This is a genomic window from Streptococcus sp. KHUD_017 (assembly GCF_054861245.1).
Map to the genome: position 1 here is coordinate 195,015 of NZ_CM142175.1, position 57,671 is coordinate 252,685.

The following is a 57,671-nucleotide window of genomic DNA, read 5'->3' on the forward strand; positions in this document are numbered from 1 at the left end:
ATGTGAAAATCATGTCCACAAGCATGCATACGGTCTGGGTGCTGAGAGGCAAAGGCAAGACCTGTTTGTTCAACGATTGGGAGTCCGTCGATATCTGTCCGCCAACCGATGGTACGTTCTGGCTGACTTCCCTGTAAATACACTAAAATACCTGTTCGCCAAGTGAGAATTTGAACAAAATCTTTACCAACTGTTAATTTCTCAATGACACTGAGCAAATAAGCTTGAGTCTTGACTTCTTCTAAACCGATCTCAGGAATTTGGTGAAGATCGCGTCGAGTTTGAATCAAATCTAACATATCTAATTTCCTTCTATTGATACGATAAAGAGGCTGGAAAGTTTCCGCCTCTGTTACTATTTACAAGGTACGAAGCGCATCTTCTAGCGCTGTTTTTTGTTGGGTTTGGCTATCGATTTCTTTGATAACACGAGCCGGGACACCAGCAACCACAACATTTTCTGGAACATCTTGAGTGACGATGGCACCTGCTGCAACAACAGATCCGCTACCGATTTGAACACCTTCGATAACCACAGCGTTAGCACCGATGAGTACATTATCACCGACACGGACAGGCTCTGCACTAGCTGGTTCGATAACACCTGCAAGAACAGCACCAGCACCTACGTGACTATTTTTACCGACAATAGCACGTCCGCCTAGAATAGCACCCATGTCAATCATAGTGCCAGCACCGATTACAGCACCAATATTGATTACAGCACCCATCATGATAACAGCGTTGTCGCCAATCTCAACCTGGTCACGGATGATAGCCCCTGGCTCGATACGAGCATTGATGTCGCGTTTATCAAGGAGAGGTACAGCTGAATTACGAGCATCTTGCTCAACAACATAGTCTTTATTTTCTGTTAGTCCTTTAAGAAGAGGTGAGATATCCTTCCAGTCTCCAAAAAGAACATTTCCAAGCTTGGTAACAGAAGCAGGGATGGATCCATCAAGTTGCCCTTCAAAGGTCACTTTTACACTTGTCTTTTTTTCAGCATTAGCGATAAATTGGATAATTTCTTGTGCATTCATTTTTGTAGCAGTCATAGGTGTCTCCTCACTCTTTGTAATGCTTACTATTCTACCAAAAAAGGCTTCAATTTTGAAGCCTTAAGTGTTAAAAGAGGATTCTTTCAGTTTATCTTTTGATTCTTCAATGGATAAGAAGATCATGGGAATAATAATCAAGATCATAGCCAGAAGCAGATACCCATCTAGGACCAGACCTAGAAATAGAACACTTAGAATAGCTGATGACAAAGGTTCGCTTGCGCTGACAACGGATACTACCAATGGGGAAACGAGCGAGACAGCCTTCATGGATAGGAAGAAGGCAAAAGCTGTCCCCAAAAAGGCAATGGTCAAACAAATCAGGATACTCACCCAATCAAGCTGAAAACTAATTCTATAAACAGGATAGAGAAAATTACTAAAGAGTCCAGCCAGCAACATTCCCCAACCAACAGTTGGCACAAAACCATATTTTCGAGCAAATGGCTGGGGCAAGATAACATTAAACATAACTCCCAGAGCACTGAGAAGTCCTGTCAGCAATGCGAGGGGAGTGATGGATAGTTTAGACAGATCGCCTTTAGTAGCCATCAGAAAGACTCCGAGCATAGCAGTCAAAACATAGAAAATTGCTTTTTTAGAAGCTTTTTTCTTGTAGATAATACGGTTGTATATGAGAATGAAAACAGGACTGATAAATTGTAGGATAGTTGCCGTTGTTGCATTAGAGTATTCTACACAGAGATAGAAGAAATACTGAACGGAGAAAATTCCTAAGATAGCATAAGCCAGAAAAGGCAGATAGTTGTTGCGGTTTCTCCAAAGGTCGAATAAGTGTGAACGAAACTTAAAGCCGGACAAGATGAGTACAAAACTACCTGCAAGACTTAGTCGCATAGAAGTGATCCACCCAGAGGAGACTGGATAATGCGTAAAGAAGAATTCTCCTAAAATGCCACAAATACCCCATATTAATCCGGAAAGGAGGGAATATATGGTTCCTTTGAAAATATTCTTTTGATACTGATTCATATAGAAAGGTTAACGTTGTAGTCTATTTGAAGATGAGTCGTTGCTATCACTGGTAGTATTATTGTTATTATTACCGTTATTACTGTTGTTGCTATTATTATTGTTGTTATTATTTCGATTATTGTTATTATTGCTATTGTTGTTTGAGTTATTATTGTTGGAATTAGATGATTTTGGTAGACTTCCCAAAATCGTATTCCAAGCTTTTTGGTAATCAGAGTCACTTCCACCAATTGCAAAGTGGAAGGTCGTAGTTGGGGCACCAGCTTGGTTGGCCCAGTAACTTGTAACAGTCTCTCCGCCAATTTCGTAATCTTTTCCGTTGAGGTTAACTCGTCCTGGCTTTTGGCCAGTTGATTTAAGAACTTGAGAAGAAGTTACGCTTGAATCAAGGCTGAAACGCTCAGTTCCCCAAGCAGAAGGAGAAGCTTGTTGAATAGCATTTACCAGATTAGCCATGTACTTAGCATTACGGAAGTATGCGCCGTTAGCTAGGGGACTATTATCATCGTGACCAACCCAGCCTCCAAGAGTCAATCTTGGAGTTGAAAGCATGAGCCACATATCACCTTCTTCGTTAGTTGTACCAGTTTTACCAATCCAATCAGCACCTGCTAACTTAGAATTGATGGAAGCAAGATCGCTTTGGAAGCTTGTGGTTACCCGTGATGAAAGAACGTCTCTCAGTAGACTTTGCATAATGGTTGCAGTAGCTTTAGAGTAGACCTGAACAGGTTCGTCTTTATGCTCATAAATGACCTCGCCATTGCTTTTTTCGATTTTCGAAATCATGTATTTTTTATGGTAAATTCCATTATTAGCAAGTGTCTGATATCCATTTGTATGTTGAGCTACAGTAACTTCGATTCCTCCGCCCATAGGAAGGCTTTCAATACCGTATTCTGGGATTTCATACCCCATTTTTTCCATGTAAGAACGGACATCAACTCCTTTTTCACGGAGCATACGATAGGTCCAGTAGGCAGGGATGTTCCATGAATAATTGAGGGCTTCCTTAAGGTTTATCATAGCTGTTCCTGGACTGTTGACGTGCATGATAGGGGTTCCGTTAGCAAAGTTGGTAGGATAGTTTGATAGGATACTAGCACTTCCCATCAATCCTTGGTCAATAGCAATACCATAAGCTAATAGTGGCTTAGTAGTAGAGGCAGGAGAGCGTTTAGTATCAAAAGCATGATTATTTTGATTGTTTTGGTAATCTCGTCCTCCTACAAATCCTATGATGGCTCCTGTTTTATTATCCATTAAGACATTTCCGACTTCAGGTTGACCACTACTATCATTTAAAAGGTAGCCATAATTTGCCACAGCATCTTGCATGGCAGCGTGGATTGTTTTGTCGATTGTAGTAGTGATACGGTAACCACCATTTTGAATTTCTTTTTCAGCTAATTCACGATAGGATTTTTGGATAGACTCGTTTTTGAGTTCTTGGGCAGAGACGTTGTCTTTTTGTACCAAGTAGTCATACATGAGATTAGTTGCTTCATCGAGAGCAGTAAAGTAGAGATAGCCCTTAGCAGTTATGTCTACATTTTCTGCTGGCAAGAAGTCTTGCTTAATGTCATATGCCTTATAGGTTTCGTAGTCTTCTTGACTGAGCACTCCAGTTCTGTACATATTGTAAAGGACATCTTTTGAACGTTTGATACCTAGTTCCATATCCTCTTCGCTCTTCATTTCCCCAGTTGATTCATAAGGTGAGTAGGAGATAGGACTTTGTGGCAATCCTGCTATGAAGGCTGCTTGAGGAATCGTTAGCTGATTGGCGTCAACCCCGAAAATACCCTTGGCTGCTTGTTGAGCTCCTGCGATGTTTTGACCTTTATTGTTACGACCAAAAGGAGCAACATTGAGATAGGTTGTTAGGATTTCGTCCTTGCTCATAGCTCTTTCTAAGGCCAAGGCATCCACGATTTCAGTAGCTTTACGGGTTAGTGTAGGAGCATCCCCAACTACTTGCTGCTTGATGAGCTGCTGGGTTAGTGTAGAACCTCCACTAGAAGAACCAAGTCCGATAAAGTTTCCTAGACTGGCACGAATAACCGCTTTAGGAACGACCCCATTGTGTTCTGCAAAATGTTCATCCTCGGTCGCAACGATAGCTTGCTTGAGATTTTCTGAAATAGCATCTGATGCGACAGATGTCCGAAGGAGGTCGCTTTCAATAGCGCCAATCATGGAACCGTCAGCATAGCGAATTTCAGAGATGGATGAAATATCGTTCACTTGTTTGACTAAATCTTCTGTTTGAGGGACACTTACTTTATCAAACAGGGAAACTGCATAACCGAAAATAACTCCAGTACCTAAAAGTCCACCAAGAAAGGCGATAATGAATAGGGTATTAAAGGTTGCCTTGATTCCCAGTAAGATATTAGCAAAGATAGTCCAAATATTAGTCTTTGTTTGCTTTTTCTTTTTAGAATTTTTAGGACCTTTTTTTCCTAGATGTATATTTTTTAGTTTTGTTTTAAGGGACTCCAGTAAGGCCAGTCCTTTTTCTTTCATAGATAATAATTTATTCTTCATTTCTTTCCTCACTCTTATTATACCATAAAAGCAATGATTGCAAGAAATAAGTCTTGGACGAGCTTTAGATGGGGTTAGGCAACAAAAAAACCAGGTATTTTCAACCTGGTTTAAGGTCTTATTTTTCTCCTGAGAGTTCTTTCCCAAGGTTAATCAAATAAGTTTTCAAGTCATCTTTGACTTGAGGATGTCTAAGTGCGTAGTCGATGGAAGTTTTCATAAAGCCAAACTTGTCTCCAACATCATAACGAGCCCCCTTGAATTTACGAGCGAATACTCGTTGGGTTTTGTTGAGGGTATCAATAGCGTCTGTTAGCTGGATTTCATTTCCCGCACCAGGTTTTTGATTTTCAAGAATACCAAAAATCTCTGGTGTGAGGAGGTAACGACCAATAATGGCTAGATCACTTGGTGAGTCCTCAGGTGCTGGTTTTTCAACGAAGGTTTCAACACTATAAAGTCCATCTTTTCCTTCACCTTGAGGTGCGATAACACCATAGGCAGAAACTTCTTCGTGTGGTACAGGCATCACAGCGATGGTAGAAGCGTGAGTCTCTTCGTAATCATTCATGAGCTGTTTGGTCAATGGGATAGCATTGTCATCAGTGATATCCATGAGATCATCTCCGAGCATCACCACAAAAGGTTCATTCCCAACGAATGCTTTGGCTTGTAAAACGGCATCTCCGAGTCCACGTGGGTGTGTTTGACGGATGAAGTGGAGGCGCATACCAGTTGTTTCATCAACTAATTTTAAGAGATCTGTTTTTCCTTTTTCCTTGAGGTTATATTCTAGTTCAAAGTTTGAGTCAAAATGGTCTTCGATAGAACGTTTTGATTTCCCTGTTACAACAAGAATATCCTCAATTCCAGACTTGAGAGCTTCTTCAACGATGAATTGAATAGTTGGCTTATCCACGATTGGCAACATTTCTTTTGCCAATGCTTTGGTTGCTGGTAGGAAACGAGTTCCAAGTCCCGCAGCAGGGATAACAGCTTTTCTAACTTTTTGCTTCATGAGCTTCCTTTCTAACGGTGATTATGACCACTCGTTTTCTGCCTTGAACTCGTTACTCATGAGTTCAGAAACAGCATCTTTAATATTAACATTTTCATAAATAACTTGGTAAATAGCCTGGGTAATAGGTATATAGACTCCAAGCTCTTGCGCCAATTCGTAAGCAGCTTTGGTTGTTGAAATTCCTTCGATAACCATTCCCATGTTGGCTTCGATATCTGCCAAGGCTTCACCACGCCCAAGAGCATCACCTGCTCGCCAGTTACGTGAGTGGATAGAAGTTCCGGTAACGATTAGATCCCCAACACCTGAAAGTCCGCTATAAGTCAGTGGATTTGCTCCAAGCTTGACTCCTAGACGAGTGATTTCCGCAAGCCCGCGCGTGATAATGGCAGCCTTAGCATTATCACCAAAGCCAAGTCCATGAAGAGCCCCTGCACCAACCGCGATGATATTTTTAAGAGCACCAGCTGTTTCCACTCCAATCACATCTGTATTGGTATAAAGACGGAAGTAGTGGTTGCTAAAGAGTTTTTGGACATATTGAGCAGTTTGTAAATCTTTCGAAGCAGCAGTGATCAAGGTGATGTCGCGGACGATCGTTTCTTCCGCATGACTAGGACCAGATACAACCACAATTTCACTGCGTAACTCTTCAGGAATTTCTTCTTCAAGAATGGTTGAAAGACGTTTGTGACTATTTGGTTCAAGACCTTTCGAAGCATGCATGATGACGACTTTATGGTCAAGAACAGCAGCCACTTGTTGAGCTACCAGTCTGGTCACCTTAGTTGGGACTACGAACAAAACAGCGTCAACACCTTTCAAAACTTCTGCCAAATCATGGTAGGCAACAATCTTTTCGTCTAAAACAGCATCCTTAAAATAGCGTTTGTTGGTATGTTGTGTATTGATTTCGTCAATTTGGTCAGGAATATTTCCCCAGATACGAACTTCGTGTCCATTGTCATTTAAAACTTGTGACAGAGCAGTACCCCAAGAACCAGGCCCTAAAACAGCGATGGTTTGTTTGTTCATTTTCCCCTCCTTCTGAGAAAGCACTTTCCTATATTCTACCATAAAAAGCACTAACTTGCATTAATATTATTTATTAAGAATTGTTTGAATAGTAAATTATATAAATTGGAGAAATTTGAGAAACTATCAGTATAAATGTCTAGTATTTATAGGTCAAAACGATAAAAAATGACGAAAAGAGAAACAATGACGAAAAGAGAAACAATATTTCCTTTAAAAATGGTATAATAGTAACATCATAAAATTGGAGAAATAGCATGAGTTTTTACAATCATAAAGAAATCGAGCCTAAGTGGCAAAAATACTGGGCTGACAATCACACTTTTAAAACAGGAACAGATGCCTCAAAACCTAAGTTTTACGCATTGGACATGTTCCCTTACCCATCTGGAGCGGGTCTTCACGTAGGACACCCAGAAGGCTACACAGCAACTGATATCCTCAGCCGTTTCAAACGTGCCAAAGGTTACAATGTCCTTCACCCAATGGGATGGGATGCCTTTGGTTTGCCTGCTGAGCAATACGCTATGGATACTGGTAATGACCCAGCAGAATTCACAGCGGAAAACATTGCCAACTTCAAACGCCAAATCAATGCGCTTGGATTCTCTTACGACTGGGATCGTGAAGTCAATACTACAGATCCGAACTACTACAAGTGGACGCAATGGATCTTCACTAAGCTTTACGAAAAAGGTTTGGCTTATGAAGCTGAAGTGCCAGTAAACTGGGTTGAGGAACTAGGAACAGCTATCGCCAACGAAGAAGTCCTTCCTGATGGAACATCTGAGCGTGGTGGCTATCCAGTTGTCCGCAAACCAATGCGCCAATGGATGCTCAAAATCACTGCCTATGCGGAGCGCTTGCTCAATGACTTGGATGACCTTGACTGGTCAGAGTCTATCAAGGACATGCAACGCAACTGGATTGGGAAATCAACTGGTGCCAATGTCACCTTCAAAGTGAAAGGGACAGACAAGGAATTCACAGTTTTTACCACTCGTCCTGACACCCTTTTTGGTGCGACCTTCACTGTCTTGGCTCCTGAGCATGACTTGGTAGATGCCATCACAAGTCCTGAACAAGCTGAGGCTGTAGCGGACTACAAACACCAAGCCAGCCTCAAATCAGACTTGGCTCGTACTGACCTTGCCAAGGAAAAAACAGGGGTTTGGACTGGTGCTTATGCCATCAATCCTGTAAACGGCAAAGAAATTCCAATCTGGATTGCCGACTATGTTCTTTCTAGCTATGGAACAGGTGCTGTTATGGCTGTACCTGCCCACGACCAACGTGACTGGGAATTTGCTAACCAATTCGGCCTTCCAATCGTAGAAGTACTTGAAGGTGGAAATGTTGAAGAAGCTGCATACACAGAAGATGGCCTTCACGTCAACTCTGACTTCTTGAACGGTCTCAACAAAGAAGAAGCGATTGCTAAAATCGTGGCTTGGCTAGAAGAAAAAGGCTTTGGTCAAGAAAAGGTTACCTACCGTCTCCGCGACTGGCTCTTTAGCCGTCAACGTTACTGGGGTGAGCCAATCCCAATCATTCATTGGGAAGATGGAACTTCAACAGCCGTTCCAGAAAGTGAATTGCCACTTGTCTTGCCAGTAACCAAGGATATCCGTCCTTCAGGTACTGGTGAAAGCCCATTGGCTAACTTGACAGATTGGCTTGAAGTGACTCGTGAGGATGGTGTCAAAGGTCGTCGTGAGACGAATACGATGCCACAATGGGCAGGTTCAAGCTGGTACTACCTCCGCTATATCGATCCACACAACACAGAGAAATTGGCTGACGAGGACCTTCTCAAACAATGGTTGCCAGTCGATATCTACGTGGGTGGTGCAGAACATGCTGTGCTTCACTTGCTTTACGCTCGTTTCTGGCACAAATTCCTCTATGACCTTGGTGTTGTACCGACTAAGGAGCCATTCCAAAAACTCTTTAACCAAGGAATGATCTTAGGAACAAGCTACCGTGACCACCGTGGTGCTCTTGTGGCAACTGACAAGGTTGAAAAACGTGACGCTTCCTTCTTCCATGTGGAAACAGGCGAAGAGTTGGAGCAAGCACCAGCCAAGATGTCTAAATCCCTCAAGAACGTGGTTAACCCAGACGATGTGGTGGAACAATACGGTGCTGATACCCTTCGTGTCTATGAAATGTTCATGGGACCACTAGATGCTTCTATCGCTTGGTCAGAAGAAGGTTTGGAAGGAAGCCGTAAATTCCTTGACCGTGTTTACCGTTTGATTACAAGTAAAGAAATCGTTGCGGAAAACAATGGCGCTCTTGACAAGGTTTATAACGAAACCGTTAAGGCTGTCACTGAGCAAATCGAGTCGATGAAATTCAACACAGCCATTGCTCAGCTCATGGTCTTTGTCAATGCGGCGAATAAGGAAGACAAACTCTATGTAGACTACGCCAAAGGCTTTATCCAATTGATTGCCCCATTTGCCCCTCACTTGGCAGAAGAACTCTGGCAAACAGTCGCAGCAACAGGCGAGTCTATCTCTTATGTAGCTTGGCCAACATGGGACGAAAGCAAATTGGTTGAAGACGAAATCGAAATTGTCGTTCAAATCAAAGGAAAAGTTCGTGCTAAACTCATGGTTGCGAAGGATCTTTCACGCGAAGAATTGCAAGAAGTCGCTCTAGCTGACGAAAAAGTCAAAGCAGAGATTGATGGCAAAGAAATCGTGAAAGTAATTAGTGTACCTAACAAGCTTGTAAATATCGTAACGAAATAAATTTAAAAGTCCTTCAGAGCTAAGTTCTGGAGGATTTTTGTATTGCTATATGCTATAATAGTTCCAACTAAGATAAAAACACAGTTCTGGTTGGTAGTCCAGACGTAGGCAAGCCTATCAGTAACCTTCCTCCTTGGTTGTCCATTCTTAGGGATAGATTTAAGGAGGTGCTGTCGTGGAAACAATTTCAATTGGATTGACAGTTTATTTTGAAGATGGATTTTGGCATGGTTTGTTCGAACAAGTGTATCGAGAAACTTATCAAGTTTGTCGTGTGACATTTGGTCAGGAGCCAAAAGATGATGAAATTCTAGAGATGTTACAGACTCAGTTTACTCAATTATCTTTTAGTCCAGAAGCTACAGTTAAGCAACATGTAAAAATAAAGAATCCTAAACGATTACAGCGAATAGTGAGGAAACAAGTAAAGCAAAAAGTTTCTTCCAAGTCGAAAGAACTATTGCAGTTGCAGTATGAGGAAAGGAAAAAGATTTCAAAACATCAATCTAGTGTCCAAAAGCAATTGCTCAAACAAGAGAAATTCGAACGCAAACAGCAAAAACGAAGAGACAAGCATAAAGGACATTAACTCACTCGTTTCCATATTTGATCAATCCTCCATAAACTGGAGGATTTTTTGTAGATTCCCTGTGAGATGTGATATACTATTTACATCTTTAAACTTATAAGAGTAGGACAAGGAGAAAGCTATGCCAGTAAATGAATATGGTCAGATGATTGGTGAACCTGTAGACGACACACCTGGAGTTTTGCCTTCACTTGTACGGATAGAAGGACAGTATACGATTATCGAAGCTTTATCAGTAGAAAAGCATGCGGAGGATTTGCTGGCTGTTTATGGCCCAGAATCACCTCGAGAGATGTGGACCTATCTCTTTCAACCACCAGTAGAAAATCTCGAAGAATTAATCGTAGCTTTGAAGCAGATGCTTGAGCGCAAGGATCGCTTCTATTATGCGATTATCGATAAAGCGACTGGAAAGGCGTTGGGGACTTTTTCTCTCATGCGTATTGACCAAGCTAATCGCGTGATTGAAGTTGGCGCGGTAACCTTTTCTCCGGCTCTCAAACAAACCAGGATGGGAACAGAGGCTCAATATCTCCTAGCACGCTATGTTTTTGAAGAGCTCAACTATCGTCGTTATGAGTGGAAATGTGATGCACTAAATCTACCTTCTAGAAAAGCAGCAGAACGTTTGGGTTTTATCTACGAAGGCACTTTCCGTCAAGCTGTTATTTATAAAGGGCGTACCAGAGATACGGATTGGATGTCTATGATTGATAAGGATTGGCCAAGGGTTAAGGCTCGTTTTGAAGCATGGTTGAAGCCAGATAATTTTGATGAAAATGGACAACAGATTAAATCTCTACGAGAATGTTAGGAAGGTTTGTTATGATTAAGATTACAAAAGAAAGATCTGTTTCAATTGATGACGTTTTACATCTCTATCAGGCAGTTGGTTGGACAAATTATACAAATCAACCCCAAATGTTGTCCCAGTCTCTGACTCATTCACTAGCCATTTATCTTGCTCGTGATGGTGAGAAAATCGTTGGTTTAGTGCGTTTGGTTGGAGACGGATTTTCATCCGTTTTTGTCCAGGATTTGATTGTTTTGCCTAGCTATCAGCGCCAAGGGATTGGAAGTTCTATGATGAAAGAAGCCTTAGCTGACTATAAGGGTGCCTACCAAGTACAACTAGCGACTGAACAGACAGAAAAAACATTGGGGTTTTACCGTTCTCTGGGGTTTGAAACCTTATCTACTTATGATTGTACAGGAATGATTTGGGTGGATCGAAAAAAATTAAAATAATTCTTTTATCTTAAGTTAACTTTAAGTTTACTCATGTATTATGTAATCATTAAGTAAAGACCTCCTAACTTTATTTAATAGAAATCCTAAACTTTTCTTTTTCATAATAATCTCCCTAAAGAAGCCACCAAATTCGGTGGCTTTTTTGTTTGAAAAAAATTCTCCCTAGTGAGTCACTAAGGAGACATGTAGTTAGGATTCTTTTTTGAGTTGTTGGTTTCGATATTGTCTAGGAGTTAGTTGGAAGTGTTGTTTGAATTGTCGATTGAAATTTGAGAGGTTGGTAAAACCGACCTGGCTTGCTATTTCTTGAACACTTTGATTGGTCTGAACGAGCTTTTCGCAAGCTTTTTCCAGGCGCAATCGTATGAGATATTCCATACAACTTGTCCCGGTGTGTTGTTTGAAAATATTCATAAAGTGATTTTTGCTGTATCCAAATGTAGCAGCAAGCTGGTCAATTTGAATGGGTTCTGCATAGTGTCGCTCAAGATAACCTATCATTTCTTTTAATTTCTGGTATTTTTGATAGGTATCATCCGTATAGTGGCGATTGACATACCTGTACTTAAAGAGAAGATAGAGAAATTCATAGAGTTTTGCCTTTAAAAGGAGATCATAATAAATACTCTGCTCTTCAAGGATAGAAAAAAGAGATAAAAGACAATCGCGAATCAGTTCATAAGCATGATCATCTGACGAAATCCGAGGAGTGAGATAAAAATGCCCAGAGTATATAGGTTGAATATAGCGTTGGCTAAAGCTGTCAATTTGACTTCTACCTAGGAAATCGAGATGGATACGAAAAACTGTAGAAATTTGTTCTTGATTTTCAATAGGGTAGATAGCGTGAGGAGAAGTTGGCTGAATTAGAAAAATATCGCCTTCATGACTTTCAAAGCGCTCAGAGTTGATATAGAAGGTAGCAGGTCCTTTTTTGACATAGACAATCTCGAGTTCAGGATGCCAATGATAGATGGTATTAGAAGATTGCTTAGATAAGATTTGTTTTTCAAAATCATAGGGAAAATCAGATGGGTTATCTCGTAAAAGTCTTGACTGCTGAACCATGATAAAACCTCCCAATAAGCTATTTCTAGTTTTATTATACCAAAAAAAGGGCGGGGCAAAAAATCCCGACCCTACCTTAAATTAGTAATGAGTATTTGATGAGAAGTTTTTTCTCTAACCTTTCTTCTTCATGTAAAGGAGATTGAGAAGAAGCCCAACAACTGCGAGAGCGATAGCAACGTAGAATGCGGCACTGTAATTTCCATTGTTAGCTGCTGCCATTTGAACCGCAACTTTAGGTGCAAAAAATGCAGCTAAAGAATAACCTGTGAAGACGATACCGTAGTTGACTCCCTGATTAGCAGATCCGTAGTTCTCCATGACAATAGATGGGAAGACACCCATAACACCGCCGAAGCAGATGCCAAGACCGATGATTCCTAGAGTAAAGCCAAATTGACCAGGGACGATAGTTAAGGAGAAGAGCGCCAATACGATAACAGAATAGATAATCAATAAGGTCTTAGAACGACCAATTTTATCAGAGAGTGATCCCCAGATAAAGCGTCCGCTAGAGTTTGCGATTGAATAGAGAGAGACATAGAGAGCTGCTGTACCAGCAGAGAGTCCAAACATGGATTGACCAATTGGGGATGCTTGAGAGGCAATCATCAAACCAGAGAAAGCACCGACAAAGAACATGCTAATAATAATGTAGAATAGTGGACTTTGTAGCATTTCTTTCCAGTTTTTATTAGCAGGTCCTTGTTTAGTCTGTACGGGAGCTTTCCAACCGGCTGGTTGGTAGCCACTTGGTGCAGCCTTGATGAAGAAAATTGCAGCGATAATAACAATAATATAGACTAGCCCAATTGTTCGAAAAGCAAAGAAGGCATCTTGTTTTTGAATGAGACTGCTTGCAACTGGTGACGCGATAACTGCGGCAAATCCCATACCTCCTGTTAGAATCCCAGAAGCTAAACCACGCTTATCTGGGAAAAGGCGAAGAGAATTTGAGAGGGCTCCTGAATAGGAAAATCCTTGTCCGAGACCTGCCATCAAACCGTAGGTCAGATAGAGCATGGCTGGTGAACTTGCATAACCAGTTAGGAAAAAGCCACTAGCAAATAGAAGGGCACCAAGTGCAATTGTCCATTTCACATATCCCTTGTCTACCAGGTAACCTCCAAGAATCATCGGAATCGGTCCGATAGCTGAGTTAATAGCAAATGCGAGCATAATCTCGGACATAGACCAACCTGTTGAGGAGCTTAAAGGTCCAGCAAAAACTGAAAAGGAATAGACAGCACCTGTACAGAGAAGAATAGCAGTTGACGCAGCTAGAACTTGCCAACGATTGAATGTCTCTTTCATAAGAAGACCCTCCTTTAACTTAATACATTTTTCACAAAGACTATAACATAGTTAAAAATGAGGGTCAATACTTTCTAAGAAAATATTGTTAATTTTTTCACTAAGTTATACTAAGATAAGATAAACTGATAGAATAACACAATGTTTTAGTGTCATGAATGTCGAAGATAATTTAAAGTAGTATAATGAAAGTGAATAAAACAAAAAAGGGGGTAGCAAGATGAAATTAGTTGCTATCGTTGGAACAAACTCTGACCGCTCAACCAATCGGAAACTTTTGAAATTTATGCAAAAGCATTTTGCAGATAAAGCCGACATTGAGGTGTTGGAAATCAAACACTTGCCAGCATTTAACGAACCTGAGGACAAGCTGGCGCCTGCCGAAGTTCAAGCTTTTTCAGAAAAAATCCTTGCTGCAGATGGTGTGATTATCTCAACACCTGAATATGACCATACGATACCAGCACCTTTGGCTTCAGCCTTGGAATGGATTGCCTATACTAGTCGCGCTTTGATCAACAAACCAACGATGATTGTCGGAGCTTCTCTTGGATTGCTTGGAACATCTAGAGCCCAAGCGCACTTGCGTCAGATTCTTGATGCGCCTGAACTAAAAGCAAGAGTCATGCCAGGGACAGAATTTTTCCTAGGTCATTCTGAACAGGTGTTGGACGATGACTATAATTTGAACAATCCTGAAAAAGTCGCAGAGTTGGAAGAACATTTTGCAGAATTCCAAAATTTTGTTGAACTAACAAAAGCCTTGGTCAAACCAGAAGATACAAATCGTAAGAAATCTTTCATCTGGGAAGAATGGTTAAAAGCATAAGTATCTCAAGAAAGGAGAATAATCCATGAAATTAGTAGCTATTGTTGGTACCAATGCCAAACAATCCTATAACCGCAGTTTGTTGCAATTTATGCAAAGACATTTTGCAACAAAAGCGGATATTGAGATTTTAGAAATTACCGATGTACCGATGTTCAATGAAACCGATGATCAAACAGATACACCTGTTATTCAGAAGTTTAACAAAGCGATTTCGGAAGCTGATGGTGTCATCATCTCTACACCTGAACACAATCATACAATCCCATCAAGTTTAAATAGTTTGTTAGAATGGTTGTCTTTTAACATTCATCCACTAGATGGGAAACCAACCATGATTGTAGGGGCTTCCTATGATGTTCAAGGATCTTCGCGTGCCCAACTTCATCTTCGTCAGATTCTTGATGCACCCGGGGTAAATGCAACAGTTATGCCAGGAAGTGAATTTTTACTTGGTCGAGCTCATCGAGCATTTGATGCAAATGGAGATTTGATTAATGAGCGAACTGTTGATTTCTTAGATAGCTGTTTCTATCGTTTCCTTCGCTTTGTATCTGTTGCAAACCAACTAAACCTTCCTGAAGAAATCCGATTTGAACCAGGAACTTATCATGTTACAACTGAAGGTCACAATGGTAAATTACCGATGGACGTCACCGTTTCTGAAGACCGTATTGAAAAAATTGAAATCGATTCTTCTGGAGAATCTTCAGGTATTGCAGATGTTGTATTTACCCGTATTCCAGCGGAAATCATTGAGGGGCAAACCTTAAATGTTGATGCGGTGTCAGGAGCTTCTGTGACTTCAAATGGTGTCTTGGACGGAGTTGCGCGTGCGGTTAAACAAGCGGGTGCAAATCCAGATGTTTTACGTAAACGTTCAAAAGCTCCATCTGCTTTGGATAAAGAGGATAAAACTTATCAGGCAGATGTTGTCATCGTCGGAGGCGGAGGAGCTGGTTTAGCTGCAGCAGCTGCAGTCTTGCAAGCTGGTAAGAAGCCGATTATTGTTGAGAAATTCCCAGCAATTGGAGGAAATACGGTTCGTGCAGGTGGTCCAATGAATGCGCCAGATCCAGCATGGCAAGGGACCTTCGCAGCTCATCCAGGTGAGGCACATACGCTTCAAGAATTGATTGCGACAGATGAATCAACGATTGACCCAGAATATTTAGAGGACTTTAGAGCCTTGAAGGTTGAGATTGAGCAGTATTTGCAGGATCCAAGCTATTTGTTTGACTCGACCTTACTTTACCGTATCCAAACCTATATTGGTGGAAAACGAAAAGATTTACAAGGGAATGAAATTCATGGCCAATATGATTTGGTTTCTGTATTGACTGAACGAGCCCTAGAGTCTGTTCGCTGGTTGGAAGATATCGGTGTTGAATTTGTTCGTAGTGAAGTCACAATGCCAGTTGGAGCCCTTTGGCGTCGTGGTCATAAGCCGGTTCAACCAATGGGTTATGCTTTTATCTCGGTTCTACAAAAATATGTTCTAGAAAATGGAGGCACGATTTTGACGGACTCTCCAGTCAAAGAATTGCTTGTAGAAGAAGGGGCTGTCAAGGGTGTCAGAGCAGAAGGCCGAAACGGTCAAACCATCATCGTTCATGCAGATGCCGTCGTTCTAGCTTCTGGAGGATTTGGTGCCAATACCAAGATGTTACAAAAATACAATACCTACTGGACTGAAATTGCGGATGATATTGCCACATCTAATACACCAGCCGTAACAGGGGATGGAATCGTCTTGGGTCAAAGTGTAGGTGCTGACCTAGTGGGTATGGGCTTTAGCCAAATGATGCCAGTATCCGATCCAGTGACAGGTGCTCTCTTCTCAGGACTTCAAGTTCCTCCAGCTAACTTTATCATGGTAAATACTGAAGGGAAGCGATTTGTGGATGAGTACGGTAGCCGAGATAAGTTATCTCAAGCAGCGATTGATAATGGAGGTTTGTTCTACTTGATCGCGGATGACCGCATCAAGGCAACAGCCTACAATACTAGCCAAGAAAAAATCGATGCCCAAGTCAAAGCAGGCACTCTCTACCGTGCAGATACGATAGAAGAATTGGCAGTTCAGATTGGTATGGATCCACAAGTTTTAGCGGATACAATCAAGAAGTACAACTCTTATGTTGATGCAGGATTTGACCCTGAATTTAACAAGGGTAGTTTCGATCTCAAGTGTGAGGTTGCACCGTTCTACGCAACACCAAGGAAACCCGCTGTTCACCATACAATGGGTGGACTCAAGATTGATACTTCAACACATGTTTTAAATGAAAAAGGTCAGATTATCCCTGGTTTGTATGCTGCTGGAGAAGTTGCAGGAGGACTTCATGCAGGTAACCGTCTAGGAGGAAATTCACTTACGGATATCTTTACGTTTGGACGTATTGCAGGTCAAACAGCTGTTCAAGAAAATTGTTAATAATGGATTTAAAATCTTAAGCTAATTTTAAGTATTGTCTTATATCATATAGTTATTAAGTAAAGACCTCCTAACTTTATTTAATGGAAATCCTAAACTTTTCTTTTTCATAATAATCTCCCTAAAGAAGCCACCAAATTCGGTGGCTTTTTTGTTTGTAAGCTGGATTTTTGCTATAATAGGAACATGAGTAGAATTTTAGATAATGAAATCATGGGCGATGAGGAGTTGGTAGAGCGTACCCTCCGTCCCCAATATTTACGTGAATATATCGGTCAAGACAAGGTCAAGGATCAGCTTCAAATCTTTATCGAGGCGGCTAAAATGCGTGATGAAGCGCTGGACCATGTTCTTTTGTTTGGCCCTCCAGGTCTCGGGAAAACAACCATGGCTTTTGTCATTGCCAATGAATTGGGAGTCAATCTTAAGCAGACGTCTGGTCCTGTCATCGAAAAAGCCGGTGATTTAGTAGCGATTTTGAACGACTTGGAGCCAGGCGATGTGCTCTTTATTGATGAGATTCATCGCTTGCCCATGTCGGTGGAAGAGGTGCTATATAGTGCCATGGAAGACTTCTACATTGACATCATGATTGGTGCGGGAGAAGCTAGCCGTAGTGTCCATCTAGACTTGCCACCTTTTACCTTGATTGGTGCGACGACACGAGCTGGGATGCTTTCAAATCCACTTCGTGCACGTTTTGGAATTACTGGTCACATGGAATACTATACCCATGACGACTTGACAGAGATTGTCGAGCGGACGGCAGATATCTTTGAAATGGAAATTACCCATGAGGCAGCTTCGGAGTTGGCTTTACGTAGCCGTGGAACTCCTCGTATCGCCAATCGTCTCCTCAAGCGCGTGCGCGACTTTGCACAGATTATGGGCGATGGCTTGATTGATGATGTGATTACGGATAAGGCTTTGACCATGCTGGATGTAGACCATGAAGGTTTGGACTATGTAGACCAGAAAATTCTCCGCACCATGATTGAAATGTACGGTGGCGGTCCTGTCGGTTTAGGAACACTTTCGGTAAATATTGCTGAAGAGCGTGAGACGGTAGAGGATATGTATGAACCTTACCTGATCCAGAAAGGCTTTATCATGCGAACTCGTTCAGGACGGGTCGCGACTGCTAAGGCCTATGAACATTTAGGGTATGAATACATTGAAAAATAAGATTGAAATCTTAGATTCTTTTAGAGAAAATCATGATATGATGGCTATTCTGACTATCATCCGTGACCTGGAATTGAAAGATTCCTGGTTGGCAGCTGGTTCGGTCCGAAATTTTATCTGGAATCTTTTGTCCGATAAACCAGCCTTTGACCGTGAAACAGATGTGGACGTGATTTTCTTTGACCCAGATGTGAGTTATGAAGAAACGCTGGCTCTAGAGAGCAAGCTGAGAGAGGACTTCCCCCGGTATCAGTGGGAGTTGAAAAATCAAGTCTATATGCACCAACATAGTCCCCACACACCTCCGTATAGAAATTCCTGCGATGCCATGAGTAAATATCCTGAACGTTGCACGGCAGTAGGACTTCGCTTGCATGCTGACGAAACTTTAGAGCTTTTTGCGCCTTATGGTTTGGAGGATATTTTGAACTTTCAGGTTCGTCCAACTCCTCATTTCTTAGAAAATCAAGACCGAATGAAGCTCTATCAAAAGCGTTTATCCAAGAAAAATTGGCGAGAAAAATGGAAAAATCTCATATTTAAAAATACTTAAGGAAACTTTAAGATAGGAGCTGTATACTTATCTCATAAGTTAAGAAGAACTTAACTTATACTCCTAAAACTTTTTCATAATAATCTCCCTATAAAAAAATTAAGTCGCCCAATCAGGCGGCTTTTTTTGTTGCGAACTTGAGGTGAGAATGGTTGCTAATCAAGTGTAAACACCAGAGAAATGTTGACAAAGGTCAAAGATTTCTCTAGTATAAGAAGTAAGGCTAGAGATTTTCTGAGAATAGAGTAAATGGAAGTCCAGTGGTTGAGAAAGAGATGTTGAAAAATGACTAAAAGAATGAAAAACAATAGGAAACTAGTTAATCTAGGATTGTATCAAAACAAAATAGTCTATTATGACTTAAAAGAAAAGAGACTTTACTTTTCAATTCTCGAAAGAACATCTAAGAATCACCATTACTACACTCTTGGACTCACTTTGCTATCTCTCCCCATTATTCGATTGCTGAATGGTTTAACCGTTTTTGATATCCCTACTATCAAATACTCTAGCTTCATTCTATGTACTTGTCTTTCCTTGCTCATAGGGAAATTTGTAGTGGACTACTCTAACAAAGACTTGGACTTATATCCTGCATTATTTACAGATATTGAGTACTCAGAGTTCTTAGAAATAGCAAAGAAAAATGGAACTCTTGCTTTCGTATTTAATAGTATTAGTAGCGTCAGTTTGATAGGCTCCTTGATAGTTTACCTGGTCTATGCAAAGTTTTTAGGATTGCTGATTTATTCTGTTTTCTTGTTCATTCTTTACATCTGTGTGGTCAATAATGTCCATAGGAGGAATAAAGTGATTAAAAAACTAATTTGGTTAACGATTAACTAGCTAAGACCTTTCGTATTTTCCATATGATTTGGTTGCGGAAGACGCGAAAATATAGGAGGGGTTAAAACTAGATATGATTCAGATAGTATAAGTCCTCAAAGGAGATATGATGAAAAGAGATAATATATTTATAGAAGAAAAAATTAATGAACTAATTCAAATTAATAAATCATCCATAGATGAGTGGACTGAAGAATTGGAAAAACTAAAGCAAGGTGTCAATCCATACAAGCGCCCGATAGAAAAAGTTATCAGATCAATACAGCTTGATAACTCTGTTTGCCAAAAAGAAAATATGATAGCCACCTACACTGCAGGATATTCTTTTGAGAGATTCAAAGAAGAGTACCTTAAATATGTCGATAGCCTTCTCCCTATTTGGTATAGTAATTCAGGATATGATGCAATGCTCTGGGCTCTTTCCATTGGTATTTTATTAGAGGTTGATGAAACGACTTTTGATAAATTGGTAGATTTAGTAAGAAAAGATGATCCAGAGGACTATTTGATCGATTACCTTATCCAGTCTCGTCATCCAGAGTGGACAATTCGGATAAACTATAATTTCCCAAGACCTTATGGATTTACCCGAAAGATTATAGAGGAAGAAAATTCTGAAAAGGCTGTATCTCTCTTGAAAGAATACTTGACTAAAAAGTGGTATCAGGGATGTAGAGATGAAGGTTGGTATGATTTGCATAAGCGCAACATTGATAATTATTATGGCTACTGGTCCTTTGAGTCGGGGGCTCTCTGCAAGCTCAAGGGCTTGGATTGCAAGGAATTGGAAGGTGTTCCGTATTTTCCATATGATTTGGTTGCGGAAGTTGAGAAGGAATAGTAAGTCTCGTGGAGTACTATGAATAAAATTTTTAAAAAAGATTGGAGTAAATATGAGTAACAAAGTATCAATTATGCAAGAGATGTTTAAAAAAGAAGATTCAGATGAACTCGTTCCTGCAGTAACCATTATATTAGATGGTCAAATTAGAAATATCATCGACGCTCTTTCAGAATAGAATGGCTATGAAGGTTATCCAGAAGCTATATCAGAAATTCTTTTCAAAGGAATAGAAAGTATGATTAAAAAATAAATCCGGGAAAGCAAATACAAGAAAAAGAGAGCGAAAGGCGCTCTCTTTTTATGATATAATAGCCCTATGAGATTAGATAAATATTTAGTTGCCTGCGCTGTTGGGAGTCGGACTGAGGTTAAAAACTTTCTCAAGTCAGGGCGCGTGACGGTCAATGGTAAGAAAGAAAAATCTGCCAAGCTACAAATCAATGAAGATACGGACGAGATCTGTTTTGACGGTAAAAAATTAGAGTACGAAGAGTTTGTCTACTATATGATGAACAAGCCCCAGGGTGTTATCTCAGCGACTGAAGATCCTAAACACAAGACAGTTTTGGATTTGTTGGATGACTATGCACGTGCCAAGGAAGTTTTCCCAGTAGGGCGCTTGGATATCGATACGCATGGACTCTTGCTCTTGACCAATGATGGCAAACTGGCTCATGCCCTTCTTTCACCTAAACGCCATGTGGATAAAACCTATCTTGCGCAGGTTAAGGGAATCATGACAGATACAGATGTTGAGACATTTGCCAAGGGAATTCCACTCAAGGACTTTACCTGTCAGCCTGCCAAGCTGGAGCTTGTGTCTATTGATACGGAAAAGGAAGAAAGCCTGGTCCGAGTGACCATTGCAGAAGGGAAATTCCACCAGGTCAAACGGATGGTGGCCTACTGTGGTAAAGAAGTTGTGGACTTGCAACGTTTAACCATGGGAACTTTGACCTTGGATGAGGATTTGAAAAGTGGAGAATGGCGTCGTTTAAGCAAGGAAGAGCTAGAAGGCTTGCTTAAAAGTGTTCAATAAACTGGATAATAGGAAAAGGTAGGGGAATGTCCCTGCCTTTTTCAGTTTTTGGTTGCTTCCTTTGTGAAAAGAGTTATAATAGACAGTAAGAAAAAAGGAGGATTTTATGAACGCGATTCAAGAATCATTTACAGATAAATTATTTGCTAACTATGAAGCAAATGTAAAATACCAAGCTATCGAAAATGCTGCCAGTCACAATGGAATTTTTGCAGCCCTTGAGCGTCGTCAAAGCCATGTAGACAACACACCTGTTTTCTCACTTGACTTGACTAAGGACAAGGTCACTAACCAGAAAGCATCTGGTCGTTGCTGGATGTTTGCGGCTCTCAACACTTTCCGCCACAAACTCATCTCTCAATACAAACTTGAAAACTTTGAATTGTCACAAGCCCACACCTTCTTCTGGGACAAGTATGAAAAATCTAACTGGTTCTTGGAGCAAGTCATTGCGACAGCTGACCAAGAATTGACAAGCCGCAAGGTTAGTTTCCTGCTCCAAACTCCACAACAAGATGGTGGTCAGTGGGATATGGTAGTTTCTCTCTTTGAGAAATACGGTGTCGTACCTAAGTCTGTTTATCCAGAGTCTGTTTCATCTAGCAGCAGCCGTGAGCTCAATGCAATCCTTAATAAATTGCTTCGTCAAGATGCTCAAATCTTACGTGACCTCTTGGCTTCTGGCGCAGACCAAGCGACTGTTCAAGCCAAGAAAGAAGACCTCTTGCAAGAAATCTTTAATTTCCTTGCCATGTCACTAGGTCTCCCACCACGTCAATTTGACTTTGCTTATCGCGATAAGGATAACAACTACCAAAGCGAAAAAGGCATCACGCCACAAGAGTTTTACAAGAAATATGTCGACCTTCCACTAGAAGACTATGTTTCTGTGATCAATGCTCCAACTGCTGATAAACCTTACGGTAAATCTTACACAGTTGAGATGTTGGGAAATGTCGTTGGAAGCCGTGCAGTTCGCTACATCAACGTACCGATGGAACGCTTGAAAGAATTGGCCATTGCCCAAATGCAAACAGGAGAAACTGTCTGGTTTGGTTCAGATGTCGGCCAGCTCAGCAACCGTAAAGCAGGAATCCTTGCGACAGATGTCTATGATTTTGAATCAAGCATGGATATCCAACTCACTCAAGACAAGGCTGGACGTTTGGACTACAGCGAAAGCTTGATGACCCACGCTATGGTCTTGACAGGTGTTGATTTGGATGAAAATGGTAAATCAACTAAGTGGAAAGTTGAAAACTCATGGGGAGACAAGGTCGGTACAGATGGTTACTTTGTTGCTTCAGATGCTTGGATGGACGAATATACTTACCAAATCGTTGTACGTAAAGAATTACTAACAGCAGAAGAACGAGCTGCTTACGAAGCAGAACCAATCGTCCTTGCACCATGGGATCCAATGGGTGCCTTGGCAGAATAAATGAGATATAAAAAGAATGTTTCTATAATTTTTAGGGTTGGTGGAAATTTTCCACCAACCCTATTTTAGTGTATACAAAAAGGCCAACATCCATTATATTAAAAGCGCCTAAACCTAAAACAAAAGAATGATGACCATATGAACAATATACTAGAAGCTACACTACAAATCAAAGATAAAAACATTATTTGGGATAATAATGTTCAAGAGAAGATATTAAAAAATAGAAAATCTTTATTTTATTCAGCTACATATACGCATAAACCAGAATTTTGTGCCGTTTGTGGGTGCGTTAGCCAAAATAACAATATAGTTAAAAACGGGACGAAAACTTCTCGTATCACTCTCTGTTCTGTTTCAGGCCTTCCAGCCTACTTAAATCTACGAAATCAGAGATTTCTCTGTAGAGAATGTGGTTCTTCATTTACTGCAGATACTAGTCGAATTGTAGAAAAATACTGTCATATCTCGAAACGATTAAAAAATGAAATTAAGGCAAAAATAAGTGAAACAGTATCTGAAACATATATTGCCAAAGAAACAAATGTTTCAATTCATACCGTTAGACGTATCATAGATGATACAGCACGATTATTAACGATTAAACCATTACATGATTTACCCGAGCATTTGTGTTTTGATGAATTTAAATCCGTCAAATCTTCCGATAGTAATATGAGCTTCATTATTTGTGATAGCACTACACACAAGCTGGTCGATATTGTACGAGATAGAAAATCTTATAGTTTGAAACAATATTTTTATCGTTTTGAGCCTAAGACTAGATTAAAGGTAAAAACCATTTCTATCGACATGTACGTACCATACATTCAATTAATAAAAGAAATGTTTCTTAACGCAAAAATTATCATTGATCCTTTTCACATCGTACAAGCCTTGAATAGAGAATTAAATCGAACTCGGGTACGTGTCATGAATAAGCATCGTTATAAAGACCCTAAATTATATCGAAAGTTAAAACATTATTGGAAGTTAATTTTAAAGAATCCTAATGAACTTCAGAACTATAAATATAATCGTTATAAACTTTTTGAAAGCTTCATAACAAGCAAAGGAATCGTAGATTATATCTTAGAAAATAATCCATCTCTTAAAAATGATTATGAGGTTGTACATTCACTTCGTGAATGTATTCAGGACAGAGATTATATAGAATTCAAGGAAACGATTGAAGCAGCTACGCAATTAGACCTATCTCCTGGTTTAAAAAGAGTATTAAAGACATTAATTACTTACTTGCCCTATATTCAAAATACTTGTGAGTATCCAACTAGAACAAATGGCCCCATTGAAGGAATAAACAATAAAATAAAAGTACTCAAAAGGAATGCTTATGGCTTTAGAAACTATTACCATTTTAGGAACAGGATTATTTTAATAACAAAAATGTTTGGCCCAAAACAAAAAGGAATTAAGCAACAATTAGTTGCTTAATCCCTTCCTAAATTTCTTCATCAACACTATTTGACAAAGAGCCCTTTTTTAGTGCTCAAAATAGCACTCAATTTTAAATGGATTTGGTGTTCAAAAAATATAATCAAATGCAACAAACTAATTTCATTTTTAATAGGCACAATTAATTTTAGAAGATAGTACGAAAAAATATTGACTGTTTTCTTTAGAATGTGTAAAATTTAGATAGATTATTTAAAGTGAGGTTTTTTTATCTTGTCTATATTAAAGAAGAAATTTAATAAGTTTAGTGTTCTATTGAATCTGGTATTAATAGCTATTATAGCTATTGGAGTGCTATTTTTCTTACCTAAGGAACATAAATCAGAAGTCAAATCGTCAATTAATATCGAAAGTATTGAAAAAGTGAATGAAGTTGTATTTTTGAATGCGGGAATTAATGAAATTATTTCTGAAACAAAAACAACTCAAGTTTTTGGGTTTGATGTGCCGTTCTCTAAAAAAGCAGCATTAGTAATTTTAAATTATAACGCTAAATTTGGAATTAAAAGTAGTGTAAAGGTTGAACAAATAAGCGAAAAAGAATATAAGGTTATTGTTCCAAAATTGGAAGTAATTGGTGTTGAACTTTCAAAAGATGATCCTTATGATTTATATGATAGTCATGGAGAGTTATTAAGTGGGACTACAGAAGATGTTGATACTGGGAAATTGGTCACAAACCAACTTTCTAGTGATAAACAAGCAGAGTATTTAGATAAATTTAAGAGTGAAATTAAAGAATCTGCAATCAATTATTATAAAACAATATTTTCTTCAATGGATTCTGAAGTAAAAGTAACTATAGAATTTACAGAATAATTTTTGAAATACAAAACCCTGACCATCTCTGGTCAGCGTTTTGTGTGGTTCTATAATTTTTAGGGTTGATGGAAATTTTCCACCAACCCTATTTTAGTGTATACAAAAAGGCCAACATCCATTAAATCAAAGATGCACACAATGAAGGTGTTACATTCCATTTCTTAGAGAATATTAAAGAAGTATTGCGTGATGAGAGTGGGAAAGTAACTGGTGTAAAGGTTATTACAATGGAACTTGGTGAATCAGATGAAAGTGGAAGAAGATCAACGCATGAAGTGGCAGGTAGTGAACATATTATTCCATGTGATCTTGTCGTTGCAGCAATTGAACAAAAGTAGACTTTAGTGTTCTAGATGAAAGGTAAAAATTTGACTTTCGGTCAACATCAGAATACAATAGAAATAAATAATAACAGGTGATGCATATTTAGGTCCTCAATCTATCGCAACCGCAATTAAAGGCGGGCGAGAAGTTGCGACAGAAGTACATGAATCGTTTAAAGAAAACATATAAATAACTTGTGGTGCCTTTCGTTTTTTTACTGGAAAAATTAAGGAACTATAGTTATAAATACTTAAAGATATTAACATATTAACATGCGTATATTTATAGGAAGATTAAATAGAAATATTTGATATTAGCAAGAATATCTACATCTTATAACATATAGGTATTAATATATTCATAAAATATTAGGAGGAGAAATAATGAACAAGAAACTATTATCAGGCTTATGTGCAGCAGTACTCTTATCAGGTTTAGTAGGATGCGGACCTAAGGAGTCAAAACAAGATACCACAACAAGTACTTCTACAATAGAAACAAAAAATACCACAACAAATAACTCTGAAGTAACTGAGAAGAACTTCAAAGACTTCCCAGAGACAGATGAAAAGTACTTCACATATGAAGAGTGGCAGGAAGGCTACGCAATATATAGTTGTACTTCTGATGACAAGGTTGTTCGTGTACCAAAGACAATTAAGGGCAAACCTGTCATTGCAATAGGCCAACGTGGCATGGCAAATTTGAAGAATTGCGAGGCAATTGTTTTACCGGATACAGTAAGATATTTAGGCGAATCTGCTTTTGTGAATGACAAAGCGTTGAAATATATTGATCTTGGAACCGGAGTGGAAACGGTAGATGAACATGCTTTTCTTGGTGCTAGTTCATTGGAGTCAGTCTCATTTCCGAAGGGTACAAAGTCAATAGGTGATTTGGTGTTTTCGTATTCATCATCACTTAAATCTATCACAATTCCTGAAAGTGTCACAGAAATTACAGCGGCTTTCTATGGAAGAACAACATCTAATTTAGATGTAGAAATTCATACACCAAAAGGTTCTAAAGCAGAAGAAGTAGCTAATAGTATTGGACTAAAAGTAGTAAATGACTAAAGGGGAATAGTATGAACAAGAAACTACTATCAGGCTTAGGGACTGACCCCAAAAAGTGAGAATTTAATAAAAACACCCTAGGGCTACCGTCTTCGGTATTCAACCGGAGACAGGTAGTCCAATTTTTGTTGGATTCTTTTTTCATTAGGTTCTTCATCAACACTATTTGACAAAGAGCCAAAAGAATCAGGTGATAAACCTGATTCTTTTTTGTTTGTATATTCTCACCGAGATTACATGATACCGAAGTAACGAGCTGCGATACCAACTGCAAAGAGTGCAAGGATGATTGTGATTGGAGATACTTTTTTCTTAAGCAACCACATGCAAAGGAAAGTAAGGAGAAGTCCCATCAATCCTGGGATCAATGAGTTCAACTGACCTTGAAGCGTTTGTGGTTGAACGCTATCCAAACTCAAACCGCTAAGTGCTTGGCCGAGGATTCCCTTCAATTCTCCACCTGTAACAGGACCTTCTGGGAAGACGATGTAAGCACCTTCTGACAATTGTTTACCTGGAAGGTTGATAGTGAAGTTGATTGATACCCAACGTTGTACAAGAACGGCAAGGATGAACATACCAAGGATAGAAGCTCCTTTAGTGATGTCTTTCAAGATACCACCTGACATGTCTTTGGTGATTTCAGATCCAGCCTTGTAACCAAACTCTTGTGTATACCAAAGGAAAGACATACGGATTGCATTCCATCCAAAGAAGAAGAGAAGTGGTCCAACGATATTACCAGTTGCTGCAAGTGATGCACCAAGGGCACCAAGGATAGGACGTACTGTAAACCAGAAGACTGGGTCACCGATACCAGCAAGAGGTCCCATCATACCAATCTTAACACCTTGGATAGCAGCATCATCGATGTCAGTACCGTTTGCGCGTTCTTCTTCAAGTGCAAGAGTAACCCCCATGATTGGAGCAGCTACGTATGGGTGAGTGTTGAAGAACTCAAGGTGGCGCTCAAGAGCAGCGGCTTGGTCTTCTTTTTTAGTGTAAAGTTTCTTGATAGCTGGGATCAAAGAGTAAGCCCAACCCAAGTTTTGCATACGTTCGTAGTTCCATGAACCTTGAAGGAATTGTGAACGCCACCAAACTTTTTGGCGATCTGATTTTGATAATTGAATTTTTTCAGCCATGATTGTTCCCCTTTCTAGTAGTCTTCTAGGATATCACCGATTGGATCGTTAGAAGTTGCAGCTCCTCCGCCACCGTTTCCACCTTGTTTAGAAAGGTTGAGGTAGATGAAGGCAAGGGCAACACCGATGACACCAAGGGCAATCAAAGTCAATTGAGAGATTGCTGCAAGAGCAAAACCGATAGCGAAGAATGGCCATACTTCACGAGTAGCCATCATGTTGATAACCAAAGCGTAACCAACGGCAACGACCATGGCACCACCGACAGCCATACCACCTTTAAGCCATTCTGGCATAAGTTCCAATACTCCTTGAACGGCTTCAGTTGGCATTGCAAGCAAGAGTGCAGCTGGGATAGCAATACGTAGACCTTGAAGAGCAAGGGCAAAGTAGTGAGCGCGTTCAACAGCTGCAATGTTTCCTTCTTTAGCAGCAGCATCTGCAGTGTGAACCAAACCAACTGAGATTGTACGAACAATCATAGTCAAGAAAAGTCCAGCTACGGCAAGAGGGATTGCAGTTGCAGTTGCGACTGCGATACCTTCAGTAGTAAAGTTACCACCTTTGATCATGATAATTGCAGCAGCAACAGAAGCAAGAGCCGCGTCAGGAGCTACGGCAGCTCCGATGTTAGCCCAACCAAGGGCGATCATTTGAAGTGATCCACCAAGCATAACCCCTGCTTCGAGGTTACCAGTTACAAGACCGATAAGGGTACATGCTACGATTGGTTGATGGAATTGGAATTGGTCGAGGATACCTTCAAGACCTGCGAAGAAGGCAACAACTACAACCAAGATAGCAGAAATGATTGAAATATCTGACATGGTTTTATTCCTTTTCTATTTAATGTTAATTATTGAACGTTAGCTTTGCTAATCAAGTCAAACAAATCTTTTTTAGTGTCGTTTGGTACTTTACGTACGTCAAATTCAACACCAAGATCACGCATTTTTTCAAATGTAGCAACGTCGTCTTTGTCCATTGACAATACGTTGTTGATCATTGTTTTACCAGTTGAGTGAGCCATTGATCCAACGTTAAGAGTCTTAATTGGCACACCGCCTTCGATAGCACGAAGGGCGTCTTGAGGTGTTTCAAACAAGATAAGGGCGTGTGTGTTACCAAAACGAGGATCTTTTGCAACCTCAATCAATTTTTTGATTGGAACAACGTTAGCTTTCACTCCGTTAGGAGCAGCTTGTTTGATCAACTCTTTACGCAATTCGTCGTTTGCAACGTTATCTGAAGCAACGATGATACGGTCTGCTTTTGAATCTGGTGTCCAAGCAGTTGCGACTTGTCCGTGAAGAAGACGTGTGTCAAGACGAGCAAGATTGATTTTCAATTTACCGTCTCCGATAACTGTTCCTTCTGGGATAGCAGCTTGGGCTACAGGAGCAGCTGCAGCAGTTGCAGCAGTTGCAACTTCCTCAGCTGGGTTTAGCTCTTCTGGAAGAGCCTTGATGCCATCTTTAGCTTCTTTAATGATGTTCGCAGCGACTTTATCCACTCCAGCATTCGCGTCCATAAGACGCTCTGTGTAGGCTTGGATCAACATCGGCAAGTTAAGTCCAGTGATGATGGCAAATTTACGCTCAGGATTTTCTCCCATTACGCGACTAGCTTGGTTAAATGGAGAACCACTCCAAAGGTCAGCCAAGACTAGAACCTCATCTTCTGCGTCAAATGCAGCCACAGCATTGTTGAATTTGGCGTATAAATCATCTGGACCTTCGTTTGGCATAAAGGTTACAACTTGAACCTTTTCTTGTTCACCAAAGATCATAGATCCTGACTGATGAATACCCGCGGCAAATTCACCGTGGCTCGCAATAATGATTCCGATACTCATTATTGTCATTCCTCCTTATAAAATGTTTGACTTGTAGTTTAAGAAAACTTTAAGACTCTTTAAGTATAAACCGTTTTCAGCAAAAAATCAACTACTTATAATAAATCCTAAAAAGTGGAGGGAGAAGGCTGTTTTAGAGATGTTGATATATCAACATCTAGTGGTTTTATCTAGAGAATAGTAAAAAAATTTAATATAAAAAAGTCCTAGTACAGAAATCGACGAACCAAATCGATATCTTATTTCTAGCCCCCTATACTTCAACCATTGGATGCTTAAAGAATGTGGATAGTAAAATGACGTTTTGTCAATAGTGTTCTTGAGCGTTAAAAAAAAAGAACTTTAAGTTCAATAAATTGCTATGTCAAAATTTTATTGCTAAAAAACGAGGTGGGGTCTTTTGTCCCTACCTCGTTTTGGAATTTATTATCTATCTTAATGAGTAAAGTCTAGAACCATGCGACCTTGGATGGTACCAGCAGCCATTTCATCAAAGACAGCAATGGCATCTTCGACAGGCCGTTTTTGAACAATTGGAACAACGAGACCTTCAGCACCAAATTGGAAAGCTTCTTCCAAATCTTTACGTGTACCAACAAGGGAACCGATGACCTGAATACCGTCAAGAACTGTTTTAACGATACTTAGATCCATCATTTCTGAAGGGAGTCCGACAGCTACTACACGACCACCTGCACGAACAGAGTCAACTGCTTGGTTGAAGGCAACTTTTGATACAGCTGTTACGACAGCTGAGTGAGCACCACCGTTTGTTTTTTCTTTGATAAGGCCTGGAACATCTTCGACTTCAAGACCATTAATCACGATATCAGCACCGACTTCTTTAGCTAGAGCAAGTTTATCGTTGTTAATATCTACTGCGATAACGTGAGCGTTGAATACTTTTTTAGCGTATTGAACAGCTAAGTTACCAAGTCCTCCAGCACCATAGAGTACAACCCATTGGCCTGGCTCAACTTTTGCTTCTTTAATAGCCTTGTATGTAGTAACACCGGCACAAGTGATTGAAGAAGCTTGGGCTGGATCGAGACCTTCTGGAACCTTAACGGCATAATCTGCAGTTACGATACATTGTTCTGCCATACCACCATCAACTGAGTAGCCAGCATTTTTTACTGTACGGCAAAGGGTTTCGCGTCCGGTTGTACAATATTCACACATGCCACACCCTTCAAAGAACCAAGCTACGCTGACACGGTCACCAACTTTTAGACTCTTAACATCAGGAGCGATTTCTTTTACGATACCAATCCCTTCGTGACCGAGAACACGTCCTGGAACTTTTCCAAAGTCACCATGGGCAACGTGGAGGTCTGTATGGCAAACACCACAATACTCAACTTCAACAAGTGCTTCGCCAGTTTCGAGCGGACGGAGCACTTTTTCTTCAATAGCAACACCAGTGCTTTCTGGATTTACAACAACAGCTTTCATAGCTATCCTCCTTGGTTAGTAGTTGAGGTGCAGAGGAAAAGGGGCTTGCCTTAAATCGTGATTCAAGTGAAGTCAAATTTGAACTGCCCTCTTTTTTGTTTATATGTGAATTATATCACGATATTTAATATAATGCAAGGAGATTTATGCAAAAATACATGAAATCGCTTAACCGGTTGATGAGACTGTGAAATTTGAACAATGATATCTAACGTATTCGTATAAAATTTCATATAAATAGGAACTTGTTTGGCCTCAAATCTAGGGGGCGAGCTTGCAAACAGATTTTCTAAGATCCATCTCTAGGAGTTTTTGGTATAATAGAGAGTAATTTATTTTCTAGTATGAGAAGTTAGAGTGAGAGGTATGTATGTCCCCTTCAATTCAGTTATTAAAAGACCGCTATTTAAAAAATATCAAAGAAAATCCAGATCTCTACATCGGTATTGAGTTGGAGTTTCCTATCGTTCATACGAAAGGCCAACCTACAGATATTGAAGTCAGCAAGGATTTGTTGCGCTTTTTGGTTGATGCTCTCAGTCTGGAAGTTGAAAAGGTAGACCAGGAGGGCAATCCGATTCAACTTGTAGAACCGTTGAGTCAAGATCGGATTCTGTTTGAAGTTTCCTACACAACCTTGGAATTTGCCTTTGGTAGGGCTCAGAATATCCAAGAGGTTGAAGGACGTTTTCAGGCCTATATGAAGGTAATCCAAGAAAAGCTAGGCGAAAAGAATCATGCTATCCAGGGTTGGGGGATTCACCCAAACTGGAATCAAAATGACAATCGACCTGTGGCTTATCCACGCTATCAGATGCTGATGGATTATCTGAGTATGGGGAGTCACCAAGAAAGTGCGCATTTACATGACTTTCCACAATACGGAGCCTTCATCTGCGGGAGTCAAGTCCAGTTGGATGTTTCGACCGCTAACTACCTACGTGTCATCAATGCTTTCACACAGATAGAGGCAGCCAAAGCTTACCTGTTTGCCAATTCTGAGTTTTCTGGAGCAGACTGGGACACCCAGATTTCACGAGATATTTTTTGGGAAGAATCCATGCATGGAATTTATCCAGAGAACGTCGGCGTCAATGCAAAACTCTTCAAAGATGAGGATGATTTCTTTGATTATCTAGACCGCTCTGCGATTTTTACAGCAGAACGAGATGGGGGAACATATTATTTTTCTCCGATTCGGGCTAGAGATTACCTAGATACTGATGAGATTCCTGCCTATACTCTAAATGGGAAAGAAACTCTTCTTGTTCCTCTAGAAAAGGATTTCCAAACGCACCGTAGCTACCAATTCCAAGATTTAACAACTCGAGGAACGGTCGAATTTCGGAGTGTTTGTACCCAGCCACTAGACCGAACTTTTGCTTCAGCAGCCTTTCATCTAGGTTTGTTGGTGAATCTTGACAAGTTTGAAGCTTACCTAGAAACAGCTCCTTTCTTTGAAAGTTTTGGTCGTGACTACAAGTCTTTGAGAAGACAATTTTCTAAGAAACACCTCACAGATGAAGAAACAGCTGGGATTGTCCAGTTCTCCAAAGATTTGCTAGCGATAGCAGAGCAAGGTCTTAAGATGAGAGGTCAGAGTGAAACGACTTATTTAGAACCTCTGAAAGAAGAATTGGGCCTATAATTTTCTTATAACGGAAGAATTTTCTGAAAAATCATGTTATAATGAATGAGACTATAGATAAAGGATAGAGATTTATGACATTAGTTTATCAATCAACGCGTGATGCGAAAAATACAGTGACAGCCAGCCAAGCGATTTTGCAAGGTTTGGCAACAGATGGAGGCTTATTTACTCCAGTTAGCTATCCAAAGGTTGATTTGGATTTTGACACATTGAAAGACGCTTCTTATCAAGAAGTGGCCAAGCTTGTCTTGTCAGCTTTCTTGGATGACTTTACAGCAGAAGAGTTGGACTACTGTATCACCAACGCCTATGACAGCAAGTTTGATACACCAGCAATTGCCCCTCTTGTAAAACTTGATGGTCAATACAACTTGGAACTTTTCCACGGTTCAACCATTGCCTTTAAGGATATGGCCTTGTCCATCTTGCCATACTTTATGACAACAGCTGCCAAGAAACATGGCTTGGAAAACAAGATTGTCATCTTGACAGCAACATCTGGAGATACTGGGAAAGCTGCTATGGCAGGTTTTGCAGATGTTCCAGGAACTGAAATTATCGTTTTTTATCCAAAAGACGGTGTCAGCAAGGTACAAGAGTTACAAATGACCACTCAAACGGGCGAAAATACCCATGTTATCGCTATTGATGGAAATTTTGACGATGCTCAAACAAACGTGAAACATATGTTCAATGATGTGGCTCTTCGTGAGAAATTGGCAGCCAACAAGCTCCAGTTCTCATCAGCTAACTCTATGAATATTGGTCGTTTGGTCCCACAGATTGTCTATTATGTTTATGCCTACGCTCAGCTTGTTAAAACTGGCGAAATTAATGCAGGTGATAAGGTTAACTTCACCGTACCGACAGGAAACTTTGGAAATATCTTGGCTGCCTTTTATGCCAAACAAATCGGTCTACCAGTCGGCAAGTTAATCTGTGCTTCAAATGACAACAATGTCTTGACAGATTTCTTTAAAACTCGTGTTTATGACAAGAAGCGTGAGTTTAAAGTGACCACTAGCCCATCTATGGATATCTTAGTGTCTTCAAACTTGGAGCGCTTGATTTTCCACCTTTTGGGTAATGATGCGGTTAAGACAGCTGAACTTATGAATGCTTTAAACACTCAAGGTCAGTATGAGTTGACAGATTTTGATGAAGAAATCCTTGACCTTTTTGCAGCTGAGCATGCCACTGAAGCAGAAACAGCTGCAGAAATCAAGCGTGTTTACGAATCAGATTCTTATATTGAGGATCCTCATACAGCGGTTGCCTCAGCTGTTTATAAAAAATACCAAGCAGCGACAGGTGATGCGACTAAGACTGTGATTGCTTCAACAGCTAGTCCATACAAATTCCCAGTCGTTGCAGTAGAAGCTGTGACTGGACAATCAGGTCTTAGTGACTTTGAGGCCTTGGCTCAATTACATGAAATCTCAGGAGTAGCAGTGCCACCAGCAGTTGATGGTCTCGAAACAGCTCCGGTTCGTCACAAGACAATTGTTGCAGCAGCAGATATGCAGGCTGCAGTAGAATCTTATCTAGGACTTTAAAACAGAGGAAGTAAACTCGGTTGGGCAACTAACTGAGTTTCTTTTCATCAGGAGGAAGGATTGTTTAAGAAATATAAAGATATTCTCAACATAGCCCTGCCAGCCATGGGTGAAAATTTCTTGCAGATGCTCATGGGAATGGTGGATAGTTATCTGGTGGCCCATCTAGGTTTGATAGCCATTTCGGGTGTGTCAGTAGCTGGTAATATTATTACCATTTACCAGGCAATTTTTATTGCTCTAGGAGCTGCGATTTCAAGCGTCATTTCAAAAAGTTTGGGGCAGAAGGACCAGTCTAGACTGGCCTACCATGTGACAGAAGCACTCAAAATCACCCTACTCTTGAGTTTATTTTTAGGAGCCTTGTCCATCTTTGCAGGACAAGAGATGATAGGTCTTTTGGGGACGGAAGAAGCGGTCGCTGAAAGTGGTGGACTTTACCTAGCTTTAGTTGGGGGGACAATCGTTCTCCTGGGCTTGATGACTAGTCTGGGTGCCTTGATTCGTGCTACTCATAATCCTCGGCTGCCGCTCTATGTGAGTCTCTTGTCCAATGCCTTGAATATTGTCTTTTCAAGTGTCGCCATTTTTATCCTTGATATGGGGATAGCTGGTGTAGCTTGGGGGACTATTTTGTCTCGTTTGATCGGGGTTGTAATTTTGTGGTCACAATTAAAACTTCCATATACGAGGCCAAGGTTTGGACTGGACAAAGACTTGCTGACCTTAGCTTTACCTGCAGCGGGAGAGCGTCTCATGATGCGAGCTGGAGATGTGGTTATTATTGCCCTAGTTGTTTCCTTTGGGACAGAGGCTGTCGCAGGAAACGCGATTGGTGAAGTCTTGACTCAATTTAACTACATGCCTGCTTTTGGTGTTGCTACGGCAACAGTTATGCAGGTAGCACGAGCAGTAGGGGAGAATGATTGGACAAGGGTGGACAGACTAAGTAAGCAAACTTTTTGCTTGTCTTTCTTTCTCATGTTGCCCTTAACGCTTAGTATCTATGCTCTCGGGACACCACTAAGCTATCTCTACACCAGCGATCCTGTGGCTATCAAAGCCAGTGTTTTAGTGACTCTTTTTTCACTTTTAGGGACTCCTATGACAACGGGAACGGTCATTTATACAGCTGTCTGGCAAGGTTTGGGAAATGCTCGACTTCCCTTTTATGCGACAAGTATTGGAATGTGGTGCATCCGTATTGGGACTGGTTACCTGATGGGAATTGTTCTTGGATGGGGTTTGCCTGGTATCTGGGCAGGAACGCTTTTGGATAATGGTTTCCGTTGGATTTTCCTGCGCTATCGTTACAAATCTTATATGACATTGAAAGGATAAGAAATGCAAGAAACGGCTTTTATTTGGGATTTAGATGGAACCTTACTGGATTCTTATGAAGCCATCTTAGCAGGAATTGAGGAAACCTATCGTCAGTTTTCTCTTCCTTACAATAAGAAAGAAGTTCGAGCTTTTATCTTGAAATACTCTGTTCAGGATTTGCTGGTGCAAGTGGCAGAAGAAAGAGGCTTGGATGCTGATAGGCTCAATCAAGTTCGTGCTCAGAGCTTGGCTGAAAAGAATGCCCAGGTCATCTTGATGCCGGGGGGGCGCGAGGTTTTAGCCTGGGCAAATCAGCAAGGAATTCAGCAATTTGTTTACACCCACAAAGGCGATAATGCCTTGACTATTTTACGAGATTTGGGCTTGGATGTTTATTTCACAGAAATCTTGACTAGTCAAAGCGGTTTTGCTCGTAAACCAAGTCCAGAAGCAGCGACCTACCTTATCAGCAAATACCATTTAAAACCAGACCGCACCTATTATATAGGGGACCGTACTTTGGATATCGAGTTTGCTCAGAATAGTGGCATTCAGAGTATCAATTTCCTTGGAGCTCCGGTGGATTGCAATCATCAGATTTCTTGTTTAGCGGATATTCCTTCTCTCTCTTTATGAAAGTTTTATGAAAGAGAATATGTCAGCTTTGTGACAAAATTCATACGAACTATTTCAATTAATGTGCTTTGTTACAGAGTTTAGACAGTTTTATTAAATAGCCCCCAAAGGGCTTTTTTAATTTTTTCTTTATGTTATGATAGACAGGTACTACATTTGAAAAGGAGTTTGAATAGTATGAAGAAACGAATTATTTTAGCATCAACAGTGGCTCTATCACTTGCCCCTACCTTGGCAACTCAAGCAGAAGAAATTGTATGGTCGCCACGTACAGTTGAGCAAATTCAAAACGATGTTGCTAAAAGTGAAAACAAAACAAGTTACACAATCAAGTACGGAGATACCCTAAGCACGATTGCAGAGGCCTTGGGAGTGGACTTAAATGTCCTTGCAAACTTGAACAAAATCACTAATATTGATTTGATTTTCCCAGAAACTGTACTGACTACAACTGTTAACGACAATGAAGAAGTAACAGAGGTTGAGGTTTATACACCTCAAGAAGTTGGTTCTGATGTAGCAAGTGCAACAGCAGATTTGACAACGAATCAAGTAACGGTAGATGAACAAACTGTTCAAGTCGAAGATTTGACACAACCAGTTGAAGAAACCGAAGCTGTAGCAGAAACTACAGTATCGTCAGAAGAAGCAACAACAGAAGTTGTAACAGAAACACCTGCTGCTGAGGAAACAGCTACCACAGTTGAAGAAGCAACAACAGAAGTTGCAACACCGGCAGAAGAAGCAACAACAGAGGCTACAACGCCTGTAGTGGAAGAAACAACTACAACAGAAGCTACTACTGAAGAAGTAACAGAAGCTCAATCAGCTCCAGCAACTTATCAAGCTGAATCAAGCCAAGGTGCATCAGCAACTTATACAGCGCCAGCGGCTCCTGATTATGCAAGTATTGCAGCTTCAAAATCAGAAAATGCAGGTCTCCAACCACAAACAGCGGCATTTAAAGAAGAAGTTGCGAACTTGTTTGGTATCACATCATTTAGTGGTTACCGTCCAGGAGATCCAGGTGACCACGGAAAAGGTCTAGCGATTGACTTCATGGTCCCAGTTAGATCGGCTCTCGGTGATCAAATTGCAGATTATGCTATCCAAAATATGGCTAGCCGTGGCATCAGCTACATCATCTGGAAACAACGTTTCTACGCATCATTTGATAGCAAATACGGACCAGCTTACACTTGGAATCCAATGCCAGACCGTGGTAGCGTAACAGAAAACCACTATGACCACGTTCACGTATCTATGAACTAAGAATAATAAGAAGCTATACATTTAAAAGTGTAGCTTCTTTTTTTATAAAAATAGTATTTACAAGTGAAAAAAAATATCAAACATGATAAAATGTAAGCGAATACAAAACTATACCGGCAATTTTAAGCATAGAGAGAAAGGATGATAAAGATGACAAACCGATTAAAAACTCCATTTGAGAAAACAAGAGATGATTTTGAAGAGGAATTTTGTGGTGAAATTGTCGAACTCTTGATTTTTACCCTCCAAAATGTAAATGGAGCTGCTTCATTAAAAGATGGTTGTCTCATGCCGTCCGTTCATTTTAAAGCTAGTGTCAATGTCGCAACCCAGGAGTTCTCTGAACTTGAAGGACGTTTGGAATGGCTCCTGACTAAGGAAGAATTTGAAGAAAAGCATTGGGGTTTTAGCTTTGAGCCCTACAAAGTTCACCGTATCAAATGTCAAAAACGTCCCTTCATGGAGTTAGAGCCTTATATGTCAGAAGTTGCTAACAACTGCTACCATTTGCTGGAATATTTAGATGACCAATCCACGGATGCTAGATTAGAGACCTTGATTGAAACCTATCAAAAACCAGTCATCATTCAAGACGATATTGGTGAATTCACCTTAAATAGAGCCTATTCTTGGTTTGAAGGCTTCATCACTTATGAGGGCGGTAAGATTCATGCTATCTTTGTTGCGGATGCAGATGAAAGTCTTCCTCCAAGTTCTTTCGATGATCTAAAGAAATTTATGGAAACCTTCCAAGTCCAAGATGCTCGGATTAAAGACTATATTGTCAAAGAACTGTGGGAAGCAGCTCAAGACTGGATAGATTCGGATGAAAATGATGTGGAGTTAACAGAAGAGTATTTCACCAACTCTCTTTCCTTGAGTGAACTATCGATCAACGAAGATGGGGAATTGACCCTCTACTATGATGATAGCGAGGAAATTTTTGCAGGCCATGCCATTGAAGTCGTCATTGATAAAGAGGGAGAAATCCTTCGAGCAGATTTGGTAGGTTAGTGCTGGATTTTATCTAGAATATAAGAAACATAGCCTTTTGGGATTGAAACCAAGAGGCTATGTTTTCGGAGTGAGCAAAATAGTTGCGTTTTTTAACCTGCTTGTATTATGCTTGATAAGTCAATTATTGACAAATCAAATATCAACAAGGGAAGAACAATGTCAGAAATCAATGAATTACTCTACCAGCTCCATTTAGTAGATCAGACCATTACTCAACTTTTTGAGAAACAATTGGGAATTAGTTTGACCCGCTATCAAATTCTGCAGTTTTTATTGCAAAAGTCACCGTGTAACCAAACTGCCGTTCAGGAGAAGTTACAGATTGACCAGGCAGCTTTGACCCGTCATTTTAAGATTTTAGAGTCAGAGGGCTATGCCAGTCGTACGCGTAATCCAATCAATCAGCGAGAAGTCCTAGTTGAATTAACCCAAGAAGCTAAGAATCAACTATTAGTTAATCCACCTAAATATCATTTGAATGTGAAGGAACAGATGGAGGGCATCTTATCGCCTGGTGAGCAGAAAGAACTGACAACCTTACTGACAAAACTAGTCTCAGGTTTAGAAAAAATAGAATTTTAAGGAGAACACTATGTCAATCATTACTACTGTTTTAGCAACTATGGTTGCCCTCGAACATTTTTATATCTTTTATTTGGAGAGTATCGCAACCCAATCAGACGCAACCAGTCGAGTCTTTAATATGGAAAAGGAAGAGTTGATTCGACCATCTGTTACCTCACTGTTTAAAAATCAAGGTATTTATAATGCTTTGATTGGGGTGTTTCTTATCTATGGGATTTATTTCTCGCATAGCTTAGAAATCGTAACAATCTTTGTGTTGTTTGTCATAGGAGCAGCGACTTATGGTGCCTTAACAGCAGATAAAAAAATCATTCTAAAGCAAGGCGGACCAGCAATCCTAGCACTCTTGAGTATCCTTTTCTTGAGATAAAAAGCGGAAGTGGAAAAAGTATTGGATTTAAGAATCCATTATTATAAATCCTTATGCTTGATAAATTAAATAAAAAAGCGGACAAGATAGAATTCTGAGTATCAGAAACAAGTATGGTTCGCTTTTTTATTTACGATTAGACTTTTATACGAATTTTTGTTTTTAAGTTGGTTTACTTCAGTGTGGTTAAGGAAGTGCTATTTGTAAATCTTTAAAAACTTATGGAAATGCGTGGTCATGTTATTCAAGACTACTTCTTTACTATTAAAGTTTATTGGGATAATACTTGACAAAAGCGACTGTTCATACTATAATTTTTTTAAACAAACATTGAACAAAAAGAGGTTATCAATATGATTTCAGAAAAACAATTTAAACTACTGTCTTTTTTACAAGAGCATCCACAGGAGGAGTTTACACAAAGACAGTTAGCGGAACAATTGGAAGTTTCTTTAGGAACAATTAATTCCCTGCTTAAAGAAATGAAAGAAGCTAATTGGATTGATCAAGAAGGTCACCTATCTGAGTTAGGAAAAGAAGCTTTAGAGCCTTTTCGTGTTCAAAATGCAGTCATTATGGCTGCTGGAATGAGTAGCCGATTTGCACCATTGTCTTACGAAGTACCAAAAGGATTGTTAAAAGTCAAAGGACAACGTCTGATTGAAAGAGAAATCGAACAGTTACAAGAGGCAGGTATAGAGGATATTACAGTTATTGTAGGATATATGCAGGAAAAAATGTTTTACCTTGCAGAAAAATATGGTGTAAAAATCGTTGTAAACAATGACTACTACAAATACAACAACTGTTCATCACTAATGCTAGTCAGAGATCAGCTGTCAAATACCTATATTTGTTCGTCAGATAATTATTTTGTTGAAAACCCATTTGAAAAATATATCTATAGAGGCTACTATTCAACAATATTTGTGGAAGGCGAGACAGACGAATATTGTGCTACCGAAGACTCCAACAACATGATTGTTGATATACAAATTGGTGGGAAAAACACTTGGGCTATGGTAGGCCATGTGTATTTTGACCGTGCCTTTAGTGAAAAATTCGTAAAAATTTTAGAAACTGAGTTTAAACACGAGCCCTATAAAGAACAGCTCTGGGAAGATTACTATACCCGTAATGTTCATGAATTGCATCTAGAAGCTCGTCATTATTCAGCGGATATTGTTAAAGAATTTGATTCCTTAGATGAGTTGCGTCAATTTGATGACCGCTACTTGATGAATTCTAATTCTGAGATTATTGATAACATCTGCAAGACCTTGAATTGTGATGCTTCGGATATTGTTCATATTAAACCACTCAAAGATGGTTTGACCAATACATCCTTTAGTTTTGATTGTCTTGATAAAAAATATGTTTACCGTCATCCTGGAAGAGGAACTGAAAAATATATCAACAGATCAAGCGAAGCGGCTTCTATGGAAATTGCAGCAAAACTGCAAATAGACAGAACATTTGTTGCAATGGATAAAAACGAAGGGTGGAAGATTTCAGAATTTATCCCTAACGCTAGACCGCTTGATTATGATAATTGGGATCATGTAGAAAAAGCTATGGGGCTCTTGAGAAAACTACATCAGTCTGGAGAGAAGACAACCCATAATTTTGATTTATTTGTAGGGATTGATGATTTTAGAGAAAAATTGAAGGCTAGCAATCGTTTTGAGTTTGATGGACTTGATGAACTCGATAAAAACATTTCAACTATTAGAGAATTTTTAAAACAGGATGACACTGAGAGAGTTTTATGTCATGGAGATTCCTATAGCCCTAATTTTCTCCTAAACGAACAAGAGGAGATGAGTCTGATTGATTGGGAGTATTCTGGTATGGGGGACCCTGCAGGGGATTTAGGTACCTTCATTGGTTGTTCGAATTATACTGTTGAACAAGCTGAGAAAGTACTTGAGATTTACTTGCAAGAAGTTCCAGATACAAAAACAAGACGTCATTATTTAGCCTATGTGGCAGTGACATCTTATTATTGGTTCTTGTGGGCCTTATTCCAAGAGAGTGTTGGAAAACCTGTGGGAGAATTTCTTTATACTTGGTATCGATTTACCAGACAATACGGACAACTTTCATTAGAGTTATATCTAGGAGAAAAATAAGATGAAATCTGTATCTGAAATTGAACAATTGGTAGCAGATGAAACGAAACGAAGACTGGAAGAAATGGAATCTCCAGACTATGATTTTGCGCAACCATTCTTAAAAAAAGATTTTGCTTTGATTGGTGTTATCATTGGAATTAATCTAATCTTGATTATCTTAGCTATGACAGGAGGAATTAAATAATGTCGAAAACGACCGACTTTATTCAACAAGAAACCATAACTGGGATTGTTCCAATGACTAGTAAGGATCGGCAATATTCTTTCTGGGATCTATTTTTATCAACAAGTGGTTTTGCGATTGCAACTTGGTGTTACACACAAGGAGCGTATGTTGCTCAATATTTGACCTTCAGCCAGATGTTAATCAATATTTTTAGCTTTAATATTATTTGGGTCTTTATCGAGTGTCTTCCCACCTTGTTTGCAGTGAGATACGGAATTGATTTATGGATTTGGCTTCGAGCGGTTTTAGGGAAGCGTGGAGTGGCATTTTTGTCAACAACTATCAGTTTAGCAAATTTTGGTTGGTATGCAGTTACTGCAAATCTTTTTGCCAGTTCTATGATTCATCTAGCTAATAATTTCGGCCTTGGACTGGAGAAGGGGATTTGGGCACCAATTCTTGGGACACTTTGTGTCTTATTGGGGACCTTGATTGCTCTTGGTGGACCAGAGGTTATAAAAGGTATTAATCGGTTTATGGTAATTGCTTTACTAGTTGTTGGATTGATTATCGTTGGAATTTGTTTTGTAGCAGTTCCGATTACTGACATTATGAACGTTCAACCAGCAGTACAAGGAGATTTGAGCCCGCTAGAGCGATTTATGATTTCAGGAGAGGGGAATGTAGCGACTGCCTTTTCTTGGTCGACGCAAGCATTAATTTTACCACGTTTAGCAAAATCAGAACGTAGTGGGTATTGGGCTACTTCTTTATCTTATGGCGTGGTAGCACCATTCTTTGCTGCGACGGGTGGTGTTATGGCTCTAGCTATGTTTGTAAGAACAGGAGTTTACGAGAGTGATCCAACTGCGATGCTTTCAACCTTGAGTACTCCTACCTTTGCTCTTCTTAGTTTATTGCTAGTAGCTTTTGCAAATATTGGAACTCAAGGGACAGGATCCTATGTGAACTGTATGATTGTTAAAAGCGGTATGCCTAAGGTGAGCTATAAACTAATGGTTTGGATTGCCATGATTTATGTGAGTGCGTTAACAATTTGGGGTGGCGTAGAAGAATATTTTGGTTCTTTTATCTCGCTTGCAGCTTATATTCAAGGACCTATTATTGGAATGATTGTTGTTGATTATTTCTTGATAAGAAAACGGAAATTAGATTTACGATCAGCTTATTTCTTAGATGGACATCAGGCTTATGAGTTTACTAAGGGATTTAATTTAGTTGGTTTGTCTTGTGTATTCGTATCTCTGTTAGTTGCGGTACTCTTTGTTTACAATCCCCTAACTAAACAAATTCAAAGTTCGATCTTCTTAATCACAACAGGTAGTGGCTTTACGGCGATTTTTGGTGGCTTCCTATATTGGTTGGCAAGCCTAACTCCATTAAAACACTACATGATTAAAGACAGAGATCAAGTGACCATTTAATTAAAAAACCAGCACCTTCCATAGAAGGTGCTGGTTTTTAATCACTAACATTAAACTTTTCTCCGCTTGATCTCAAGCAGCCTTTGATAGAAGAAGATTTGGCTACTATAGATATAAGGGAAGATAGAGATACTTGCAATTCCAAAGCTAATCCAGATAAGGATATACCAAGGAAGTAGTTGTAAATCAAGTACAAAGCGTTGGAACTTATAGCCTTTCATGAGAAAGCGGCTGGTATGCAGCACGCGGCTCGGTTTGGCAATTCCGATTGCAAGGGTGTCACATAAAAGTAGTTCAACTTGGGAATAGGCATAATATTGTGGCAGATAGATAATGGTTCCTAAAATCATTACTAGGACGCTACCAAAGAAATAGAGAGCGAAAGTAAGTAGGAAGTGTTCGATATCTGGATTGGTCACGTCGACAGATGGAAACTCGGGATGAAGTTCCACGAATTTACGAGCCATTGCACTGCTATAAAAAAGCAAGTAAACTCCAAAAAGATTAGGAATGCTCCATAAAAAGAGGTAGAAACGCTTGAGTAAGAGCGTTAGAAATGTCTGGGTAAAGAAGCGGTTGTCAAGCAAGGACAGGCTATCTTTAAAGGACAGCTCTATCTCAGAAATTCTGTAAAGATTAATCGTGGTAAAGAGAGCACCAGCTAGGATGATGGAACTTGTAAATCCAACGGCTATCGGAAAGAGAGCAGACTGGATTGTAATCCCTAGAAAACTCAAGAAGGACTGTTCAAGAATGCCTTCATCAAGTAGGGATAAAGGTCTGATAAAGCTCGATAGAATAAAGAGAATACTTGGTAATAAAAAGACAAGCAGCAAGCGAGGATGCTCGGCTTGAAATTGTCTAGCCTGCTGGCGAACTTCTTTTAAATTAATTTTTGGGTACTTCATTCTTTCATTATACCATAGTTCGTGACAGTTCCTGTTTTTTTTGATAGAATCATACAGTATGCCCTTAGGCGCAAAGTAAGAACTGGGACTGTCTTTCCCAGCTTCGGAGGTAAAAAATGTCAGATTCGCCAATCAAATATCGATTGATTAAAAAAGAAAAACACACAGGAGCTCGTTTGGGTGAGATTATCACACCCCATGGAACCTTCCCGACGCCTATGTTTATGCCAGTAGGGACTCAGGCAACGGTCAAGACTCAGTCGCCAGAAGAATTGAAAGAGATGGGGTCAGGAATTATCCTATCCAACACCTATCACTTGTGGCTTCGCCCTGGGGACGAACTCATTGCCCGTGCTGGAGGTCTTCACAAGTTCATGAATTGGGACCAACCAATCTTAACGGATAGCGGTGGATTTCAAGTGTATTCCCTAGCAGACAGTCGTAATATTACAGAAGAAGGGGTAACCTTCAAGAACCACCTCAACGGTTCTAAGATGTTTCTTTCACCTGAAAAGGCCATTTCTATTCAAAACAATCTAGGCTCAGACATCATGATGTCTTTTGATGAATGTCCTCAATTTTATCAACCTTATGATTATGTGAAAAAATCGATTGAACGTACTAGCCGTTGGGCAGAGCGTGGTTTAAAGGCTCATCGTCGTCCACATGATCAAGGTCTATTTGGGATTGTACAAGGGGCAGGATTTGAAGATCTTCGCCGTCAATCAGCTCATGACCTTGTAAGTATGGACTTCCCAGGATATTCTATCGGAGGACTAGCAGTTGGAGAAACCCACGAAGAGATGAATGCAGTTTTGGACTTCACAACCCAACTGCTTCCTGAGAACAAACCTCGTTACTTGATGGGAGTGGGAGCGCCAGATAGCTTGATTGATGGGGTGATTCGTGGTGTCGATATGTTTGACTGTGTCTTGCCGACTCGTATCGCTCGTAACGGGACTTGTATGACCAGTCAAGGTCGTTTGGTTGTCAAGAATGCCCAGTTTGCGGAGGACTTCACACCACTTGATCCTGAGTGTGATTGCTACACATGTAAGAACTACACCCGTGCCTATCTTCGTCACTTGCTCAAGGCTGATGAAACCTTTGGTATCCGCTTGACAAGTTACCATAATCTCTACTTCTTGCTCAACCTCATGAAGCAGGTTCGCCAGGCTATCATGGATGACAATCTCTTGGAATTCCGTGAGCATTTTGTTGAAAAATATGGCTATAACAAGTCTGGACGTAATTTCTAAATTTAACTTAATGTTAGCTAAAAATCCTAAGTTTTATCTTAGGATTTTTCTGTTTTTTTTGATAAAATAAAGGTATTATGGATTGAGAGTTAGATGGCTTTTTTGCTAATCTAATGAATGGAGAATAAACTCGTATGCGTATTAAATGGTTTTCCTTGATTAGGATTACAGGTTTGCTTTTGGTACTCTTGTACCATTTCTTTCAGACGCTTTTCCCAGGAGGTTTCTTTGGTGTTGACGTCTTCTTCACGTTTTCAGGTTTTTTAATTACTTCACTATTATTAGAAGAATTTGGACAAAAAGGTAAGATTGATGTCCTAGGATTTTTTAGACGACGCTTCTATCGGATTTTTCCGCCGGTTGTTTTGATGGTTCTCGTCGTTATGCCCTTCACCTTCTTGGTTCGTCAGGATTATGTGGCAGGAATTGGTGGTCAAATTGCTGGTGTTCTAGGATTTATGACTAACTTCTATGAAATGCTGACAGGAGGAAGTTATGAATCTCAGTTTATCCCTCACCTCTTTGTTCACAACTGGAGCTTAGCTGTTGAAGTTCATTATTATATCTTGTGGGGTTTAGCAGTCTGGTTCTTGTCCAAACATGCAAAGACAAGTGGACAACTACGAGGAATGATTTTCCTACTTTCCTCAGCAACCTTTATGATTAGCTTCCTTTCTATGTTTATTGGTAGCTTTATTGTTAGCTCCTACTCAACACTCTACTTCTCAACTTTGACTCATGTCTTTCCATTCTTCTTAGGAAGTATACTTGCGACCTTGGTAGGTGTTCGCCATGTAACGCCTCTTCTCAAACGTTTAAATAGAAGCTTGGATTTGAGACAAACCTTACTAGTCTTTGGGGCGGGTCTAGGAGTCTTGCTCTTATTGACCTTCTTTGTAAAATTCAATTATCTCTTTGCCTATTTGTTTGGTTTCTTGTTGGCAAGCTTGGCTGCGCTTCTGATGATTGTTGCAGCACGACTGTTGCACGAGAAAACTCCGACAATCGAAGAACCAAAGGTTATCAGTTTTTTAGCAGATACCAGCTATGCTGTTTATCTTTTCCACTGGCCGTTTTATATTATTTTCTCTCAATTGATGGGGAATATACCGGCAGTGATTCTAACAATTATCTTCTCTTATCTCTTTGCTACCCTTTCTTTCTATATGATCGAACCTTTCATTGCAGGGAAGTCTAGTAAACTCTTGCGAATGGCAGAAGAAATTCCGCACATCAAACCAATCTTTGCTGGTAGTGTTGGAGTTCTTAGTTTGATTACCTTGGTTGTGATTCTGATAGCTCCACAAGTAGGTGCCTTTGAAACGGATTTGATGGTTACTGGGCTCAATCAAGCCCAAACTAATATTACTCGAACAAAAACGATGGCCGATCAAGCAGAAGCCAGTCGCTACAACATAGCTGATGGCGTGTCCATCATTGGAGATTCTGTCACCTTGCGTGCTTCAGAAGGGCTGAAAGAAATCTTACCAGATGCTCAGATTGATGGTCAGGTCAGTCGAAATACTAAACAAGCAAATGCATTGATGCTGAATTACAGTCAGAATAAAGCCTTGCCTAAAATTGTAGTCATCGCGACTGGCGTTAATAATCCTGAAGATTATAAGGCTGATTTGGATCTACTGATAACAAATCTTCCGAAAGGGCATCAGCTTGTTCTAGTGACTCCATATGAGGGGGATACAACACAGGAAACGCAACCTTATGTAGAACAATATGCAAACTATGCGCGTGAATTGGCACAAAAATATCCATATATTGCACTTGCAGATTGGAATCAAGTATCCAAAGATCATCCAGAGATTTGGAAAGGGACAGACCAGGTTCACTTCGGTAGTGATACGACCAAGCAGGATGAAGGAGCTAAACTATACGCAGAAACCATTAATGCTGCCGTTAAAGCTCTCGCAGACAAACCTGTCAAATCAAAATAATCACTAAAAAGTAGAGATTGTATCTCTACTTTTTGCTTTAACGAGAATTGGGAAAAACTTGCCAAATTGTCAGAATTATGAGAAAATAGGAACAATCAAAAAATGGAGGGAATGCAATGAGAGAAGACATCAAGATTAATGATCGTGCTCTAGCATTGGAAGATCAAATCATTGAAGTACTCGAAAAAGTTTATGATACAGATGTAGAGTTAGATGTATACAATCTTGGATTGATTTATGAGATTCATTTAGATGAGGCTGGCCTTTGTACAGTTGTTATGACCTTCACTGATACTGCCTGTGACTGTGCAGAAAGTCTGCCAATCGAGATTGTGGCAGGTTTAAAACAAATTACTGGGATTGAGGATGTCAAGGTTGAGGTTACCTGGTCTCCAGCATGGAAGATTACACGCATTAGTCGTTATGGGCGTATAGCTCTAGGGCTACCTCCACGATAATGATTTATTTTGAAAATATAAAAAAGCAAGCCAGTTGAGGCTTGCTTTTGATTTGCTTATTTTTTACCAGATTGTTCCATATTCCAGAAATCTGTAACGGCACCACGTGATGCAGAAGATACGGTATGGGCATACTTACCAAGGACACCACGGCTATAGAGTGGTGGCAAGGTTGTTTCTGCCTTGCGTTTCTCAAGTTCTTCATCGGAAACGGCCATGGAAATTTCTTTTGTATCTTGGTCAACCGTAACGATATCGCCTGTACGAAGGTAGGCAATTGGTCCACCATCCTGAGCTTCAGGAGCGATATGTCCAACAACCAATCCATAAGTACCACCAGAGAAGCGTCCGTCTGTCAAGAGGGCAACCTTGTCTCCTTGGCCTTTACCAACGATCATTGATGAAAGTGATAGCATTTCAGGCATACCAGGACCACCCTTAGGTCCAACGAAACGAACAACGACTACGTCGCCATCAACAATTTCATCTGACAAGACAGCTTGGATAGCATCTTCTTCTGAGTCAAAGACCTTGGCTGGACCAACGTGATGACGAACTTTAACACCTGACACCTTGGCAACTGCACCGTCAGGAGCAAGATTACCGTTCAAGATGATAAGTGGACCGTCCGCACGTTTAGGATTTTCAAGTGGCATGATGACTTTTTGACCTGGAGTAAGATCTGCAAAGTCAGTTAAGTTTTCAGCGACAGTCTTACCAGTACATGTGATACGGTCTCCATGAAGGAATCCATTTGCCAGCAAGTACTTCATAACCGCAGGCACACCACCAACTTCGTAGAGGTCTTGGAAGACATACTGACCAGAAGGTTTCAAGTCGGCCAAGTGAGGTACACGTTCTTGAATGGTATTAAAGTCCTCAAGTGACAAGTCAACATTAGCTGCGTGGGCGATAGCAAGCAAGTGAAGAGTGGCGTTAGTAGAACCACCTAGAGCCATTGTCACTGTAATGGCATCTTCAAAGGCTTCACGAGTCAAGATATCTGAAGGTTTGATACCAAGTTCAAGCATTTTGACAACTGCACGACCGGCTGCTTCGATGTCTTCTTTCTTATCAGCAGATTCAGCTGGGTGAGAAGAAGAACCTGGCAAACTCATCCCCAAAACTTCGATAGCAGTCGCCATAGTATTGGCAGTGTACATACCACCACAACCACCAGGGCCAGGGCAGGCATTACATTCCAGACGTTTGACGTCTTCAGCTGTCATATCGCCGTGATTCCACTTACCGATTCCTTCAAATACAGAAACCAAGTCGATGTCTTTGCCATCCAGTTTTCCAGGGGCGATAGTACCACCGTAAGCGAAAATAGCTGGGATATCCATGTTGGCAATGGCAATCATGGAACCAGGCATGTTCTTGTCACAACCCCCGATAGCGACGAAGGCATCCACGTTGTGACCACCCATAGCAGCTTCGATAGAATCCGCGATGATATCACGAGACGTTAGGGAAAAGCGCATACCCGGTGTTCCCATGGCAATACCGTCGGCTACCGTAATGGTTCCAAACTGCACAGGCCAAGCACCAGCAGATTTAACACCTTCTTTAGCCAACTTCCCAAAGTCATGCAAGTGAATATTACACGGTGTGTTTTCTGCCCAAGTCGAGATGACCCCAACAATCGGTGTTTCAAAGTCCTTATCTGTCATACCAGTCGCACGAAGCATGGCACGGTTAGGTGATTTTACCATGCTGTCATAGATGCTGCTGCGGTGACGTTTATCTAATTCTGTCATTCAAGTCCCTCCCATTTCAGTTTGTTCCATTATAGCACAATTTTTACATGAATAACAGAAGAAAATTTTTAAATTTTCAGACAATTCAGCAGTGTACGATAAAAAAATACAACTTTTTTTGTCAAGTAACTTTACTTTACAAAAAAGTTTTGATATACTATTAAAGTTGATGAAAATCAAACCTAACTGAAATTATATCTTAAAAGGAGAAAAACGAAATGGCAGTACCTGCACGTCGCACATCAAAAGCGAAGAAAAACAAACGTCGTACACACTACAAAGTAACAGCTCCATCTGTAAACTTTGACGAAACTACTGGAGATTACTCACGTTCTCACCGTGTATCACTTAAAGGATACTACAAAGGACGTAAGATCGCTAAAGCTGCATCAGCTGAATAATAGAAGGGAGATACCATGCGCGTAAATATTACACTTGAACACAAAGAATCTGGTGAACGCTTGTACCTTACTTCTAAAAACAAACGTAACACTCCAGACCGTCTTCAATTGAAGAAATACTCACCAAAACTTCGCAAGCACGTTGTGTTTACAGAAGTGAAATAGTGGGTCATTACGTTTCAGTAGAAACGAAAAAACCTTGATTTAACGCGATTCTTGAATTTTCAAAATTCAATGTATTGCAATAAAAATCAACCGAATGACTACATTTTTGACTACATTTTTTGTGAAATAAATTAGATGTTCGGATATATAGAAAACGCTCTAGTCATATTGTCTAGAGCGTTTTTGTGTTGTTAAAAAATAGATGGTGGTTTATTTTATCTAACTATAGTTTCAGATTCTTAAATTGATTGATAAATTTCATGTGATCAAATCTACTTTGATAGTGATTGAAACTAAAAGTAATGATTTTAAACAATAATTTTTGAATGAACTATTTTTTAACACCTTTTTCGCTCAATTTTGAGAGTTGGGACACATTCGATATCTATCTTTATCAAATAACGAAAAGTCTAGAGGAATATCAATAAAATATTTTATTGAAAGTAATAGAAATCGCTTGACAAAGGCATTCGGGGGGGGGGGGTATAATGGAACTATCTGTATGAAAAAAACAATGAAAAATCGGATTATGACCATAGAGGGACATTGAATCAATATGAATAAATACAATAGGGAAGAATTGCTTTATATGTTTGGGTATTGTTTTCAAGTTTTAAAAACAGTATCGGATTTGGATCAGGCTATTTCGGCTGAACAAAATAAAGCCTATGATAGTATTATAGGTAAATATTATAGAATTAAAAAAGTATTTAACATAATTATTCTCAGTATTCTTGTAATAGGTTTTATATATGAGTCTATTAAAGAAAGTGTAGCGCCATCTTTATTATCTATTTTCCAAATAGCTCTAGCTTATGTTTTCTTACAGTTACCGTTTATTCCTATTTTTGCTATTGTAAAAGCATTTTATAAGCATTCTGCCAAGAAGGAAGCTTCAAATGCTTATGATAATGATGCTTCTAACAAATATCGTCAAAAAGGTGTAGCACTGTTGAGAGATAAGCAGTTCCTTGACTATAAAGAAGAAATTCCAGAAGATTATTTTAATATGGATGACCTATATCTCTTATATAGTTATCTAGAAACTTATAGAGCTGATAACTTTAAAGAAGCAGCTAATTTACTGGCGGAAGAAAAACACCGTGAAAGAGTGGAATACAATCAAGAAGTGATGCAAAGTAGTTTAGCTACTATCCAAGATAATGTTCGCTATCAATCTGTAATTCAGACAATTCAATTATTAGAGACCAGGACTCATCATAGGATTATAGAAAACAGATAATGAGAGAATTATAAAACCAAACTTTGTTTTTCTTTGGAGAACAGTTTATAATGTGGAATTGAATCATTTTGAATTTTATACTAGGAGAATATATGCAAAAGAAAGATATTTTATTAGGTGCTAGTTTAACTTCTGTTCTTGTCGGTGCTGGTGTTGTTAATACAACTGTTCAAGCAGACGAGCTTACACAACCTAGAACATCAGCAACCGTACAAAAAGCAGCAGTGACAGGTCAAGATTTGACTAAGGCTCAAGAAGTCGCTAAATCAGCACAATCGACAGTCGACCAAAAGACAGTTGATGTGAAAGTCGCTGAAGACCAACAATCAGTTGCTACAAAAGCTGTAGCGGATGTCAAAGAAGACATCAAGACGGCGCAAAAAGCAGCTACAATTGTTGAAGAGCAAAATAAGGTTATTGGCACCAAAAATGAGCAAAAATCACAACTCAATGCTGAACTTTCAGACGCAAAAATCGCCGAACAAACAGCAAAAAATGAATTCGTAGCAGCTCAACAAGCCCATGATAACGCTACAAAAGCTGTTACAGTTGCAGAAAAAACTGTTGAAGATAAGAAAGCCGCTTTGAACCAAGCAACTGCGACAACTAATCAAGACCCTAAAGAAATCCAAAAAGAATTGGATGACGTTACTAGCCAAGTAACTGCAAAATCTGCACAAATTGCCGCTACAAGCAGTCGTATCGACGCCAAACAGCAAGAAGTGGATAATTATAAACCAGTTATCAAAACGATTGATTTGAACCCGTCTGAACGTAATGCGGTAGCTCATGATAATCTTATGGATTACGCACATAACCGTAACAACACACCAAAAGACCCATCAGGTAACCCAACAATGGAACCTGTAAACTTCCAAGGTGTTAAAGTTGTTGAAATCGAAGCTACTAAAGACATGTTGGATTTCCAAAAAGCTCTTGAAGAATACCGCAAGGCACCATATGACTTTGCGACTCGCACTTACAAGAAACGTCCAGTATTCCGTTACAAAGTGGATAACCGCGGATTGTCTCAAGCATTTGTGAAATTGCTTAACGAGTTGCGTGAAGCAAACGGTGTTGCTGGAAACATGCAAGTGGACGATGCTTACTTGGATTATGCTCAACAACGTGCTAATGAAATGCAACGTAACGACAAGTTGAGCCACAGTACAACATTGACGGCACCTGGTAACAAGAATGAAAAAGGTCTTGAAAACGCCATTGCAAAATACAGTGATTCTACAAATGTGGAAGACGGATACATCAACTTTGACCATATCGAAACCAACGAAACATTGGCTTACGATATGTTGTTGAACTGGTATGACGACTACACAAACGTGACAGGTGCCAACCACGGACACCGTCGTGCCCTCCTAGCGCCTATGGGTGGTAAAATGGGTCTTGCAATCGCTAATATTGTAGGTTCTAATAATGCATCACGCTATGCAGCGTTCGAAAACAACGCTCACACAGGTAGTACATATTCAACTGACGAAGATGGGACAACTTATCTTGAAGAAGAGAGTGAATCTAGCAAGAAGTTCTGGGACAACATCCATAATTTCAAAGATGATGCACTCAACCCAACCTTCTATGGTCGCAAAATGAAATTCCTTGCTGACCACCACTTTGTATTTGTGACTCACAAACAAGAAGGTGATAATAGTGCTCTAGTCAGTGCTCTTAACGATTTGAAAGCCCTCAAAGCTCGTCAAGACGGTGAACGTAGTAAACTTGTTACACGTCAAACGGCGTTAAATAGCCAATTGGTGGCGGCTACACGTAGTCAAGAACAACGTGCTGCAGCTATCACAAAGGCGACAAGTGAATTGAACAATGCGACTGCGACTCTCGCAACTGCTAAGTTGGCTGTTAAAGCGACTGCAGCAACTCTTGAAGAAAAGAAAGTTGCAGCTGACCGTGCTACAGATTATGCTGACCATTTGGCTTATCGCCTATCAGCTATCCAAGGTGAAATCAATAAAGCAATTGAAACTCGTGATAAGGCTGCTCGCTTGCAAGGTCAATTTGGTAACTTAACTGCTAAATTGGCTAAAGCTGAAAGTGATAAGGCTACTGCTGACAAACGTGTGGCAGACGCAAAAGTGGCTCTTGCACAAGCTCAAAAAGCACTTTCTGACGCTAAATCTCATGTTCAACGTTTGACTGATATTCTTGCAATTGACAAAGCTCTTGCAGTTTATCAAGACACAACCGGTGCTGTTTCTGCAGTTGTTCGTGAAACACCAACTGTAACGCCAGTAGAACGTCCAGCTTTCGATTTGAATGCTGAATTAAATGGTTACAAAGTGACTCAAAATGAAGACGGAATTGGTGCCACAACAGTTGACACACCAACTGTAACACCAACAGAACTTCCAGCTTTTGATTTGAATGCCGAATTGAAAGGTTACAAAGTAACCCAAAATGAAGATGGTATTGGTGCTACAACAGTTGACACACCGACTGTAACGCCAGTAGAACGTCCAGCGTTTGACTTGAATGTTGAATTGAACGGCTATAAAGTGATTCAAAACGCAGATGGTATTAGTGCTACAACAGTTGATGCACCAACTACAACACCAACAGAACTTCCAGCTTTCGACCTAAACGGCGAATTGACCGGTTACAAAGTGACTCAAAATGAAGACGGAATTGGCGCAGTTCTAAGTGACACTTTGACCCAGACATTGCCTACATTTGATCCAAATGTTGTCAACAATCATGAACAACAAAACGTGAATGTTTCAACCCCAAAACCTGATTTAACATCTAGACTAGCTATAGAACAGGTACAGTTAGTGGCAGGAAATAACAAAAAAGAAAATGAAAGCATAGAAACTGTATTGGTCAACAAAGATTCGAAAAAACAGGAGTTGCCAAATACTGGTAGTTATTCTCGAGTGGAACGTCAGATTGCTCTTGGTGGGTATACTATGTTGGGATTAAGTTTAGGAATCTTGGGCTTTTCGATTCCACGTAAACGTAAACGCTAAAGCTAAGATATCTGCTATTTTTATAAGTCTACTTTAGGAAAAAGATAATCATACATAATAGTAATGTAGAAAACGCTCTAGTCATATTGTCTAGAGCGTTTTTATCTTGTTTTGAAAAAAATCTCAATTTTATCAACTTGTTATTTATTTGCTCAATGCACGTTTTATAGAGAAAAAAGAATACAGGACGAACAAATTCCTGTATTCTTAAAATAACTTAGAACAGAAGTAATAATGAAGCGACTAAACAGATTATAGCACAAATTATTTTTGCGATTTTTACATGTTGTTGTTTGAACAATTTATCAGAGAAAAGAGTCAATACAATCGCAACACAAAACAAAGTAGTGCTTAAAATAGAAATATTCATAGCTAGTACTCCCTTCGCTATTTTGTAAAGACAATAATTGATTTGAATAGTGATGATTTAATCTGCAAATATGTGCATTTTCTTTGGTAAAACTTTTGTTCTTTAATCATTAATCGGTATCTCTATCTATCTTTATTATAGTACAAATATCGTTATTACACCAATAAATGTATTTATTTTTTATTGCTCCTATTTTTGAGAGCGCTTGAAATATGTTATAATAAAACTAGATTAATGTATAGGAGGAAAACCGTGGGAAATTTCATTGAGCTAGTCTTTCATCGTTTCTTTTTGGGGATGATTGCGACGGCTTATTTTTGGTTATTGACATTAGCAGGAGGAGTGGTCTTTGGTATAGCACCCGCTAGTGCAACCCTCATGAGTTTATATGCAGAACACGGTTATTCTTATCGTGCTTATCGTTTCAAGGATGCATGGGCTTTATTTAAGAGCAATTTTGTAAAAAGCAATCTTAGTTTCTACACCTTTATAGGGATTGACTTAATTTTGATTTATGGTTTGTATCTGATGATTCAGTTGCCAAACCAGACCATTATCCACTTGGCAGCAACCTTTCTAAATATCTTTTTAGTAGCCTTGGTATTTTTGGCCTATACGGTATCTTTAAAGTTGCAGGTATACTTTGAATTATCCTATAAAAACACCCTAAAGCTTGCCTTTGTCGGAATTTTTATGAGTTTATCAGCAGTGGCCAAGGTTCTTTTTGGTAGCGTCTTGTTAGCCATTATTGGTTTCTATATGCCAGCCCTCATTGCTTTTGTAGGTATTGGAATGTGGCATTTCTTTATTAGTGATTTATTGGAGCCTGTTTATGAAAGTATTCATGAAAAATTGGCAACCAAATAAGACCAAACAATTTCGCCTCCATTCACTCCTAAGAATTTATAGTCTGGTAATGATTATCATCATTTCCTGCTTTGCTCTCTTGATTTCTTATGCAGACTGGGATATGCGTGAAAGGGAAGCCAATCGTGTCGGTCAGCGTGTTCTCGCTCGAACAGTTGATGAGGTTGAATACTATTATCGAGAGTCAACCCGCCTAGCTCAGGGATTGGTCGAGAATCAAGCCCGCATCGAAGGGATTTACAAATATTTTAGCCTCAGTACGCCGGATTATTTTTACTGGCAGTTAGAACGCAAGGCGTCGCCTTATATTTCTGTTTCCATTTATGAAAATATTGATGATATATACGTGCGAAACGATTTTGTAACGGGTGTTTCGATTGTTCTACAGGATTCAACAGATGTATTTGTTTCCAAAAGAGGAAACCGAGGTGGACAGAAGATTCCAGCTGATAGCTTTAAACCGGATGCCAATAGTTTCGCTGTTCCAGTGTCTGATCCCATCTCGGACCAAGCTATAGGGGTCATTTATATTTCCGTAGAACCAGAATTCCTCTATAAGGCGATTGACAATACTAGGGGAACAATTCCTGTAGCAGTAACTGTCATTGCACCATATGAAACAGATATGTTCTATATAGGGGCAAAAGGGACTAATGAATCTTGGTTAGTAGGAACAACAGCCCATGGTTATCAAGTTCGAGTAGCTGTACCAAAGGATTATGTTTGGAGTGGGACCTTAGCAAGTTCGGCACTTATTTTAGGTTTGAGCGCCCTCTTTATCATCATTTTATATATGACCTTAAGAAGGACCTTTTCTGACTATCAAAGTCAGGTTGTGGACTTGGTGGATTCCATTCAAGCCATTACTAAGGGAGAGCAGACCAAGAGGATCAATACCGACAAAAAGGATCAGGAGTTGCTTCTAATTGCTGAGTCGACAAATGATATGTTGGATCGACTGGAAAGTAACATTCACGATATTTATCAGCTGGAACTCAATCAAAAAGATGCCAACATGCGAGCGCTACAAGCTCAGATTAATCCGCATTTCATGTATAATACTTTGGAATTTTTGCGGATGTATGCAGTTATGGAGAACCAAAATGAATTAGCAGATATCATCTATGAGTTCAGTAGTCTCCTGCGCAATAATATCTCTGACGAGCGAGAAACGACACTCAAACAAGAAGTGGAGTTTTGTCGGAAGTACAGTTATCTCTGTATGGTTCGCTATCCAAAATCCATTGCCTATGGATTTAAGATTGACCCTGAATTGGAAGAAATGCGTATTCCAAAGTTCACCCTCCAACCGTTAGTGGAAAATTATTTTGCCCATGGAGTTGATCACAAAAGAACAGATAATGTTATCAGTATCAAGGCTTTGAAAAAAGATGGCTATGTCGAAATCTTAGTAACCGATAATGGCCGTGGGATGTCTGCTGAAAAATTAGCAGAAATTCAAGCTAAACTGGCTCAAAGAACCTTTGAACACACAGCAGATTATAAGGGGGAACAACAGTCTATTGGGATTGTTAATATCCACGAACGCTTTGTGCTTTACTTTGGAGACCGCTATAACATCAATGTAGAATCAGCTGAACAAAAAGGTGTTCAATATAGAATCACCATTCAGGATGAAGAGAAAGGATAAACATGTATAAAGTACTATTAGTTGACGATGAGTACATGATTACAGAAGGACTTAAGCGTTTGATCCCTTTTGAAAAATGGGATATGGAAGTCGTTGCAACAGCCAATCATGCTGACGACGCTTTGGACTATGTTCGAGAACATCCCGTAGATATCGTCATTTCTGATGTCAACATGCCTGACAAGACAGGACTTGAAATGATTGGGGAAATGAAGGAACTCTTGCCAGAGGCTTACTATATCCTTCTTTCCGGCTATCAAGAATTTGAATATGTCAAGAAAGCCATGAACCTCAATGTTGTAGATTATCTTGTCAAACCAGTTGATAAGGTTGAACTGGAGCATTTACTTGAGAAAATCCTTGGTCAGCTTCGTGAGAAAGGGCATGAACCAGAAATGTTGAGTCAGCAATTAGATGAAGAAGCATTCAAGACTCATCTCACCCAAAAAGAAAACTGGTGGATTGGGCTTTCAAAAGAAAAACAAGGGGATTTTGTCATTCCCTACTATGT

The 57,671-nt window shown here is 39.7% G+C and carries 51 protein-coding genes (2 of these 51 cut by a window edge); 36 read left to right on the plus strand and 15 right to left on the minus strand.

Features of this window, described 5'->3' with window-relative positions:
* The 6 genes from ACVAMZ_RS00960 to ACVAMZ_RS00985 form a co-directional block, all read right to left on the minus strand.
* Nucleotides 1-299 carry the start of an N-acetyldiaminopimelate deacetylase gene (locus ACVAMZ_RS00960; protein ID WP_461684776.1) on the minus strand. It extends 832 nt beyond the left edge of the window, so only the first 299 of its 1,131 coding nucleotides appear in the window; the start codon lies at nt 297-299; its stop codon lies off the left edge, out of view.
* 60 nt (nt 300-359) lie between these two features.
* Nucleotides 360-1,058 carry a 2,3,4,5-tetrahydropyridine-2,6-dicarboxylate N-acetyltransferase gene (gene dapD / locus ACVAMZ_RS00965; protein ID WP_461684777.1) on the minus strand — a complete coding sequence of 233 codons (699 nt, stop codon included), beginning with the start codon at nt 1,056-1,058 and terminating at the stop codon, nt 360-362.
* A gap of 63 nt (nt 1,059-1,121) precedes the next feature.
* Nucleotides 1,122-2,054, minus strand: a complete 933-nt coding sequence (locus ACVAMZ_RS00970) for a DMT family transporter (protein WP_461684778.1) — start codon at nt 2,052-2,054, stop codon at nt 1,122-1,124.
* A gap of 9 nt (nt 2,055-2,063) precedes the next feature.
* Entirely contained in the window at nt 2,064-4,607 is a 2,544-nt protein-coding gene (pbp1b, locus tag ACVAMZ_RS00975) for a penicillin-binding protein PBP1B (protein ID WP_461684779.1), read from the minus strand.
* A gap of 118 nt (nt 4,608-4,725) precedes the next feature.
* On the minus strand, nt 4,726-5,625 hold the full coding sequence (galU, locus tag ACVAMZ_RS00980) for a UTP--glucose-1-phosphate uridylyltransferase GalU (protein WP_461684780.1): 900 nt from the start codon (nt 5,623-5,625) through the stop codon (nt 4,726-4,728).
* 21 nt (nt 5,626-5,646) lie between these two features.
* Nucleotides 5,647-6,663 carry an NAD(P)H-dependent glycerol-3-phosphate dehydrogenase gene (locus ACVAMZ_RS00985; RefSeq protein WP_461684781.1) on the minus strand — a complete coding sequence of 339 codons (1,017 nt, stop codon included), beginning with the start codon at nt 6,661-6,663 and terminating at the stop codon, nt 5,647-5,649.
* Between the two features lie 257 nt (nt 6,664-6,920).
* On the opposite strand from ACVAMZ_RS00985, the gene leuS reads away from it, so the two are divergent.
* From leuS to ACVAMZ_RS01005, 4 genes are all read left to right on the plus strand, one after another.
* Entirely contained in the window at nt 6,921-9,422 is a 2,502-nt protein-coding gene (gene leuS / locus ACVAMZ_RS00990) for a leucine--tRNA ligase (protein ID WP_254730037.1), read from the plus strand.
* A 175-nt stretch (nt 9,423-9,597) separates the two neighbouring features.
* Nucleotides 9,598-10,011, plus strand: a complete 414-nt coding sequence (locus tag ACVAMZ_RS00995) for a YjdF family protein (protein ID WP_223325231.1) — start codon at nt 9,598-9,600, stop codon at nt 10,009-10,011.
* A gap of 121 nt (nt 10,012-10,132) precedes the next feature.
* A complete protein-coding gene (locus ACVAMZ_RS01000) occupies nt 10,133-10,825 on the plus strand; it encodes a GNAT family N-acetyltransferase (RefSeq protein ID WP_461684782.1) in 693 nt (230 codons plus the stop codon).
* Nucleotides 10,826-10,836: 11 nt separating this feature from the next.
* Nucleotides 10,837-11,259, plus strand: a complete 423-nt coding sequence (locus ACVAMZ_RS01005) for a GNAT family N-acetyltransferase (protein WP_461684783.1) — start codon at nt 10,837-10,839, stop codon at nt 11,257-11,259.
* A gap of 192 nt (nt 11,260-11,451) precedes the next feature.
* Here the strand turns inward: ACVAMZ_RS01005 and ACVAMZ_RS01010 are convergent, their stop codons facing one another.
* Nucleotides 11,452-12,330, minus strand: coding sequence for an AraC family transcriptional regulator (locus ACVAMZ_RS01010; protein WP_178894503.1), 879 nt, complete (start codon nt 12,328-12,330; stop codon nt 11,452-11,454).
* 114 nt (nt 12,331-12,444) lie between these two features.
* Nucleotides 12,445-13,644 (minus strand): L-lactate MFS transporter, encoded by a 1,200-nt coding sequence (locus ACVAMZ_RS01015; RefSeq protein WP_461684784.1) that lies wholly within the window; start codon nt 13,642-13,644, stop codon nt 12,445-12,447.
* A gap of 220 nt (nt 13,645-13,864) precedes the next feature.
* Between ACVAMZ_RS01015 and ACVAMZ_RS01020 the strand changes: the two genes are divergently transcribed.
* The 11 genes from ACVAMZ_RS01020 to ACVAMZ_RS01070 all read left to right on the plus strand — a co-directional run bounded on the left by ACVAMZ_RS01020 (nt 13,865) and on the right by ACVAMZ_RS01070 (nt 26,516).
* Nucleotides 13,865-14,473: an NADPH-dependent FMN reductase gene (locus tag ACVAMZ_RS01020; protein WP_461684785.1), complete on the plus strand. Its 609-nt coding sequence runs from the start codon at nt 13,865-13,867 to the stop codon at nt 14,471-14,473.
* Nucleotides 14,474-14,498: 25 nt separating this feature from the next.
* On the plus strand, nt 14,499-16,910 hold the full coding sequence (locus tag ACVAMZ_RS01025; protein WP_461684786.1) for a flavocytochrome c: 2,412 nt from the start codon (nt 14,499-14,501) through the stop codon (nt 16,908-16,910).
* Nucleotides 16,911-17,096: 186 nt separating this feature from the next.
* The gene (gene ruvB, locus ACVAMZ_RS01030) at nt 17,097-18,095 is read left to right on the plus strand and encodes a Holliday junction branch migration DNA helicase RuvB (protein WP_006151318.1); all 999 of its coding nucleotides are present in this window, start codon (nt 17,097-17,099) and stop codon (nt 18,093-18,095) included.
* Nucleotides 18,076-18,648 carry a nucleotidyltransferase family protein gene (locus tag ACVAMZ_RS01035; protein WP_461684787.1) on the plus strand — a complete coding sequence of 191 codons (573 nt, stop codon included), beginning with the start codon at nt 18,076-18,078 and terminating at the stop codon, nt 18,646-18,648. Before ruvB ends, ACVAMZ_RS01035 begins: the two co-directional genes overlap by 20 nt.
* A gap of 952 nt (nt 18,649-19,600) precedes the next feature.
* Complete coding sequence (locus ACVAMZ_RS01040; protein WP_461684788.1) at nt 19,601-20,335, plus strand: PoNe immunity protein domain-containing protein; 735 nt, start codon at nt 19,601-19,603, stop codon at nt 20,333-20,335.
* Between the two features lie 52 nt (nt 20,336-20,387).
* A complete protein-coding gene (locus ACVAMZ_RS01045; protein WP_461684789.1) occupies nt 20,388-20,513 on the plus strand; it encodes a hypothetical protein in 126 nt (41 codons plus the stop codon).
* A 141-nt stretch (nt 20,514-20,654) separates the two neighbouring features.
* Nucleotides 20,655-21,377, plus strand: coding sequence for a pseudouridine synthase (locus ACVAMZ_RS01050; protein WP_461684790.1), 723 nt, complete (start codon nt 20,655-20,657; stop codon nt 21,375-21,377).
* A gap of 106 nt (nt 21,378-21,483) precedes the next feature.
* Complete coding sequence (pepC, locus tag ACVAMZ_RS01055; RefSeq protein ID WP_006152794.1) at nt 21,484-22,818, plus strand: aminopeptidase C; 1,335 nt, start codon at nt 21,484-21,486, stop codon at nt 22,816-22,818.
* 138 nt (nt 22,819-22,956) lie between these two features.
* Nucleotides 22,957-24,273: an ISL3 family transposase gene (locus tag ACVAMZ_RS01060; protein WP_461684791.1), complete on the plus strand. Its 1,317-nt coding sequence runs from the start codon at nt 22,957-22,959 to the stop codon at nt 24,271-24,273.
* Between the two features lie 234 nt (nt 24,274-24,507).
* Entirely contained in the window at nt 24,508-25,113 is a 606-nt protein-coding gene (locus ACVAMZ_RS01065) for a DUF4230 domain-containing protein (protein ID WP_004250641.1), read from the plus strand.
* Nucleotides 25,114-25,823: 710 nt separating this feature from the next.
* The gene (locus ACVAMZ_RS01070) at nt 25,824-26,516 is read left to right on the plus strand and encodes a leucine-rich repeat domain-containing protein (RefSeq protein WP_461684792.1); all 693 of its coding nucleotides are present in this window, start codon (nt 25,824-25,826) and stop codon (nt 26,514-26,516) included.
* 83 nt (nt 26,517-26,599) lie between these two features.
* Here ACVAMZ_RS01070 and ACVAMZ_RS01075 read toward each other — a convergent pair whose 3' ends face one another.
* The 5 genes from ACVAMZ_RS01075 to adhP all read right to left on the minus strand — a co-directional run bounded on the left by ACVAMZ_RS01075 (nt 26,600) and on the right by adhP (nt 30,971).
* The gene (locus ACVAMZ_RS01075) at nt 26,600-26,689 is read right to left on the minus strand and encodes an IS3 family transposase (RefSeq protein ID WP_367400507.1); all 90 of its coding nucleotides are present in this window, start codon (nt 26,687-26,689) and stop codon (nt 26,600-26,602) included.
* Nucleotides 26,690-26,749: 60 nt separating this feature from the next.
* On the minus strand, nt 26,750-27,661 hold the full coding sequence (locus ACVAMZ_RS01080) for a PTS system mannose/fructose/sorbose family transporter subunit IID (protein ID WP_006151300.1): 912 nt from the start codon (nt 27,659-27,661) through the stop codon (nt 26,750-26,752).
* Nucleotides 27,662-27,675: 14 nt separating this feature from the next.
* A complete protein-coding gene (locus tag ACVAMZ_RS01085) occupies nt 27,676-28,488 on the minus strand; it encodes a PTS mannose/fructose/sorbose transporter subunit IIC (RefSeq protein ID WP_006151319.1) in 813 nt (270 codons plus the stop codon).
* Between the two features lie 29 nt (nt 28,489-28,517).
* Nucleotides 28,518-29,516, minus strand: a complete 999-nt coding sequence (locus tag ACVAMZ_RS01090; protein ID WP_371620852.1) for a PTS sugar transporter subunit IIB — start codon at nt 29,514-29,516, stop codon at nt 28,518-28,520.
* A gap of 435 nt (nt 29,517-29,951) precedes the next feature.
* The gene (adhP, locus tag ACVAMZ_RS01095) at nt 29,952-30,971 is read right to left on the minus strand and encodes an alcohol dehydrogenase AdhP (protein WP_214262664.1); all 1,020 of its coding nucleotides are present in this window, start codon (nt 30,969-30,971) and stop codon (nt 29,952-29,954) included.
* Between the two features lie 370 nt (nt 30,972-31,341).
* Here adhP and ACVAMZ_RS01100 point away from each other — a divergent pair, with 370 nt between their 5' ends.
* The 11 genes from ACVAMZ_RS01100 to ACVAMZ_RS01150 all read left to right on the plus strand — a co-directional run bounded on the left by ACVAMZ_RS01100 (nt 31,342) and on the right by ACVAMZ_RS01150 (nt 43,127).
* Nucleotides 31,342-32,619: a gamma-glutamylcysteine synthetase gene (locus tag ACVAMZ_RS01100; protein ID WP_461684793.1), complete on the plus strand. Its 1,278-nt coding sequence runs from the start codon at nt 31,342-31,344 to the stop codon at nt 32,617-32,619.
* Nucleotides 32,620-32,693: 74 nt separating this feature from the next.
* Nucleotides 32,694-34,178, plus strand: a complete 1,485-nt coding sequence (gene thrC / locus ACVAMZ_RS01105) for a threonine synthase (RefSeq protein WP_461684794.1) — start codon at nt 32,694-32,696, stop codon at nt 34,176-34,178.
* Between the two features lie 60 nt (nt 34,179-34,238).
* Nucleotides 34,239-35,519, plus strand: coding sequence for an MATE family efflux transporter (locus ACVAMZ_RS01110; RefSeq protein ID WP_461684795.1), 1,281 nt, complete (start codon nt 34,239-34,241; stop codon nt 35,517-35,519).
* A gap of 3 nt (nt 35,520-35,522) precedes the next feature.
* The gene (locus ACVAMZ_RS01115) at nt 35,523-36,137 is read left to right on the plus strand and encodes an HAD family hydrolase (RefSeq protein WP_461684796.1); all 615 of its coding nucleotides are present in this window, start codon (nt 35,523-35,525) and stop codon (nt 36,135-36,137) included.
* A gap of 177 nt (nt 36,138-36,314) precedes the next feature.
* Nucleotides 36,315-37,409: a LysM peptidoglycan-binding domain-containing protein gene (locus ACVAMZ_RS01120; protein WP_461684797.1), complete on the plus strand. Its 1,095-nt coding sequence runs from the start codon at nt 36,315-36,317 to the stop codon at nt 37,407-37,409.
* 150 nt (nt 37,410-37,559) lie between these two features.
* Nucleotides 37,560-38,423, plus strand: coding sequence for a DUF2262 domain-containing protein (locus ACVAMZ_RS01125; RefSeq protein WP_461684798.1), 864 nt, complete (start codon nt 37,560-37,562; stop codon nt 38,421-38,423).
* A gap of 159 nt (nt 38,424-38,582) precedes the next feature.
* Nucleotides 38,583-39,008: a MarR family winged helix-turn-helix transcriptional regulator gene (locus tag ACVAMZ_RS01130; protein ID WP_461684799.1), complete on the plus strand. Its 426-nt coding sequence runs from the start codon at nt 38,583-38,585 to the stop codon at nt 39,006-39,008.
* Nucleotides 39,009-39,018: 10 nt separating this feature from the next.
* Entirely contained in the window at nt 39,019-39,381 is a 363-nt protein-coding gene (locus tag ACVAMZ_RS01135) for a DUF1304 domain-containing protein (protein ID WP_461684800.1), read from the plus strand.
* 353 nt (nt 39,382-39,734) lie between these two features.
* Complete coding sequence (locus ACVAMZ_RS01140) at nt 39,735-41,513, plus strand: phosphotransferase (protein WP_461684801.1); 1,779 nt, start codon at nt 39,735-39,737, stop codon at nt 41,511-41,513.
* A gap of 1 nt (nt 41,514) precedes the next feature.
* The gene (locus tag ACVAMZ_RS01145) at nt 41,515-41,700 is read left to right on the plus strand and encodes a hypothetical protein (RefSeq protein WP_153225647.1); all 186 of its coding nucleotides are present in this window, start codon (nt 41,515-41,517) and stop codon (nt 41,698-41,700) included.
* Nucleotides 41,700-43,127, plus strand: a complete 1,428-nt coding sequence (locus tag ACVAMZ_RS01150) for a cytosine permease (RefSeq protein WP_153225648.1) — start codon at nt 41,700-41,702, stop codon at nt 43,125-43,127. The genes ACVAMZ_RS01145 and ACVAMZ_RS01150 overlap by 1 nt, the downstream gene beginning before the upstream one ends.
* A 50-nt stretch (nt 43,128-43,177) precedes the next feature.
* Here the strand turns inward: ACVAMZ_RS01150 and ACVAMZ_RS01155 are convergent, their stop codons facing one another.
* Nucleotides 43,178-44,035: a DUF975 family protein gene (locus ACVAMZ_RS01155; RefSeq protein WP_414312134.1), complete on the minus strand. Its 858-nt coding sequence runs from the start codon at nt 44,033-44,035 to the stop codon at nt 43,178-43,180.
* 116 nt (nt 44,036-44,151) lie between these two features.
* On the opposite strand from ACVAMZ_RS01155, the gene tgt reads away from it, so the two are divergent.
* From tgt to ACVAMZ_RS01170, 3 genes are all read left to right on the plus strand, one after another.
* Nucleotides 44,152-45,294: a tRNA guanosine(34) transglycosylase Tgt gene (gene tgt / locus ACVAMZ_RS01160; protein WP_004250663.1), complete on the plus strand. Its 1,143-nt coding sequence runs from the start codon at nt 44,152-44,154 to the stop codon at nt 45,292-45,294.
* A 134-nt stretch (nt 45,295-45,428) separates the two neighbouring features.
* Complete coding sequence (locus ACVAMZ_RS01165; RefSeq protein WP_461684802.1) at nt 45,429-47,246, plus strand: acyltransferase family protein; 1,818 nt, start codon at nt 45,429-45,431, stop codon at nt 47,244-47,246.
* Between the two features lie 116 nt (nt 47,247-47,362).
* On the plus strand, nt 47,363-47,704 hold the full coding sequence (locus ACVAMZ_RS01170; protein WP_006155627.1) for a metal-sulfur cluster assembly factor: 342 nt from the start codon (nt 47,363-47,365) through the stop codon (nt 47,702-47,704).
* 56 nt (nt 47,705-47,760) lie between these two features.
* On the opposite strand, the gene ilvD is transcribed toward ACVAMZ_RS01170, so the two are convergent.
* On the minus strand, nt 47,761-49,464 hold the full coding sequence (ilvD, locus tag ACVAMZ_RS01175; RefSeq protein ID WP_461684803.1) for a dihydroxy-acid dehydratase: 1,704 nt from the start codon (nt 49,462-49,464) through the stop codon (nt 47,761-47,763).
* Between the two features lie 218 nt (nt 49,465-49,682).
* Between ilvD and rpmF the strand changes: the two genes are divergently transcribed.
* From rpmF to ACVAMZ_RS01210, 7 genes are all read left to right on the plus strand, one after another.
* The gene (gene rpmF / locus ACVAMZ_RS01180; RefSeq protein WP_000290417.1) at nt 49,683-49,865 is read left to right on the plus strand and encodes a 50S ribosomal protein L32; all 183 of its coding nucleotides are present in this window, start codon (nt 49,683-49,685) and stop codon (nt 49,863-49,865) included.
* 15 nt (nt 49,866-49,880) lie between these two features.
* Nucleotides 49,881-50,030, plus strand: a complete 150-nt coding sequence (gene rpmG / locus ACVAMZ_RS01185; RefSeq protein WP_001265622.1) for a 50S ribosomal protein L33 — start codon at nt 49,881-49,883, stop codon at nt 50,028-50,030.
* Between the two features lie 556 nt (nt 50,031-50,586).
* Nucleotides 50,587-51,273, plus strand: coding sequence for a hypothetical protein (locus ACVAMZ_RS01190; protein WP_461684804.1), 687 nt, complete (start codon nt 50,587-50,589; stop codon nt 51,271-51,273).
* 92 nt (nt 51,274-51,365) lie between these two features.
* Nucleotides 51,366-54,272: a CAP domain-containing protein gene (locus ACVAMZ_RS01195; RefSeq protein ID WP_461684805.1), complete on the plus strand. Its 2,907-nt coding sequence runs from the start codon at nt 51,366-51,368 to the stop codon at nt 54,270-54,272.
* A gap of 604 nt (nt 54,273-54,876) precedes the next feature.
* Entirely contained in the window at nt 54,877-55,509 is a 633-nt protein-coding gene (locus tag ACVAMZ_RS01200; RefSeq protein WP_414278428.1) for a YesL family protein, read from the plus strand.
* The gene (locus ACVAMZ_RS01205; protein ID WP_461684806.1) at nt 55,487-57,160 is read left to right on the plus strand and encodes a sensor histidine kinase; all 1,674 of its coding nucleotides are present in this window, start codon (nt 55,487-55,489) and stop codon (nt 57,158-57,160) included. Before ACVAMZ_RS01200 ends, ACVAMZ_RS01205 begins: the two co-directional genes overlap by 23 nt.
* A gap of 2 nt (nt 57,161-57,162) precedes the next feature.
* Nucleotides 57,163-57,671, plus strand: partial view of a response regulator transcription factor gene (locus ACVAMZ_RS01210; protein ID WP_461684807.1) — the 5' end (the start) only. Its footprint extends 778 nt past the window's final position; 509 of the gene's 1,287 nt are visible here — the first part of the coding sequence; it begins with the start codon at nt 57,163-57,165; its stop codon lies beyond the right edge, outside the window.

Coding starts and splice junctions, on each gene's coding strand:
- dapD (WP_461684777.1), bottom strand. CDS start 1,058: ATGACTGCTACAAAAATGAATGCACAAGAAATTATCCAATTTATCGCT.
- ACVAMZ_RS00970 (WP_461684778.1), bottom strand. CDS start 2,054: ATGAATCAGTATCAAAAGAATATTTTCAAAGGAACCATATATTCCCTC.
- pbp1b (WP_461684779.1), bottom strand. CDS start 4,607: ATGAAGAATAAATTATTATCTATGAAAGAAAAAGGACTGGCCTTACTG.
- galU (WP_461684780.1), bottom strand. CDS start 5,625: ATGAAGCAAAAAGTTAGAAAAGCTGTTATCCCTGCTGCGGGACTTGGA.
- ACVAMZ_RS00985 (WP_461684781.1), bottom strand. CDS start 6,663: ATGAACAAACAAACCATCGCTGTTTTAGGGCCTGGTTCTTGGGGTACT.
- leuS (WP_254730037.1), top strand. CDS start 6,921: ATGAGTTTTTACAATCATAAAGAAATCGAGCCTAAGTGGCAAAAATAC.
- ACVAMZ_RS01000 (WP_461684782.1), top strand. CDS start 10,133: ATGCCAGTAAATGAATATGGTCAGATGATTGGTGAACCTGTAGACGAC.
- ACVAMZ_RS01005 (WP_461684783.1), top strand. CDS start 10,837: ATGATTAAGATTACAAAAGAAAGATCTGTTTCAATTGATGACGTTTTA.
- ACVAMZ_RS01010 (WP_178894503.1), bottom strand. CDS start 12,330: ATGGTTCAGCAGTCAAGACTTTTACGAGATAACCCATCTGATTTTCCC.
- ACVAMZ_RS01015 (WP_461684784.1), bottom strand. CDS start 13,644: ATGAAAGAGACATTCAATCGTTGGCAAGTTCTAGCTGCGTCAACTGCT.
- ACVAMZ_RS01020 (WP_461684785.1), top strand. CDS start 13,865: ATGAAATTAGTTGCTATCGTTGGAACAAACTCTGACCGCTCAACCAAT.
- ACVAMZ_RS01025 (WP_461684786.1), top strand. CDS start 14,499: ATGAAATTAGTAGCTATTGTTGGTACCAATGCCAAACAATCCTATAAC.
- ruvB (WP_006151318.1), top strand. CDS start 17,097: ATGAGTAGAATTTTAGATAATGAAATCATGGGCGATGAGGAGTTGGTA.
- ACVAMZ_RS01035 (WP_461684787.1), top strand. CDS start 18,076: ATGAATACATTGAAAAATAAGATTGAAATCTTAGATTCTTTTAGAGAA.
- ACVAMZ_RS01040 (WP_461684788.1), top strand. CDS start 19,601: ATGATGAAAAGAGATAATATATTTATAGAAGAAAAAATTAATGAACTA.
- ACVAMZ_RS01045 (WP_461684789.1), top strand. CDS start 20,388: ATGAGTAACAAAGTATCAATTATGCAAGAGATGTTTAAAAAAGAAGAT.
- ACVAMZ_RS01050 (WP_461684790.1), top strand. CDS start 20,655: ATGAGATTAGATAAATATTTAGTTGCCTGCGCTGTTGGGAGTCGGACT.
- pepC (WP_006152794.1), top strand. CDS start 21,484: ATGAACGCGATTCAAGAATCATTTACAGATAAATTATTTGCTAACTAT.
- ACVAMZ_RS01060 (WP_461684791.1), top strand. CDS start 22,957: ATGAACAATATACTAGAAGCTACACTACAAATCAAAGATAAAAACATT.
- ACVAMZ_RS01070 (WP_461684792.1), top strand. CDS start 25,824: ATGAACAAGAAACTATTATCAGGCTTATGTGCAGCAGTACTCTTATCA.
- ACVAMZ_RS01080 (WP_006151300.1), bottom strand. CDS start 27,661: ATGGCTGAAAAAATTCAATTATCAAAATCAGATCGCCAAAAAGTTTGG.
- ACVAMZ_RS01085 (WP_006151319.1), bottom strand. CDS start 28,488: ATGTCAGATATTTCAATCATTTCTGCTATCTTGGTTGTAGTTGTTGCC.
- ACVAMZ_RS01090 (WP_371620852.1), bottom strand. CDS start 29,516: ATGAGTATCGGAATCATTATTGCGAGCCACGGTGAATTTGCCGCGGGT.
- adhP (WP_214262664.1), bottom strand. CDS start 30,971: ATGAAAGCTGTTGTTGTAAATCCAGAAAGCACTGGTGTTGCTATTGAA.
- ACVAMZ_RS01100 (WP_461684793.1), top strand. CDS start 31,342: ATGTCCCCTTCAATTCAGTTATTAAAAGACCGCTATTTAAAAAATATC.
- thrC (WP_461684794.1), top strand. CDS start 32,694: ATGACATTAGTTTATCAATCAACGCGTGATGCGAAAAATACAGTGACA.
- ACVAMZ_RS01115 (WP_461684796.1), top strand. CDS start 35,523: ATGCAAGAAACGGCTTTTATTTGGGATTTAGATGGAACCTTACTGGAT.
- ACVAMZ_RS01120 (WP_461684797.1), top strand. CDS start 36,315: ATGAAGAAACGAATTATTTTAGCATCAACAGTGGCTCTATCACTTGCC.
- ACVAMZ_RS01125 (WP_461684798.1), top strand. CDS start 37,560: ATGACAAACCGATTAAAAACTCCATTTGAGAAAACAAGAGATGATTTT.
- ACVAMZ_RS01130 (WP_461684799.1), top strand. CDS start 38,583: ATGTCAGAAATCAATGAATTACTCTACCAGCTCCATTTAGTAGATCAG.
- ACVAMZ_RS01135 (WP_461684800.1), top strand. CDS start 39,019: ATGTCAATCATTACTACTGTTTTAGCAACTATGGTTGCCCTCGAACAT.
- ACVAMZ_RS01140 (WP_461684801.1), top strand. CDS start 39,735: ATGATTTCAGAAAAACAATTTAAACTACTGTCTTTTTTACAAGAGCAT.
- ACVAMZ_RS01145 (WP_153225647.1), top strand. CDS start 41,515: ATGAAATCTGTATCTGAAATTGAACAATTGGTAGCAGATGAAACGAAA.
- ACVAMZ_RS01150 (WP_153225648.1), top strand. CDS start 41,700: ATGTCGAAAACGACCGACTTTATTCAACAAGAAACCATAACTGGGATT.
- ACVAMZ_RS01155 (WP_414312134.1), bottom strand. CDS start 44,035: ATGAAGTACCCAAAAATTAATTTAAAAGAAGTTCGCCAGCAGGCTAGA.
- tgt (WP_004250663.1), top strand. CDS start 44,152: ATGTCAGATTCGCCAATCAAATATCGATTGATTAAAAAAGAAAAACAC.
- ACVAMZ_RS01165 (WP_461684802.1), top strand. CDS start 45,429: ATGCGTATTAAATGGTTTTCCTTGATTAGGATTACAGGTTTGCTTTTG.
- ACVAMZ_RS01170 (WP_006155627.1), top strand. CDS start 47,363: ATGAGAGAAGACATCAAGATTAATGATCGTGCTCTAGCATTGGAAGAT.
- ilvD (WP_461684803.1), bottom strand. CDS start 49,464: ATGACAGAATTAGATAAACGTCACCGCAGCAGCATCTATGACAGCATG.
- rpmF (WP_000290417.1), top strand. CDS start 49,683: ATGGCAGTACCTGCACGTCGCACATCAAAAGCGAAGAAAAACAAACGT.
- rpmG (WP_001265622.1), top strand. CDS start 49,881: ATGCGCGTAAATATTACACTTGAACACAAAGAATCTGGTGAACGCTTG.
- ACVAMZ_RS01190 (WP_461684804.1), top strand. CDS start 50,587: ATGAATAAATACAATAGGGAAGAATTGCTTTATATGTTTGGGTATTGT.
- ACVAMZ_RS01195 (WP_461684805.1), top strand. CDS start 51,366: ATGCAAAAGAAAGATATTTTATTAGGTGCTAGTTTAACTTCTGTTCTT.
- ACVAMZ_RS01200 (WP_414278428.1), top strand. CDS start 54,877: ATGTATAGGAGGAAAACCGTGGGAAATTTCATTGAGCTAGTCTTTCAT.
- ACVAMZ_RS01205 (WP_461684806.1), top strand. CDS start 55,487: ATGAAAAATTGGCAACCAAATAAGACCAAACAATTTCGCCTCCATTCA.